The organism is Angustibacter peucedani, assembly GCF_054779595.1.
This window is the reverse complement of sequence record NZ_BAAGXY010000021.1, coordinates 53860-108929: the sequence shown is the minus strand read 5'-3', so window position 1 is coordinate 108929 and position 55070 is coordinate 53860. Positions and strand designations below refer to the sequence as shown.

The following is a 55070-nucleotide window of genomic DNA, read 5'->3' as shown; positions in this document are numbered from 1 at the left end:
ACCAGTGCGAGCTGCTCGAGATGTTCGCCGACCAGGCCGCGATCGCCGTCCAGCACGCCCGCATGCACGCCGCGCTCACCGAGCAGGAGGCGCAGGCCCGGCACGCGGCGCTGCACGACCCGCTCACCGACCTCGCCAACCGCACGCTGCTGCGCGACGTCGGCGGTGCGGTCTGCGCGCGCCCCGGCGACGTGGCCGTGCTGCTGGTCGACCTCGACGGCTTCAAGGCGGTCAACGACTCAGCCGGGCACGACGCCGGCGACGAGGTGCTGCGCGAGGTGGCCCGCCGGCTGCTGGCCGTGCTGCCCGAGGCCGACGTCGTGGCGCGGGTGGGCGGCGACGAGTTCGTGGTCGTGCTCTCGGGGACGCCGGTGCGCGACGTGGGCCAGCTGGCCGTCCGCGTCGAGGCGCGGCTGCGCGAGCCGGTGGCGACGCACGCGGGCGAGCACCGCGTGGGCGCGAGCGTCGGCGTCGCGGTGGAGGCCGGGCCGGTCGAGCTGCCCGCGCTGCTGCGGGCTGCCGACGCGGCGATGTACGAGCGCAAGCGCGCCTCCGGCCGCCGCTGAGCGGTCGGGTGGGCCTGCGGACAGGCACCGAAGGGGGTTCGCACCCTCGTGCGCCGATGCACCCCCCGGTCTGCCTGTCCGTACGTCAGGATGAGCGGCATGGGTGAGGTGCCGGCGGACGTCGAGGCGTACCTCGCGAGCCAGCCCGCCGACGTCCGGGACCGGCTGGAGCAGGCGCGGGCGGTGCTGCACGCCGCCGTCCCCGGCCTCACCGAGACCATCAGCTACGGCATGCCCACGTTCGAGCTCGACGGCCAGCGGCTGGTGCACCTCGCCGGGTGGAAGCGCCACATCAGCCTCTACCCCGCACCGGACGGCGACCCGGACCTCGAGGCGGTCGTCGGTCCGTACCGCTCGGGGCGAGGCACGCTCAAGCTGCCGCTCGCGCAGCCGTTGCCGGAGGACGTCGTCCGGCTGGTCGTGCGCCGCCTGGTCGAGCTGCGCGGAGCAGAGCCCCGAGAGGGTTAGTTAGCCCGCGTCCCAGCGGACGGTGTCGAGGTCGGCGTGCACCTCGCGGTGCTCGGGCGCGGCGCCCTCCTCGTCGCCGACCGACCAGGCGAGCCCGAGCGCGAGGCCGAGCGTCTCGTCGTCGCCCAGCCCGAGGCGCAGGGCGACGGCGCGCGCGTTCGGCGGGCGCTCGCCGGGCTCCTTGGCCAGGCAGTCCTCCACGACGAAGCGCAGGGCTTCCGGGACGTCGTCCGGCAGCGGCGGCGGCGGCTCCTGCACGTGGCTGAGCGCGGTCGCGATCGGCGTCTCGCGCTGGAAAGGTCGCTGGCCGCAGAGCATCTCGTGGGCGACGACGCCGAGCGCGTACAGGTCGCTGGCGCCGGTGGCCGCGCCGCCCATCGCCTGCTCGGGGCTGATGTAGTTCGGCGTGCCGAGCATCTCGCCCTGGCGCGTGTGGCCGGAGGCGTCGATGGCCCGCGCGATGCCGAAGTCGGTGAGCTTCACCAGCCCGTCGCCGCGCACCAGGATGTTGGCGGGCTTGACGTCGCGGTGCACCACGCGCGCCTCGTGCGCGACGCCGAGCGCGAGCGCCGCCTGGCCCATGACCGAGCGCACCTCGGCGTGGCCCAGCGGTCCGCGCTCGCGCAGCAGCTGCGACAGCGTCTGGCCCTCGACGAGCTCCATCACGAGGAAGGCCAGGCCGTCCTCCTCGCCGTAGTCGAAGACGGTGGCGATGTTGGTGTGCAGCAGCCGCGCCGAGTGCACCGCCTCGTCGCGGAAGCGCAGGGCGAAGACGTCCTCGTGGCCCGTGTCGGGCCGCATGACCTTGACCGCGACGGATCGTTCGAGCACCCGGTCGCGCCCGGCCCACACGTCCGCCATGCCCCCGGAGGCGATGCGGGACTCGAGCTCGTACCGGCCGCCCACCACGGAGCCTTCGTGCATCCGGTTCATGGGGGGTGTGACCGCGACCTTCCGACGACCGTGGCGCACGTCTGCTGACGCGCTGGGGGCCCTGGCCGACGCCCGACTCTAGGTGGTGCGGCGCAAGATCGCTCGTCGGCGCTGCGCCGTCCGGGTGGTGGAGGCCGCAGACGCCAGAACCCCCCGAGCCGGTGGGCTCAGGGGGTTCGACGGCGGTGGCGGTGGGATTTGAACCCACGGTGGAGTTACCCCCACACACGCTTTCGAGGCGTGCTCCTTAGGCCGCTCGGACACGCCACCGCCGACGAGGTTACTAGAGCCGGTGCTCGGTGAAGAAATCGACCAGCAGGCGGCGGCACTCCTCCTCGCGGACGCCGCCGACGACCTCGACGCGGTGGTTGACCCGGCGGTCGCGCACCAGGTCCCAGACCGAGCCGGCCGCACCGGCCTTGGGGTCCCACGCCCCGAGCACCAGCCGGGGCAGCCGCGACAGCACGACCGCCCCCGCGCACATGGCGCACGGCTCGAGGGTGACGACGAGCGTGCAGCCCTCGAGCCGCCACGAGCCGAGCCGCTGCGCCGCCGTCCGCAGCGCCAGCACCTCGGCGTGGGCCGTGGGGTCGCCGTCCGCCTCGCGCCGGTTCGCGCCGGCGCCGACCACCTCGCCCGCGGCGTCCAGGACGACGGCCCCGACCGGGACGTCGCCCGTGCCCGTCGCGCGGGCGGCCTCGGCCAGGGCCAGGCCCATCCAGCCGGCCAGCTCGGGGTCGTCCGGCCAGCCGCTCACGGCCGGTTCACCGTGCGGTCACCGCAGGGCTTCGACGAGCTCGTCGAACCCGCAGCGCTCGCCGAGGTCGGCCAGCACCGCCCCCGGGTCGCTCGGCGCCGCGAGCACCAGCTCGACCAGCTCGCCCGCGTCGACGCCGACGTCCGAGAGCACGCCGGGGTCGCCCGCCCACGCCGGGGGCAGCTCGACGTCGACCGCGGCCGCCGCGAGGTCCTGCTCGGCCTCGGCCATCAGCGGGTCTTCCTCGTCGTCGACCTCGGTGCCGTCCTCGGGGTCGTCGTCCGCGTCGTCGACGTCGGGGTCGTCGTCGTCCGACGTCGTTGCGGCAGAAGGGTTCCGCAGGTCGGCGTACTCGTCGAGCTCGACGTCGCCGACCGGGGCGAGCAGCTCGGCGTAGTGGCCGCGCTGGCTGGCCTCGAGGTCGCTGACGAACGCGCGGGCGTCCTCGTCGTCGTCCACACGGATCAGCGCGAACCACTCGTCCTCGTGCTCCAGGACGGCGAGCACCGGGCCGCCGTTCGCCACGGCGCGAAGGTTCTCGGCGACCTCGTCGAGGGACTCGGCGTCCTCGAGGTCGACGTCGAGCGCGCGCCAGCCGGACCCGTGGCGGCCGATCACCGCGGAGAAGTACGACACGGCGACATCGTGGCACGAGCGAGCGCTCTCGTCAGCGAACGCCCGGACCCCGACGACCGGTGCCAGCCGGCGCCCGCACCCGGTAGGTTCGCGGCATGCGCGTCCACGTCGCCGACCACCCGCTCGTCGCCCACAAGCTCACCACGCTGCGCGACGAGAACACCGACTCCCCGACGTTCCGGCGGCTGGCCGACGAGCTGGTGACGCTGCTGGCCTACGAGGCGACGCGCGACGTGCGGGTGCAGCCCACCGAGGTCACCACGCCGGTCGGGCCGGCCACCGGGGTGCGGCTGAGCCAGCCCAAGCCGCTCGTCGTGCCGATCCTGCGCGCGGGGCTCGGCATGCTCGACGGCATGGTGCGGCTGCTGCCGACTGCCGAGGTCGGCTTCCTCGGCATGGTGCGCGACGAGGAGACGCTCAAGGCGACGACGTACGCCAACCGCCTCCCGGACGACCTCTCCGGCCGCCAGTGCTACCTGCTCGACCCGATGCTGGCCACAGGCGGCACGCTCGCGGCGGCGATCCGGTTCCTCGTCGACCTCGGCGCCGACGACATCACGGCGATCTGCCTGCTGAGCGCCCCCGAGGGCGTCGCCCGGCTCGAGCAGGAGCTCGAGGGCCTGGACGTCCCCGTCTCGGTCGTCACGGCGGCGATGGACGAGAAGCTCAACGAGCTGGGGTACATCGTCCCGGGGCTCGGCGACGCGGGCGACCGGCTGTACGGCGTCGTCTGAGCAGTTCCGCGGTCTGCCTGCGCCGGTGCGGCGCGCGGGTCTAGCGTGCGCGCCGCTGGAGGTGCGTCATGGAGACCCTCATCGAGCACGGCCTACTCGCGCTGGGCATCGGCGCTGCCGCCGCCGTCGTCCTCGGCTTCGTCGGGGGCCACGCGCTCTCGACGCTGTTCGAGTCCGACGAGACCAGCACGCAGGTGGCCTGCGTCGTCGTCCTGCTGCTCGTGGTGGCCTGCACCGGTGGCCTGCTGAAGGCCAAGGCGGCGGGCTGCCCCGACCCCCCGGCCTACGGCCAGATCGACCTGCGCGACACCGTCTGCCACTGGAGCAAGCCGCAGTCGAAGGTGCCGACCTTCCCGACCGTGCCGTCGGGCGGCTTCACCCTGCCCGGCACGTGAGGAGGGGCCGGTCGGCCGTCGTCCGAACTGCCCCATGCGCCCCATCCGCCACGCCGAGCGCGGCGCGCCTCACCCGATCGGGTGACCGGGTGCGCCACGATGGGCCGGGCCGTGCCGTCCGGTGCTGCCCGTCTGCTCGACCGCTCGACCGGAGGTGATGGCATGGGCCGGCTCAAGAAGCCGCTGTTGTGGCTGGTCGTCGCCTTCTTCGTCTACGCCATCTTCAAGTCGCCCGACCAGGCCGCCGGCATCGTCAAGAGCGGCTGGGACGGCCTGCTCGAGGGCCTGCGCGCCGTCGGTCACTTCTTCGACGCGCTGCTGGCCCAGTAGCCGCCGTGGCCGTGCGACGGCTGGGTCCGGTCGGGCCGCACGACGCCGGGCCTCCGCCGCCGGTCTCCGAGATCGGACGTCGGCAGGTGCAGCGCTACCTGCTGCCCACCGAGAGCCCGGTGATCACGACCCGCCGGCACCTCGCGGTCGTGGCCGAGCCGGTGGCGAGCGCCGTGGGCGGCGTGGTGCTGGCCGGGCTCGTCGTCGCCAAGGTCGGTGACTCGTTCAGCCTGCTGACCAACGTGGTGGCCCTCGGCGCCGTGGTGCTCGTGCTGCGCATGCTGTGGAACCTGTACGAGTGGCGCCGCGACTGGTTCGTCGTCACGGACGAGCGGCTGCTGCTGACCTACGGGATCCTCACCCGGCGCGTTGCCGTCATGCCGCTGTCGAAGGTCACGGACATGTCGTACAACGTCTCGGTCGTGGGCCGCTTGCTCGGCTACGGCGAGTTCGTCTTCGAGTCCGCCGGGCAGGAGCAGGCCCTGCACACGGTCAACTTCCTGGGCCGCTCGCAGTTCCTGTTCTCGGTGCTGTCGGCCGAGCTCTTCGGTCCCCAGGGCATCGCGTCCAGCCGGCGCTTCCGCCCCCGCCACGACGACTGACCGTCCGACCGCACGTTGGTCGAGAAGTGCGCTCAGGGGCGCCGTTAGACCGCACTTCGCAACCAAGGTGCGGTGAGGCGGCGGGTCAGGACGACGGGTCGGGACGTCGGCGGGCGGCCTTGGTCTCGCGGTCGGCCGCGTCGAGGGCGGCGGCCTCCTCGGGCGTGGGCGCCGTGCCACCGAGGTGCGCCGGGTGCCACCAGGCGTCCTCGCCAGGTCGCGGCTGCTCGGGCGTGCGGCGCTGCAGACCCTCGAGCAGCTCCTGCAGCCGCACCCGCAGCGCGGCGGTCAGCTCGTCGCCGTCCGCGGTCTTGGGGGCGGGGATCGGCTCGCCGACCTCGATCAGCACGTGCCGCCCTCGCGAGGTCAGGTCCTTCGGCCGGCCCTTGGTGAACATCCGCTGACCGCCCCACACCGCCACCGGCACCAGCGGCGTGCGCGACGCCTGGGCCAGCCGCACCGCTCCGGACTTGAGCTCCTTCACCGTGAACGACCGGCTGATCGTCGCCTCCGGGAAGATCCCCACGACCTCGCCCGCCTTCAGCGCGGCGAGCGCCTCGCGGAACGACGCCATGCCGGCGTCGCGGTCGACCGGGATGTGGTGCATGCCGCGCATCAGCGGGCCGCCGATGCGGTCCTTGAACACCGCGTCCTTGGCCATGAAGCGCGTGAGCCGCCGGTGCTTGCGCCCGGCCAGGCCGGCGAAGATGAAGTCGAGGTAGCTGACGTGGTTGCTCGCCAGCACCGCACCACCCGTGCGCGGCACGTGCTCGGCGCCGGTGACGCTCACCTTCATGCCCAGCGCGAGGAACGCGGTGCGCGCCAGCCCGATCACCGGCGGGTACACGAGGTCGGCCATCTGCCGACCCTACTGCCCGTGTCACTACGCTCGGACGCCGTGACCCGCTACCCCCTGACGCCGGAGTCGACGGCCGACCTCCACCTCGGCGACCTGTTCGCGGTGCGCCTCAAGGGCGGCGACCAGGCGGTGCTGCAGGTGCGCGGCCTGAAGGACTCGGGCGCGGGCGCGTTCACGCACTTCGTGGCCGGCGTGCTCGCCTGGCGCTCGCCGCGGTTGCCGGTGGGCTTCGACCTGCGCGGACGACGGGTGCTGGTCGAGGGGGTGCTGCGGTTCGAGGTCTTCACCTCCGGCGGCGCGCAGGTCTTCGGCACCAGCGACCAGGCCGTGCCGCCGGTGGGGTGGTCGGACCTGGCCAAGGCCTTCGCCGCCGGGACGACGACCGAGGTCTGGGCGTGGAAGTCGTTGCGCCGCAGGGCAGAGCCTGCGCTGAAGGACCAGCCGGTCGAGCCCGAGAGCCGGCCGACCTAGAGCCCCTTGACCGCCGAGACGACCTTGGTGAGCGAGTCCTTGGCGTCGCCGAACAGCAGCGTGGTGCGGGGGTCGTAGAGCAGCTCGTTCTCGATGCCCGCGAACCCGGGCCGCATCGAGCGCTTGAGGAACACCACCTGCTGCGCCTGGTCGACCTCCAGGATCGGCATGCCGTAGATCGGCGCGCCCGGCGTCGACTTGGCCGCCGGGTTGACGACGTCGTTGGCGCCCACGACGAGGGCGACGTCGGCGGTGCGCAGCTCGGGGTTGACCTGCTCCATCTCCTTGAGCACCTCGTACGGCACGTTCGCCTCGGCCAGCAGGACGTTCATGTGCCCGGGCATGCGGCCCGCCACCGGGTGGATGCCGTAGAGCACCTCGATGCCGCGCGCCTCGAGCAGCTCGGCCAGCTCGCGGATGGTGTGCTGCGCCTGGGCGACGGCCAGCCCATAACCCGGCACGATGACGACCTTGCGCGCGTAGCCGAGCAGGATCGCGACGTCGTCCGGGCTGCCCGAGCGCACCGGCCGGTCCTCGCCCGACCCGGCCACCGCGACGGTCGACGGGCGGAACGCCCCGAACAGGATCGAGGCGATCGAGCGACCCATGGCCGCGGCCATCAGGCGGGTCAGGATGGTGCCGCTCGCCCCCACGAGCGTGCCCGCCACCAGCAGCAGCGTGTTCTCGAGCACGTAGCCGGACGCCGCCACCGTCAGTCCCGTGAAGGCGTTGAGCAGCGAGATGACGATCGGGACGTCGGCGCCGCCCACCGGCAGCACGAACAGCACGCCGACGACCAGCGCCACGACCGCGAGCAGCGCGAGCGTCCAGGCCTGCGGCTCACCGCCGTCCGCGCCCTGCGCGACGACCACCACCGCGAGCGCCACGGCCACGAGCAACGAGCCGCCGAACAGGTACTGCCCGCCGCGGATCGTCACTGGCCGGGTCGTCATGAGCTCTTGCAGCTTGGCGAAGGTGACGCACGAGCCGCTGAACGAGACGCAGCCCACGAGCACCGTGAAGGCGCCGGCAGCCGCGGCCACCGCACCGCCGTCCGCGTGCAGCGTGAGCTCGAGCCCGGCGACCAGCGCGGCCGCGGCACCGCCGACGCCGTTGAACAGCGCCACCAGCTGCGGCATCTGGGTCATGGCCACCCGCCGCGCGGCGGGCACGCCGACGGCCGACCCGACGACGATCGCGACGAGGATCGCGGCCTCGTGGTGCAGGTCCTCCGACAAGAACGCCACCAGGACCGCGAGCACCGCGCCCGCCGCGCCGACCAGGTTGCCGCGCCGCGCGGAGGCGGGCGAAGACAGGCCCTTGAGCGCCAGCACGAAGCACGCGGCCGCGACGAGGTAGCCGAGCGCCGTCCAGGTCGGCGAGAGCAGGTTCACCGCTCACCGCCCGGCGTCGGGCGGGGCGCCCGGCCCTTGAACATCTCCAGCATCCGGTCGGTGACGACGAAACCGCCCACCATGTTGACCGTCGCCAGGACGACGGCAGCCAGGCCGAGCACCAGGCCGATCGTGGACGACGTCCGGCCGGTGACGAGGATCGCGCCCACGAGGATGACGCCGTGGATCGCGTTGGCACCGCTCATCAACGGGGTGTGCAACGTCGTCGACACCTTCGAGACGACCTCGAAGCCGACGAAGACCGACAGGACGAAGAACGTCAGCAGCGTCATCGCGTCCATCAGACCCCTCCCTCCAGCAGCGCGTTCGTGGGTTCGTGCAGCACCTGGCCGTCGTGCACGACGCAGGCGCCGGCCAGCACCTCGTCGTCCAGGTCGAGGGCCAGGTCGCCCTCGCCGGACACCATGAGGGCCAGCAAGTTCGTGAGGTTCTTGGCGTAGAGGCGGCTCGCGTCGACCGGCATCGTGGACGCCGCGTCGCGCATGCCGACCAGCGTGGCACCACCCACCGGGATCTCTTCTCCCGCAACGGATCCTTCGACGTTGCCGCCGCTCTCGGCGGCCAGGTCGACCACCACCGAACCCGGCTTCATCCCCTCGACCATCGCGCGCGTCACGAGCAGTGGCGCCGGTCGCCCCGGCACCGCGGCGGTCGTGATGAGCGCGTCGCTCTTCGCGACGAACGGGGCGAGCAGCTCGCGCTGGCGGGCCGCGCGGTCCTCGCCCATCTCGCGCGCGTAGCCGCCGGCGCCCTCGATCGCCTCGAGCTCGAGCTGCACGAACGTCGCACCCATCGACCGCACCTCGTCGGCCGAGGCCGGGCGGACGTCGTACGCCTCGACCTGCGCCCCCAGCCGGCGGGCCGTGGCGATCGCCTGGAGCCCGGCCACACCGGCGCCCAGCACCAGCACCCTGGCGGGCGGCACGGTGCCGGCCGCGGTCATGAACAGCGGGAAGAAGCGCGGCAGGCGGGTCGCGGCCTCGAGGGCGCAGCGGTACCCGGCCACGAGGGCCTGCGAGGTCAGCGCGTCCATCGACTGCGCGCGCGAGATGCGCGGCACCAGCTCGACCGAGAACGCCGTGGCGCCCGCGTCGCGCAGCGCGACGACGCCGTCCGGCTCGGCGGACGGCGACAGGAAGCCGATCGTGACCGCCCCTCGCCTGAGCCGGCCGGCGTCAGCGGGCAGCAGGGGGCGCACGTGCAGGACGACGTCCGCGCCGCCGAGCACGTCGCCGTCGACCACGCTCGCGCCGGCCTCGCGGAAGGCGTCGTCCGTGACGAGCGCGTGCGTCCCGGCCCCGGACTGCACGACCACCTCGTGGCCGTCCCGCACCAGCGCGGCCACGGTGTCGGGGACGGTCGCGACCCGTCGTTCGCCCTCGCGCGTCTCTGCCGGCACGGCGATCCTCATACCGACGCAACCTAGGGGACGCAGACGCCCCAGGACGACATGTGCTGCATCACAGGTGCAGCGCGTCCTGGGGCGCCGTCGCGCTCGGCGCGGCTCAGCCGCGCAGGTACACGTAGCCGATCATGAGCAGGGCCAGCACCACCGCGCCGAGCAGCAGGGCTGCTCCGGCGTCGCGCTGGTGCTCGTGCTCGTTCTCGGGCTGGTGGTCGGACGTCATCGGGATCTCCTGCGGGTCGGGCCCTCGTGGGGCCGCAGCGTGTGGGAGTCCACCCCCGGTGACCTACGGAACCGTAACCTACTCAGAGTAAGTTCGTCAAGGTGGCACGATGCCGCCATGACGGACGTGCGCACGGACGATCCCGCAGCTCCCGGTGCGGCGCCTCTCGACCTGCTGGTCTGGGACGCGCCGAACATCGACATGACGCTGTCGAACGTCATCGGCGCCAAGCCCTCCCCCGCCTCGCGCCCGCGGTTCGACGTCATCGCGCGCTGGTTCGTGCAGGCCGCGGGCGACCGCAACGTGGAGGCGAGCGTCTTCGCGAACGTGCCGCCCGCCGCCGCCACCGGCATGCGCGGCTGGATCGAGGCGCTGCGGTCGTTCGGCTACGCCGTCTTCGCCAAGCCCAAGCAGCACCCGGACGACGACGTCGACCTCGACATGCTGGCGCACATCTCCGACCGCGCGGCCTCGCACCAGCTGGTGCGGCTGGTGGTGGCGAGCGGCGACGGGCGCAACTTCCTCGAGCCGCTCGAGCACCTGGCGCGCGACGGCGTCGAGGTCGTCGTCCTGTCGTTCAGCGAGGTCGCGGGCTACGCGCTCGAGTCCGACCTGCTGACCTTCGTCGACCTCGAGGACGTGCCCGGCGCCTTCGTCACGCCGCTCGAGCGGGTGCGGCTCGACGCCCTGCCCGTCGAGGGCGCGTGGCTGCGGCCCACCCGGTCGCTGCGAGAGGTCGCGGGCGGCTAGCCGCCACGCCGCCGGCCTGGGTCGCGCGCGAGCGGTGCGGGCTTAGGCTGGACCGCACCCGTCAGCACGCCTCACGAGAGGCAGAGCCATCGCGCAGCCGCCCCCGCGCACCCACCGCGTCCCCGCGCACCGTCGTCCGCCGGCCCACCGCCGTCCGGGCGTCTCGGCGCGCGTGCGCCGCCGGCGCACGTTCGCGGTGGCCCTGCTGCTCGCGCTCGTCGCGACCACGGTGGCGCTCATGACGCGCGACGGGGACGGTCCCGGCGCGGCGGCCGCGGGCGGGCCGGGGAGCGGCGCGGGCGCGACGCAGCAGCCGTCGTCCGACGCCGCGCGCACGGCGAGCAGCGGCTCCACCGGGGGACAGCCGAGCGCCGACCAGTCCCAGACGCCGCGCCTGCTCGGGGACGTCGCGCAGCTGGGCCCGCGGACGCTGAAGACCGTGCCGGCCGCCACGCGCAAGGCGGTCGTCGTGCGCGGCGACGGCCCGACCTCGACCAAGGCCACGATCGAGCTCTACGAGCTGAGCGGCGGCGCCTGGCGCAAGACCGCCTCGTGGCGCGGCCACCTCGGCGCGCGGGGCTGGACCGACGACCACCGCGAGGGCGACCTGCGCACGCCCACCGGCACGTACACGCTCACCGACGCGGGCGGTCGCCTCACCGACCCCGGCACCAAGCTGCCGTACCACCGCTCGAACAGCTTCGTGCCCAGCGGTTCCGGCGTCTTCGGCGACTCGCTCGCCGGCAGCTTCGACTACGTCATCGCCATCGACTTCAACCGCCGCAAGGGCGTCTCGCCGCTCGACAGCACGCACCCGCTGGGCGACGCGAAGGGCGGCGGCATCTGGCTGCACGTCGACCACGACGGACCGACCCACGGCTGCGTGTCGGTGCCGCGGGCCGGCATGCGCACGCTGCTGCGCGAGCTGTCACCGTCCGACCACCCGGTGGTCGTCATGGGCGACGGCAGCCGGCTGTCCGCGTGAGCCGGTCGATCACGCCGGACGACGTCGCGGGGGCCGCGCGCCGCGTGCACGACCACGTGCGGCGCACCCCGGTCGCCCGCTTCGAGGCGGGCGCGCTCGGCATCGCCGGTCCGTGGTGGGCCAAGCTCGAGCTGGTGCAGCACTCGGGGTCGTTCAAGGCCCGCGGCGCGTTCAACCGGCTGCTCGCGGCGCGCGACGACGGCTCGCTGCCCGCGGCCGGGGTGGTCGCGGCGTCCGGAGGGAACGCCGGGCTAGCCGTGGCGTACGCGGCACGCGCGATCGGCGTCCCGGCCGAGGTCTGCGTGCCGACCACCGCGCCCGCGGTCAAGGTGGCCAAGCTCGCGGCGCTCGGCGCGGTCGTCGTGCAGCACGGCACCGAGTACGCACAGGCCATGGCGGCCGCGGTGGAGCGGGCCCGCACCACCGGCGCCCTGTTCGTCCACGCGTACGACCAGCCCGAGGTGTGCGCGGGCCAGGGCACGCTGGGGCTCGAGCTGCTCGACCAGCTGCCGGACGTCGACACCGTCGTCGTCGCGGTCGGCGGCGGTGGGCTGATGGCCGGCGTCGCGACGGCGCTGCACGGTCGCGCGCGGGTCGTGGGCGTCGAGCCCGAGACGATCCCGACGCTGCACACCGCGCTGCGCGAGGGTGGTCCGACGGACGTCGACGTCTCGGGCGTCGCCGCCGACTCGCTGGGCGCGCGACGGCTGGGCGACATCGCGTTCGCGGCCGCCGTCGCCGAGGACGTGCAGAGCGTGCTCGTCAGCGAGAACGCCATCATCGCTGCGAGACAACAGATGTGGGACGACGCGCGGCTCGTGGTCGAGCACGGGTGCGCCGCCGCACTGGCGGCTCTGACGAGTGGGGCGTACCGGCCCGAACCGGACGAGTCGGTCGCGGTCGTGCTCTGCGGCAGCAACACCGACCCGTCAGACCTGTTGCGCTGAAAGGCTTCCCAGCGCTGGTCCGCCGGGTTCATCATGGCGAGGATCGCAGGGACCGACGCGGTCCGCTGCGCTGACTGCCACGGCGGTGCACATGTGGGCGATCCACGGCCGAGTCCTCCCGATGTCGGACCACCCCGACGTGCCGACGTCCCGATCGGGCGCGTTCGCCGGCACGGTCTGGATCGACGACGCGGGACTCGTCGCCGCCGTCACCACCTCGCGGCAGAAGCGCCCGGCGGCGTTCGCCGGCGCGACGGTGGTCGACGTCGGCACGTCGATCGTCATGCCCGGCCTGGTCGACCTGCACAACCACCTGGCCTACAACACGTTGCCGTTGTGGACCGAGCCCACGCAGGCGACGCCGTTCGCCCACCACGACTCGTGGCCGCGCGCGAAGACGTATGCGGCCTCGACGACCTGGCCCGCCTACGCGCTGATCACCGCCTGCCCGGCGGAGCTGCTGGCGTACGTCGAGACGAAGGCCCTGGTGGGCGGCACCACGACGATCCAGGGCTCGCCGCCGATGAACCGGCCGCGCGACGGGTGGCTGGTGCGCAACGTCGAGGACGAGACCTTCGGCACGGGTGACGCCGGCCTGGTGTACGCCTCGACCCTGACGGCCAAGGCACCGACCCTGGCCGACCGGGCCAACCGGATGCGCCAGGGCTCCAGCTTCATCTACCACTGCTCCGAGGGGCAGCGCGGCAGCCTGGTCGCGCGCGAGTTCACCGCCGCCGAGCAGGCCGGCTGCCTGCAGGAGCGGTTCGTCGCCGTGCACGCCAACGCCGTCGACCCCGCCCGCTTCGCCGCCTGGTCGCAGCGCCCGGGTGCCATCGCCTGGTCGCCGTTCTCGAACCTCTGGCTCTACGGGCAGACCACTGACGTGCCGGCGGCGCGCGCCGCCGGCATCACCGTGTGCCTCGGATCGGACTGGGCGCCGTCGGGCACCAAGCACGTGCTGGGCGAGGTCAAGGTCGCCCGCACCGTCAGCGACCAGCTGGGCTGGGGGCTCACCGACCGCGACCTGGTCGAGATGGTGACCTCGTCGCCGGGCGACGTGCTGGCCCGGTCGTGGAAGCGCCAGGTGGGCCGGCTCGAGCCCGGGGCCATCGCCGACGTCCTGGTGCTGCACGCCTCGCGCACCGCTGCGCCGTACCGCGCGGTCGTGCGCTCGACCGAGCCCGACGTCCAGCTCGTCGTCGTCGCCGGACGGGCCCGGTACGGCACGGCCACCCTGATGGGCAGGGCCGCCGCCGACCCGGTCACGAGCATCACCGTGGCCGGGCAGGACCGCCGGCTCGCGCTGTCGCCGCCCGACGACGCCACCGCGTCGTGGGCCTGGTCGGACGTCGTCGACCGCATGGAGCAGGTGCGCGCCCACCCGAAGGCCGAGATCGAGAAGGCGCAGGGCCACCTCGCGGCGTTCGCGGGCCGGCTCGACGCGCGCGACGCCCCGTTGCGCCTGGCGCTCGACATGCCCACCGGGGTCGGCCCGGTCGGCGGCCTGCCGAAGGACCTCGACGACGTCGTCGTCCCTCCGCTGCAGTCGCTGTCGCACGACGCGGCCTGGCTCGACTCGCTCGTCGGCCGCGGCTTCCACGGCGGCGTGCTCGACGAGCTGGCCACCTACTACCCCTGACCGCCTCGACCGACGGGACGCCGACCATGGCCGCACGCACCGCGCGCCGCACCACCGATGTCGCTGCGGCACAACGCGGCCAGGCCCTCGCCGACGTCCCGGCCGCGGACGACGGACGGCTGGACGGCGGCGAGCGGCAGCAGGTGCTCGACACCCTGATCGCCGTTCTCGGCGGTGCGTACGCGCACCTGCCCGCCAAGCGCGCGGCGTACGCGATCGACCCGGTGCACGAGCTCGAGCTGCTGCGCCGCCGGGCCGCCGACCTCACGGACGCCGAGTTCCACCTCGCGGTCAGCGGCGTGGTCACCCGGCTGCGCGACGCGCACACGCGGTACGTCGGGCCGGTCTCGCTGCGCGGCCAGGTCGCGGCGCTGCCCTTCCTCGTCGAGCAGTACGGACCGGCCGACGACCCGCAGTTCCTCGTCACCAAGACCGCACCGGACGTCGGCGGGGACGGCAGCTTCGAGGCCGGCGTGCGGCTGGAGATGTGGAACGGCGTGCCGTTCGCGCGTGCGGTCGAGGTGCACGCCGACCGCGAGACCGGCGGTCGGCCCGACGCGCGCCGGGCCCGCGCGTTGGAGTCGTTGACGTTCCGCTCCCTCGACCACGGCCCGCCGCCCGACGAGCACTGGGTCGTGGTGGGCTACCGGACGCGCCGCGGCGCCCGCCGCGAGCTGCGGCTGCCCTGGCGGCTGCTGGTGCCGGGGCGCGCCGGCACCGCGGCCCAGCCCGGCTCGCGGGCGCTCACGAAGCAGGCGACGAACCCGGCGGCCGAGGCCGTGCGCCGCGCCAAGAAGCTGCTCTTCGCGCCGCACCTCTGGGCGGCCGAGAACGCGGCCCCCGTCGTCCCGCGGCAGCGTGGCGCCGGCGACCCGATCCCGACGTCGTTCCAGGACACCCTGGCCGCGCGCGCTCTGTCGCCGACGCTGGGCTACCTGCGGATCTGGTCGTTCGACGTCGGGGACGACGACGCGTTCCTCGACGAGGTGACGCGGCTGCTGGGGCTGCTGCCCCAGGGCGGGCTGGTCGTCGACCTGCGGGCCAACCCGGGCGGCCTGGTGTGGGCGGCCGAGCGGATGCTGCAGCTCTTCACCGACAACCCGGTGCTGCCCACCCGCTTCCAGCTCGTCGCCTCACCGCTCACGCGGGAGATGGCGGCGAGCCCGTTCAACCGGCTCGAGCTGCAGGCCTGGGCGCCCTCGCTCGAGGACGCGATCTCGACCGGCGAGCAGTACGCCCAGCCCCTGCCGCTCACGGACCCGCAGTGGTGCAACGACCGCGGCCGCGCCTACCCGGGCCCGGCCGTCGCGGTCGTCGACGCCAACACCTACTCGTCGGGCGACCTGTTCTCGGCCGGCTGGGTCGACAACGGCGTCGGCCCCCTCGTCTGCGTCGGGCAGGCGACGGGAGCGGGCGGCGCCAACGTCTGGACCGGCGACCAGCTGCGCGACGCCCTCGCCGGCACCGACCACCAGTACGACCCGATGCCGGCCGGGTCCGGCTTCACCCTCGCGATCCGGCGGGCGATCCGGTCGGGCACCTCGGACGGCATCCCGATCGAGGACCTCGGCATCACCGGCATCCCCTACGACATGACCCGCGACGACCTGCTCAAGAGCAACAAGGACCTGTACGCCTTCTGCGCCGACGTCCTGGCGCAGACGCCCTAGGGAGGATGCACGTGGTCGAGTTCGACGCCGGGCCGCCGAAGGCCGTCGCCAACCACCTCGCGGCGATGCCGACGTACGCGCCGCACCGGGACCTGTTCTGGTACGACTGGGGCCCGGTCTTCTACCGCGGCCGCCTCGACCGCTCGGCCCGCCTGCTGTGCATCGCCTCCGACCCCGGGCCGACCGAGCGGATCGCCAACCGCACCCTGGTCGGCGACGCGGGCCAGCGCGTGCAGGGCTTCCTCACCAAGCTCGGGCTGACCCGCAGCTACGTCCTGGTCAACGCGTTCTCGTACGCGCTGCTGCCGTCGCGGGCGCAGGGCGCGACGCCGATCCTGTCGGAGCCGCAGCACCGGACGTGGCGGAACACGTTGCTGGACAAGGTGACCGGGCCCTCGTTGCAGGCGGTGGTCGCCTTCGGCGCGCAGGCCCGCGCGGCCGTCAAGCTCTGGGACGACGCCCCCGACGTCCCGGTGCTGCAGGTGCCCCACCCGTCCAGCCGGGACGCCAAGAAGCTCGTCACCGAGTGGCACGCCGCCGTGCAGCAGCTGCGCGGCGTCGTGACGCCGGACGACGACGGGGACGCGAGCGGGCCGAACTACGGCGCGAAGTTCGCCGAGTCCGACTACGCCCGGATCCCCCCGCGCGACCTCCCGTTCGGCGTGCCGGCGTGGCTCGGCGACGACCACGAGGGACGCACCAGCCGGCCGAAGCACAACAACAGCGTCGAGCGCCCGTCGACCGACCTGCGGCACACGCTGGTGTGGCGCGCGCCGGACGGCCAGCCCTAGAGCTCCGGGTCGGGCCGCGCCGGTCCGAGCAGCCGCTCGACCACCTCGGGTCGTCCGGGCCAGGCGTCGAGCAGCACCTCGCGCGGCACCCGTCGTCCGGCGTAGCGCAAGGCCAGCGCGACCACGACGACGTCGTCCAACGGCCCGATGACCGGCAAGAACTCCGGGATCAGGTCGACCGGCGACAGCACCCAGAGCCCGGCGACCGCCACGGCGACCTTCGCGCTGCGCGGGACGTCGGGGTGCCGGCGCAGGCGCCGCACGGTGGTCAGGCAGTCGGGCAGCAGCCGGGCCAGGTCGCGGGCCGTGCCCTCGGGCAGCCGGCTCGCGAGCAGCACCATGAGCGCCCACGTCGCCAGCACCACGGCGACGCCGATCCCCAGCGCCACCAGCCAGCTCCGCACGGCCGCGACCCTACGTCGTGACCCGGCCCTCGTGCAGCGTGACCACCCGGTCGGCGACGTCGAGCAGCCGCTCGTCGTGCGTCGCCACGAGCACCGCCGACCCGTGCGCCTGCGCCAGCCGCACGGCGGCCACGACCAGCTGCACGTGCTCGTCGTCCTGGTGCCCGGTCGGCTCGTCGAGCACCGCGAGCCGCGGCGCGAGCACCAGCGCCCGCCCCAGCGCCGTGCGCTGCTGCTCGCCCATCGAGGTCTGCGTGACACGTCGCGGGCCCAGCGCGGTCAGGTCGAGCGCAGCCAGCAGCTCGGCCGCGAGCGTCCCCTCGCCCGTGCGCCCGGCGAGGGTCGTGGGCGCCAGCACGTTCTCGGCGACCGACAGCTCCGCGACCAGCGCAAGACGTTGCGGCAGAAGGGAGACGACGGCCCAGTCGTCGACCTCGTGCGCCGGTCGCCCGTCGACCCGCACCGACCCGGACGACGGCCGGTCGAGCCCCGCGACGAGGTGGCACAGGGTCGACTTGCCCGAGCCGGACCGTCCCGCGAGCGCCACCACCTCGCCGGGCGCGACGTCCACGGCCACGTCGGTCAGCACCGTCGCCCGGCCCACCCGGTGCGTCACCTCGCGCACCTGCACCAACGGCTCAGCCATGCGGGCCCCCCAGGTCCGGCGGCAGCAGCCGCACGCCGTCGGCCTCGACCACGACGCGGGCCCGGCTGCCGGGGAAGAGCTCGAGCGCCTCGGGCGGCAGCTGCAGCCGACCGGTCGAGTCGATGCTCGCGGTGGCCGGACCGCCGGCGTCGGACTCGGTCGAGAGCACGCCGTGCCGCAGGTGCAGCACGCGGTCGGCCGCCGCGACGGCCCGGTGGTCGTGGGTCGACAGGACGACGGCGCTGCCGCCCGCCGCGCACCGCCGCAGCTCGGCCAGCACCAGCGCGGACGTCGCGTCGTCGAGCTCGGCCGTCGGCTCGTCGGCGACCACGAGCGCCGGGGCGCCCACCACGGCCGCCGCCACGGCCAGGCGCTGCTGCTCACCGCCGCTGAGCTCGCGGTTCAGCGCGCCCGCACGGTCCGCCAGGCCGAGCCGGTCGAGCAGTGCCAGCGGGTCGACGTCCGGCACCTCGCGCAGGGCGGCCGCCTGCGCGACCTGCTCGCGGGCGCGCAGGTGCTCGAACAGGCTGTGCGTCGGCCGTTGCGCGACCCAGGCGACCTCGCGGCGCCGCACGTCGCGCAGGGCCGAGCGCGAGAGCCGGGCGGTGTCGTGCCCGTCGACCCACAGCTCGCCGCCGCTCTGCCGCTCGCGCAGCGCCAGCACGGCGAGCAGGCTGGACTTGCCGCTGCCGGACGGCCCGGTGACGGCCGTGACGACGCCGCGCGGGAACGTCGCGTCGACCCCGCGCAGGGCGTGCGTCTCGCCCGTGGCGGAGGGGTAGATGCGCACCAGGCGGGCGCACCGAGCGCCCGCCGCTGCTCGCTCAGTCATCGCGCAGCACCTCCGTCGGCCGGGCCCGGCGCACCCGCGCGCGCGCCGCCAGCACCGCCACGCCGAGCGCGACCACGGCGGTCGCCACCCCGGCCAGCACGGATGTCGGCCCCACCCTCAGCACGAACGCCGGGGCCGCCGCACCGCCGGGGTCGAGCAGCCGCGGACCGAACGGCCGCACCAGCAGCAGCCCCACGAAGCCCAGCACCAGCGCGATCGCGGCCAGCAGCGACAGCTCGACCAGCCTCGCGCGCCGGGTGCCCCGTCGTCCGAGCCCGGCGCGCGCGAGCACGAGGTCGGCCGCGAGCGCCCGGCGCGCCCCGCGGTCGGCGGCCATGGCGAGCACGAGCACGGCGACGAGCGCGACGCACGCCCCGAGCGCCACCTGGTAGCCGCGCGACCGGCGCGCCGCCACCAGGTCGGGCTGCTGCTCGACCTCGGCCAGCGTGTGCTCGCCGCTGGTGCGCACCTCGTGCGCGGCGGCGATGTCGGCGAGCTCCTTGGAGCCGCGCGACGACCACAGCGCCGGGTAGTACTCGGCCGGGGCGCGGTTGAACCGGCCGGAGTCGCCGGGCGGGCGCAGCCGCGGGTCCTCGACGCCGAGCGAGGAGAAGAAGCTGTCGGCCGGGACGACGACCATGCCGATGCTGCCGCTGTGCCCCGGGAAGGTCGGGACGACGTCCAGCACCTGGATCGGGACGTCGTCACCGCGCGTGGTGAGCGCCGCCTTGTCGCCCGGGCCCTGCAGGACGTCGCCCACCTCGAGCGCCGGCACCGGCACCCCGGCCTCGCCGCCCACCATCCGGGCGAGCGCGGCGCGGTCCTCGACCCCGAGGCGTCGCACCAGGGCTCGTGCCCGTGCCAGCTCGGGACCGGTGCCCCACGACGCGACGTCGGCGAACCGCGCGGGGTCGACGACCAGCAGGTCGAGGTTGGCGAACTCGGGCGGCACGGTCGTGCGGGTGCGCCAGACCATCGTCGTGCCCTCGGGCAGCGGGGGCACGCGCGCGCCGGGCACCGGCGTGCGGTCGGGCGGCAGCAGCTCGTCGCCCGGCTCCGGCTCGGGGACCAGCGCGGCGCCGGGGTCGAGCAGCCACGAGGCCTCGACGTCGGCCGTCGCCACCGCACCCGCCCGGGCCGCCGCACGGTCGCCCGCCACCTGGCCCACGGACGCCGACGCCGCCACCGCGTAGGCGAGCAGCCCGAGGCCCACGGCGACCACGCAGACCACGAGCACGCCCTGCCGTCCCGCTCCGGACACGCGCCGCAGCGCCAGCGCCAGCGCCGGACGACGGGCCCACGACGGCGGGCGGACGCGCAGCACGCGGTCGAGACCGTCGAGGGCGAGGCGCCCGCCGAGCGCACCGGTCGCGGCGAGCACCAGCACGGGCAGCAGCAGGTCGGTGGGGCCGGGCGGAGAGCCGTCGACCGGACGGGTCGCGAGCGCCACGGCCAGCGCGACGGCCACGGCTGCGAGCACCAGCTCCCAGGGCAGCGGGCGCGACCGCCGCTCGCCGCCGGTCAATCGCGAGGCCCGCCGCGCGGCGAGCCCGGTCACGAGCCCGGTGAGCAGCACCCCACCGGCGACCGCGGCCAGCGCCTGCACCGCACCGGCACCGAGGCCGGCCGTCGTGACCCGGCCCTGCGGACCCACCAGCCGGACGACGACCCAGGCCAGCGGGACGCCCACCGTCACGCCGACCACGGCCGGGACGACGACCCCGACGGCCTCGCGCGTCGCCGTCGCGAGCGGCCGGACGCCGAGACCGGCCGCGTGCCGCAGCTCGACCGAGCGCCGGGCGGTAGTCAGCACCGCGACGCCCAGCACCGCGAGCAGGCCCAGCGCGGTGCCGGCGGCCACCTGCGTGCGGGTCCAGGCGACGGTGCGGCGCGCGACGTCGTCCGCCGCCTGCACGATGTCGGGCAGACCGCTGACCACCTGCTCGCGCAACCGGTCGGGCGTCTGGCCGAGCAGCGAGGGGTCGCGCACCTCGACCCGCAGCTCGCGGATGCCCGCGACGGTCTCGCGCGCGTGCGCCAGCGTCGGCACCACGGGGTCGAGCTGGGCCTCGACCGAGTACAGCAACGTGTCGCCGGTCTCGCGCGTGATGGCGGTGGCGGTCGCGACGTCGGTGACGAGCAGCTGCGAGGGCAGCGTGCCGAACTCGGTGTCGGTCGGCAGCGCCGCGCGGCGGTAGCTCCAGCGGCGCGTCCCCGGCGGGTCGGCGGGCGTGCGGCCGTCGGCGGCCACCCGGTAGGTGCCGGCCACGGTCGCCGTGGCCCGGGTCGGGTCGCGGTGGGCGCGCTCCACGCCGACGACGACCTGGTCGCCGGGCTCGACCCGCATCCGAGCGGCCAGCGGCGCCGGGAACCACAGGGCCGGACCGCTCACCGGCCCCGTCGCGCGCTCGACGACCACGAGCGCGTCGGGCCCGGCGTCGTCCGCCATCAGCCGCGCCCGCTCCTGCCGGCCGCCGGCGAGGACGTACGGCGTGAACGGCACGCCGGGCAGCAGCTCGCGCCCGACCGACGCCGCCGTGACCACCGGCTCGCCCAGGCCGGGGACGTCGTCGAGCGCACCGCGCAGGTTGCCTCGGCCGACCAGGTTCACCCCGCCGACGACGCGCACGACCGGCCCGTCGCCGGCCGGGGCGCCGTCGGGGACGACGCGCAGCTGGTCGGCCACCGCAGCCCCGGACGACGCCTCGGCGAACACCGGGCCGGACGCCGCGGCGGCCGCGAGCAGGACGAAGGCCGAGAGCACGAGCCCGCCCCAGGCGCCCGCCACCTCGCGACCCGGCGCGCGGCGCCACAGCGGCTGCACGGGCGTCAGGCGCGCAGGGCCGTCGCGGCGTCGGTGCTCACGGCCCCAGTCTGCCGCGAGAGCGCTCTCACCGGGAGGGGTTTCCGTCCGGACGTCGTCCGGCCGGGGCTCCCGCGGCCGGTCAGTCGGAGAAGTGGCCGTACAGGTCGTCGTCGAGGACGACGGCCGGCCCCTCCTCGTCGCCGAGCAGATCGGGGTCGTCCGGGATCACCGAGGAGCCGAAGTCCTCGGCGCCGGACGGGTCGTCGTACCACGATGCCTGGACGCTCATCCTGTCAGCCTGCGCGGCGACGGCGCCTTCCGACACCGCACCGCGGCGAACGCCCGGTGAACTCCTGGCCGGTCTCGCCCTGTCAAGCAGGCTTGACAGGCGTGGGGCGGCGCGCCATGCTCGCGGCATGACAAGCTCGCTTGACAGGGCGTCCTCCCGATGAGGAACGACGTGCGTGCTGTGCGCGCCGCCCGCGGGTTGTCGCAGGGCGAGCTCGCGCTGGCCGTCGGGGTGTCGCGGCAGACGATCAACTCGATCGAGGTCGGTCGCTACACCCCGTCGCTGCCGCTCGCCCTGGCCATCGCCAAGTTCTTCGGTTCCACCGTCGAGGAGGTCTTCCATGCAGACGACTAGCCGCCGCACCGTGGCGTGGGTGACGCCCGCCGTCAGCGCCCTCATCGGCGTCGTGTACTTCGTCGCGTTCTGGCTCGGCGGGCACCGGGGCTCGGCGTTCTTCGGGCTGGGCCTGATGCTGGCCGTCGCGGTCGGGCTGCTGCTGGTCCGACGGCGCAGCGAGACGGTGCAGGGCCTGCTCGACCGGCAGGACGAGCGCATCACCGACATCGACCTGCGGGCGACGGCGTTCACCGCCAGCGCCATGATCGCGGCGGTGCTGGTCGGCTTCGTCGTCCAGGTGGCGCGCGACGCCGACCCGTTCCCGTACGTCGTCGTCGGAGCCGTCGGCGGTCTCGCCTACCTGCTCGCCCTCGTCGTGCTGCGGGTGCGCGGCTAGGCGGCTCGCCCGGCGGCGAGGGCGCCGAGGCGTCGCAAGGTCTCGCGGTTGCGCGCGCCGAGCAGCGGGTCGACCGCGGCCTCGGGCGGCACCGACATCAAGCCCTTGACCATCTTCTCGTGCATGGTGACGCGGCAGGTCGACGACGTCAGGGGCTCGATCTCGAACCGCACCCGACCCCGGCCCAGGAACCAGACCGCGACGTCCAGCTCGAGGGTGTGCGGCTCGTCGGCCTCGAGCACCTTGGTGCGGTCGTGCACCAGCACGGGCCACGCCCCGATCGAGTGGTGGATGCACGAGCCGGGCTGCGGCCAGGCGGCGTCGACGTCGCGCACCCGGGAGGCGCCGACGACCCACGCGGCGTAGGTCCAGCCGTCGGCCAGGACGTCGAAGACCTCCGCTGCAGAGGCCTCGACGTCGGTCGTCACGGTCGAGGTCATGCGCCCTTCCTACCTCGGCGGGCGGTCCGTCGCGACCTGTCGCACGATGGCGGCAGACCCGAGGAGGACGTCATGGCGACGAAGAAGCGCGACCCCGGACCGAGCATCAAGGACAAGAAGCTCTACGAGGACCTGCGCGACGAGGGCAACAGCAAGGAGAAGTCCGCACGCATCGCGAACGCGGCGGCCAACACCTCGCGCCAGGCCGTGGGGCGCAAGGGTGGCGAGTCCGGCTCGTACGACGACTGGACCGTGAAGGACCTGCGCCGGCGGGCGACCGAGATCGGGGTCGCCGGGCGCTCGTCGATGTCGAAGGCCGAGCTGGTCAAGGCCCTGCGCACCCACTGATCCCCGCGTCTCCGCGTCGACGCCACGATGCGGATCGGCGCGATCACGCGACCCTGGACGCATGACTGCGTACCTGGTGGAAGTGCACGCGACGTTCCACGACCCCAGCGCGGACCAGCTCGAGACCGTGCAGGGGCGTCTCGCCGAGATGGACGACGTCCTCGCCGATCCCCCGCCCGCCGTGCTGACACCCGAGGGCGAGGACCACGCGGTCCTGCAGTTCGCCATCGAGGCCAAGAACGAGGTGAAGGCCGACTCGACCGGACGCGACCTGGCCGAGACCGCGCTGTCGGGCGTCGAGGACGGCGACAGCCTGGCCGACGTCGCGCTGGTGTCGGCGCGCACGCTCGGCGAGCCCGAGACGGTCTAGCCGGCTAGGACCGGGCGGCGGCCAGCTCGCGCACCACCGGTGCGGACGGGCGCGGCGTGGATCGGAGCTGCCCCAGCAGGATCCCAGCCAGCACGAGCGCGCCGCCGACGAGCTGCGGGGCGCCGAACGGCTCGCCCGCGAGCGTCGCGCCGAGCGCCACGCCGACCACGGGGTTGAGCAGCCCGATCAGCGCGACCGTGCCGGCCGGCAGCCGCTGCAACCCGCGGAACCACACGACGTACGCGAGCGCCGTCGCCACGAGGCAGGTGTAGAGGTAGCCGCCGACCTCGGTGGGCCCGACGGAGGGAGGACCGCCCTCGACCAGCAGCGCCACGGGCAGGACGACGAGGCCGCCCGCGACGAGCTGCCACGCGGTGAAGGTCAGCATCGGCACCGGCGGACGCCAGCGCTTGCCGAGGACGAAGCCCAGGCTGGACGCCGTCATCGCGGTCAGCGACGCCACCACGCCCCAGAGGTCGACCGACCCGTCGCCGCCGCGCAGCAGCAGCAGGACGCCGACGAAACCGGCTGCAGCACCCACGAGCGACAGCACCCGCAGCCGTTCCCCCAGCAGCGGCAGTGCGAGCAGCATCATCACGGCGGGGGACGTCGCCATCAGCGTCGAGGCCAGTCCGCCCGGCAGCCGGTCGGCCGCCACGTAGATCAGGACGAAGAACCCGCCGACGTTCAGCGTGCCGAGCACGGCAGCCCGCCACCACCAGTCGGCGCGCGGCAGCTGCCGGGTGACGGCCAGGAGCACCAGCCCCACGGGCAGCGCGCGCACGACGGCCGAGAACAGCGGCCGATCGGGCGGCAGAAAGTGCTGCGCCACGTAGTAGTTCGAGCCCCAGGCGGCCGGGGCGATGGCCGTCAGCGCCGTGATGCGCCACTTATCTTCCACGGAAGAGATAATACCTTCCCTGGAAGATACATTCCTCCTCCATGACGGCAGCACCTGACCACGTGGGCCGGATCATGGCGGCCTGGCACCGCGAGCGCCCCGACCTGGACGTCGAGCCGCAGGGCATCATCGGCCGGCTGCACCGGCTGGCCGCTGCCCTGGACGTCGAGCTCACCACCGTCTACCGCCAGCACGGTCTGGGCGACGGCGAGTTCGACGTCCTGGCGACCTTGCGCCGGTCCGGGCCGCCGTTCACGCTCACCGCGGGCGAGCTGACCGACCAGATGATGATCACGTCCGGGGCCACCACCAAGCGCGTCGACCGGCTCGAGGCGGCCGGTCTCGTCGTCCGGCGCACCAGCCGCAGCGACGCCCGCCGCCGCGTCGTCGCCCTCACGGCCGCCGGGCGGCGCGCCATCGACGCCGCCTTCACCGACCACATCGCCAACGAGCACCGCCTGGTCGACGTCCTGGACGCCGACCAGCGCCGCCAGCTCGCCGGCCTGCTCGAGGTCTGGAGCCGCGCGGTCGAGGGCGTCGAGCCCTAGGCGGTCACCCGCACCGTGGCCAGCGACGGGTCGGCCGCGTAGGCGATCCGCACTCCGGCCGCCCGGGCGTGCTCGAGCGCCGCGAGGGTCGCGGCCGTGATCTGCTCGCCCGGGGCGAGCACCGGGATGCCGGGCGGGTACGGCGCCACCAGCTCGGCGCTGGTGCGACCCACCGCGTCGGGCAGCGGCACCACCTCGACGGGCGCGAAGAACGCCTCGCGCGGCGGCACGACCACCACCGGCTCGACCCGGTAGGACGCCGGCCCGACCACCGCCCGCGGCGCGCTGCGGCGTCGCTCGAGCGACCGGGCGAGCGCGTCGACCAGCGCGTCGAGGGACTCCTCGGTGTCGGCCAGCGTGACCACCGCGACGATCACGTCCCGGTCGGCCGACTCGACCGGCAGGCCCTCGGCCAGCAGGTCCTGCTCGACCGCGTTGCCGTCGGCGCCGGTGCCCGCGAGCACGAGCGCCAGCTTGAGCGGGTCGACGTCCGCGCCGTCCGGCACCACCAGCCCCTCGACCCGCGCCAGCCGCGCGCGGGCCCGGCGAGCCGCCGCCAGCGCCGCCCCGAGCAGCTGCTCTCCGTCCCGCTCGAGCAGCGCGCGGGCCGCGTCGGTGCTCGCCAGCGCCGCCCCCGACGGGCTGGTGGTCGCCGTCGCCTCGACCCCGGCGTCCAGACGCGCGGCGTCGACCCGCTCGGTGCGCGCGAGCACCAGCGCGGCCTGGCTCCACGCGGGCAGCGTCTTGTGCGCGGACGTCACCACCACGTCGGCGCCGAGCTGCAGCGGGTGCCGCGGCAGGTCGGGGTGGAAGCCCAGGTGCGCACCCCACGCCGCGTCGACCACGAGCGGCACGTCGTGCTCGTGCGCTGCCTCGGCCAGCCCGGCGACGTCCCCGACCGTCCCGACGTACGACGGGTCGCCGACGAAGACCGCTCGGGCGCTCGGGTGCTCGGCGAGCGCGCGGCGCACCGACTCCGGCGCGACGCCGAGCGGCAGCCCGGTGGCGGCGTCCACCTCGGGCCGCACCCACACCGGCGTCAGGCCGGCCAGCACCAGGCCCAGCAGCACCGAGCGGTGCAGCGTGCGGCTGACCACGACGGTGTCCCCGTCGGCGGCCACGGCGAGCGCCACCGCCTGGTTGGCGTGGGTCGAGCCGCCGGTCGAGAAGCGGCAGACGTCGGCGCCCCAGAGCCGCGCGGCCCGCCGCTCGGCGTCGGCGAGCACACCGGCCTTGAGCCTCATGGTGTCGAGCCCGGCGTAGAGCGGCACGTCGCCGGCGACCACGTCACCGACCAGGTCGGTGCGCTGCTTGTGGCCGGGGATCGTGAACGACCGGGTGGGCCGCTCGTGGAACCGCAGCCAGGCGTCCAGCAGGGGCGCGTCGTCGCGCAGTCCGCGCGGGTCGGTGGGCACGGGCCGAGCCTAGGCAGGGCGGACGTCGGCGCGGGCTGGTTCACTGCCCCGCATGGACGACGACGCCCCGCAGTACGGGCCCCACCGCTGGTCGGCCGGCCACCACGACGACGGGCAGAACGCGGCGCTGCGCGGCGCCACCTTCGTGGTCCGCGACCTGCGCGGGGCCCGGTTCGTCGACTGCGACCTCACCGGTGCGCGGTTCGTCGACGGCGCGCTGGTCGACGTCGACCTCAGCGGCTACGTCGAGGGCCTGCGCGTCAACGGGATCGACGTCACCGCGTACGTCGCCGCCGAGCTCGACCACCGCCACCCCGAGCGCGTGCAGCTGCGCGAGGTCCGCGGCACCGACGACTTCCGCGCCCTGTGGCACACCCTGCTGCAGCGCTGGGACGAGCTCGTGGCGCGCGTGCGCCTCCTGCCGCCGCGGGCCGCGCACGAGCAGGTCGACGGCGAGTGGTCGTTCGTGCAGACGCTGCGGCACCTCGTCTTCATCACCGACTCGTGGGTCAGCCGCACGGTGCTCGACGACCCGGCGCCGTTCCACCGGCTCGCGCTGCCGCAGACCGCGTACTCCCCGGACGACGCCGCCGCCCTCGGCATCGACCTCGCGGCCACGCCGGCCCTCGACGAGGTGCTCGAGGCGCTCGCCACGAGGCGGGACGTCGTCCGGCAGGTGCTCGACGGGCTGTCCGACGACCAGCTCGGGCGGCCGTGCCGGCGCAGCCCGGCGCCCGGCTACCCCGAGGGCGAGCGGCCGGTGCACGAGTGCCTGGCGGTGCTGATGGAGGAGGAGGTCGAGCACCTGCGGTACGCCGCGCGCGACCTGGCCGTGCTCGAGCAGCGCACCGGCTGAACGGCCCCGGGACGACGAGAGCCCCTCACCGCTGGATGGGCGGGAGGGGCTCGTCAGTCGCTGTCTCAACGACGCGCGCCCGAAGGGATTCGAACCCCTAACCTTCTGATCCGTAGTCAGATGCTCTATCCGTTGAGCTACGGGCGCCCGGCCTCGCGGCCGCAGTCGATAGTAGCGGAGCGCCTCGCCCGGCCGGAAATCGGCGCTCGCCGGTGGACTCTCCAAGGGTTTCGGGCGCTCTCCACGGCCTGCAGCCCTTGGACAGCAGGGCCAGCCATGCACCACGTGATCAACTGGATCGCGGCGCGAGGATTTGGCGGGTGGCACAACAAATTAGCTCGCGACCACCGGGCGGGGAAAGCGCTGCCACACAACCGGATCTGCCGCGCCTCGCAAGAAGACGTCAGGCCGCAGCAAGAAGCCCGCAACGAATCCCCCCTTTGTGAGAGATTTCACGAGCGGGCTGCCCGGTTGGGCGTACCAACCCCTGAGACGAGCGGCTACCGTGACCAGGGAACCCCTCGCCGACCGCGCGGTCCACGGGACGACCCGTACCGCCTGGCGAGGCGGACGCCGGACCTCCCGGCGACCGAGCTGAGACCAGGTCAACGGTGACCGCGCGAAGGGATACCAGCCCCATGAGTGCCGACACGACGTCCGCCGCGAGCGATCTGCGGGTCGAGCCCGCGAGCTCGACCCAGGCCCAGCCCGCCACGCCGCCCGCCGGCTCGCCCACCTCGCACGCGCGCCTCGCCGCCTGGGTCGACGAGGTCGCCGCGCTGACCACCCCCGACCGCGTGCAGTGGTGCACCGGCTCGGACGAGGAGTGGACCGAGGTCACCGACGCGCTCGTTGCCTCCGGCACCTTCACCCGGCTGGACCCCGACAAGAAGCCGAACTCGTTCTACGCGGCCTCCGACCCCACGGACGTGGCGCGCGTCGAGGACCGCACCTACATCTGCAGCGTCGACGAGAAGGACTGCGGCCCCACCAACAACTGGATGGCGCCGGACGAGATGAAGGCGATCATGACCGACCTCTACCGGGGGTCGATGCGCGGTCGCACGATGTACGTCATCCCGTTCGTCATGGGGCACCTGGACGCCGAGAGCCCGATGTTCGGCGTCGAGATCACCGACTCCGCCTACGTCGTCGCCTCGATGCGCGTCATGGCCCGCATGGGCACGAACGTCCTGCGCCGGATCGAGGAGCTCGACGCCGACTTCGTGCCGGCGCTGCACTCGGTGGGCGCGCCGCTCGAGCCGGGCCAGGCCGACGTCGCGTGGCCGTGCAGCGACACCAAGTACATCGTGCAGTTCCCCGAGGAGCGCACGATCTGGAGCTACGGCTCGGGCTACGGCGGCAACGCGCTGCTGGGCAAGAAGTGCTACAGCCTTCGCATCGCCAGCGTCATGGCGCGCGACGAGGGCTGGATGGCCGAGCACATGCTCATCCTCAAGCTCACCAGCCCCGAGCAGCAGGTCTACTACATCGCCGCGGCGTTCCCGAGCGCCTGCGGCAAGACCAACCTGGCCATGCTCCAGCCCACCATCCCGGGCTGGAAGGTCGAGACCCTGGGCGACGACATCGCCTGGATGCGCTTCGGCGAGGACGGCCGCCTCTACGCGGTCAACCCCGAGTTCGGCTTCTTCGGCGTCGCCCCCGGCACCAACGAGCTGACCAACCCCAACGCGATCCGCACCCTCGAGCGCGGCAACTCCATCTTCACCAACGTCGCCCTCACCGATGACGGTGACGTGTGGTGGGAGGGCATGGAGGGCATGCCCGACCACGCGACGTCCTGGAAGGGCGAGGACTGGACGCCGGACTCCGACGAGCTCTCCAGCCACCCGAACAGCCGCTACTGCACCCCGATCAGCCAGTGCCCGATCCTGGCGCCGGAGTACGACGACCCGAAGGGCGTGCCGATCTCGGCCATCTTCTTCGGCGGTCGTCGCAAGACGACGGTCCCGCTGGTCACCGAGGCCCGCGACTGGGTGCACGGCACGTTCATGGGCGCCACGCTGTCGTCCGAGACCACCGCGGCGGCTACCGGCCAGGTCGGCGTCGTGCGCCGCGACCCGATGGCCATGCTGCCGTTCATCGGCTACAACGCCGGCGACTACTTCCAGCACTGGGTCGAGATGGGCAAGGACGCCGACGCGGCCAAGCTGCCCAAGATCTTCTACGTCAACTGGTTCCGCCGCGACGCCGACGGCGGCTTCGTGTGGCCGGGCTTCGGCGAGAACTCGCGCGTGCTCAAGTGGGCCATCGAGCGCCTCGAGGGCCGGGCCGCCGCCGTCGAGACGCCGATCGGCCACGTGCCGACGCCGGAGTCGCTCGACACCGACGGCCTCGACATGACCGCCGAGGAGCTCGCCAGCTGCCTCGAGGTCGACGTCGAGGAGTGGAAGGCCGAGCTGCCGCAGATCCAGGAGTGGTTCGACAAGTTCGGCGACGACCTGCCGACCGCCCTGTGGACCGAGCTCGACGGCCTCAAGGCGCGCCTCGGCGCCTGACCGTCGCACGCCCCGGCACGAAGGGCCCCCGACCGCCTGGAGGTCGGGGGCCCTTCGCCGTCCCGGGGATCAGCCACGCGGCGCGAGGCGCAACCTGGCGATGCCGGGCATCGGCAACCGGAGCTCGAGCTCCAGCCGGCCGTCCGGGGTGACCGTCGCGTCGACGTCCTCGGTGTGCAGGACGTCGAGCCCGCGCAGCCGCTCCCACTCGGCGGCGTCGGGCCAGACGGTGTCCGACGCGACGTGCGCGTCGATGCTCGAGTGCTCGTTGTCGACCCGGGCCACGGTCGCGTCGTAGGCCGCGGCGGCGAGCCCGTCGACCTGCAGCGCGATCGTGCGCGCGAGGTCGTCGCGGCCCGCGTGCTGCGTGGCGTCCGGGCAGACGTTCCACAGCAGGACGTCGACCGTGCCGTCGTCGTGGCGGGTGGCCCAGGTCTCGACCAGGGTCGTGGCGCCGTCCCCGCTGACCCGCGAGGCGACGACCTCGTCGCCCAGCTGCTCGGCCAGCGCGACGGCCCAGTAGCGCGGCTTGCGCAGGTTGCCGACCGTCAGCAGGCCGAAGCCGCCGTGCAGCAGGCGCGGCGGGCGGCCGAGCTCCTCGAAGTGGTCGCTCACCACCCAGTAGGCCAGCGCGTCGACGCGGTCCTGCGCCGACTTGTAGCCGTGCAGCACGAACGGCGCGGCGAACGCGGTGTCGTGCACCGGGTGGAAGTGCGTGTGGCCGACGCCCCACTCGGTCCACCAGACCTGCGCCTTGTCGAAGCCGTGCCGGCGCAGCGAGGGGTGGACGTCGACGGGCGCGTTGCCGTAGGTGTGCGTCGAGACGAAGTCCAGCGGCACGTCGCGCTCGGCGCAGTAGGCGCAGATGTCCTCGACCCACTCCGAGGCCGCGGTGGCGGGGCCGCCGACGAGCAGCCGGTCGTCGACCGCCTTGATCGCGCGGGCCGCCTCCTCGTACAGGCGCAGGTACTCGAGCTTGGTGCCGGTCCAGAACACCTCGAGGTTCGGCTCGTTCCAGACCTCGAAGCCCCAGCCGGCGACCTCGTCGATGCCGTACCGCTCGACCAGGTGGCGGGCCAGCGCGCCGTTGAGGTCGGCCCAGACCTGCCAGTCGGTGGGCGGCGACACGATGCCCTCGTACTGGAAGCAGGTCTTGCTCGGGTCGCTCGCGAGGTCCTTCGGCATGAAGCCGAGCTCGAGCACGGGACGGATGCCGGTGGCCAGCACCTGGTCGACGATCCGGTCGACGCCGTCGAAGTGGAACTGCGGCTGCCCGCCCTCGGGCCAGGTGAGCACGTCGACGTCGTCGTGGAAGATCGCGTGGGCGCGCACCCGCTTCACGCCGAGCTCGGCGTGGGCCTGGCGCAGCGCGGCGTCGAACTCCGCACCGACCGGGTTGCCGTTGTCGTCGCGCTCGAGCCAGAGCTGCGACAGGCGCTCGGAGCCGACCATCTCCCAGACCCGCTGCAGCCGGCCGGTGACGTCGCCCGCGTCGACCTGCACGGCCAGCGGGGCGGCGGACTCGGCGGTGGGCGTGGCGGTGACGGGCTCGGTGGGCTCGCCCGGCTCGAGGTCGGCGGCCGGGGTCGCCTGCACGCGGTACGAGTACGCGGTGCCGGTCTCGACGCCCGCGTCGGAGTACCAGGGGTCGGGCACGGGCGGTACGTCGCTGTTGCCGTGGTCGAGCACGGTGAACTCGCCGTCCGGCGAGGTCGCGCGCGACACCACGTAGCCGGCGGCGCCGTCGACCGGCGACCAGCTCAGCGCCACGTGGCCCTGGCCCGCGGTGGCCACGAGGTCGGCGGGTGCCGGCAGGACGACGTCCGTGCCGCTGCCGGCCTCGGTGCGGCGGTAGATGCGCTCGTCCCAGTCGGCCTTGGCGTCGGCGGCGGACGTGCGGGGTGCGTCGGTGCTCATGCGGTCCTCTCTCCGGAGAAGGTCAGGGTCACGGGGGTCGCGGCGCCGGTGACGACGACCTGCTGCCCCTCGGTGGTCAGCTGGTGCGCGTCGCCCTCGACGGCGACGTGCCGGGTGGTGGTCAGGACGACGCGCACGTCGTCGCCGGCGGACAGCCCGGGCCCGAAGGCGATCCGGTCGTCGCCGATCTCGACCAGCTCGGCGTCGGACCGCTCGAGGCGGCCGTGCGGCAGGTCGAGCCCGAGCGGCAGCAGGTGGCCCGAGCGCGCAGGCACGGCGAGGTCGTAGCCGGCGACCTGCACGCGCGCCGGGTAGGTCGAGACGTTGAGCAGGTGCAGCATCCGCTGCCCGTCGTCCGTCGCGGTGGTGGTGGCCACGACGCCGGGGACGTCGGCCTCGACCGGCACTCCGGGCGTGACGCCCAGCTCGCGCAGCGCCGTCGCGAAGACCCGCGGGTCGCTGGGCATCTCGGCCGCCAGGACGACGGCCCGCCCCTCTCCCAGCCGGACGTCGACCGCGCACGGCCGCTGGTGGTGCTGGTCGGTCAGGAGCACCTCGCCCCCGGACACCTCCAGCGGCTGCACCCACCCGACGGCGGTCTCGGGCCACGGGGCGAGCCAGCCGTGCGCCACGAGGGAGGGGAAGTAGTCGGGCCGGCGCCAGACCATCTCGCCGGGAACCAGACCCAGCGCGTCGGCGAGCACGGTGCACGGGTCGCCCTCGAGGTCGCGCTGCGGCACGGGGCCGAGCAGCAGCAGGCTGCCGCCGCCGCGCGCGTGGTCGACGAGGCGCTGCTGGACGTCGGCGTCGAGGTGCCGGGTCGTGGCCAGCGCCACGACGTGCGGCAGGTCGTCGTGGTCGCGCTGCAGGTCGACGGCGCCGAAGCGGAAGCCGCCGAGCAGCAACGAGCGACCGAGCGCCTTGCGCGCACCCGCGCCGCGGTGGGCCGTGAGGTCCTCGACGACGTCCTTCATCACCTGGCTGGAGGGGTGGGCGTACTCGGTCATGTAGTCGTCGAGCACCAGGCCGACGGCGAGGTCGTCGTGCTCCTCGTCCATGCGCGCCAGCCAGCGCTCGTGCAGCGCCGCCGCGGTCGAGACGCGCGCCGTCGCCGGGTAGGTCAGCCCGAGCTGGCCCTCGGGGCCGACCGGCGCCGCGGTGCCGTGGCGCTCGCCGGTGAAGCTGATCCGGTCGTTGCCGTCGCCGACGGGCTCGTCGAGCGGCCCGTTGATGCCCCCCGCGAAGAGGTAGTAGTTGACCAGCCGGTTGCCCTGCGCGAGGCAGAGGCGGGTCTTGAGGTCGACGCTCGACGGGTCGTACTGCATGTCGAGGCCACCGCCGTAGTCGCCGGAGCCGGCCTCGAACTCGACCGACGTCAGCGGCTGGTGCTCGTCGTGCACCGCGGCCATGAAGGCGTTCATCAGGTGCAGGTCGGTGGTCGTGCCCAGGGTCATGTCGCCGACGTAGTGGTCGGAGCCCGACACCATGCCGGGCACGCCCGCGTAGGTCTCCACGAGCTGGCTGATGCCGATCGGGAACGGTGCGCCGTCGCCGTCGCTCGTGCCGTGGATGTTGATCACGAAGGGCACGTCGCGCACGCCGAGGTCCTCGGCGTCCGACCGCAGCGCCTGCACGTAGCGGGCGAAGCGGCCGCGCATGAAGCGGCCCAGGTCGACCCGCAGCGCGCCGGCCCAGCGCTCGTCGGGGCTGCGCACCGCGCTGGCCCAGGCCGCCGGGTCGTCGAGGTCGACCGGGTAGCGCGCGGCGACGTCGGCGCCGTGCGTCTGCCGCACCCAGCCGCGCAGGTCGTCGAGCAGGTGGTCGGTCAGGTCCGGCGAGTTCGTGACCCAGGCCAGCATGCCGATCTCGTTGTCGAGCTGGACGCCGATCACGTTGCCGCCGTTGGGGTGCAGCCGCGGCACCAGCACCGGCATGATCGCCTCGTACCAGCGCCGGTTCTCGGCCAGGAACGCCGGCGCGAGGTAGTCGACGGTGCGCGTCGGCGCCGGGACGCCGTCCCAGCCGACCGGCTCGACCTCGGGGTGGTCGCGGTACACCGAGTACGGCAGGCCCTCGTTCTTGAGCTCGGCCATGATGAACGGCCCGGGGCGGGCGAAGAAGTACAAGCCCTCGTCGCGGCACAGGTCGATGAAGGCGCCGACGTCGCGCTCCGGGCGCGTGCGGCCGGTGACGTCGATGCTGCCGTCCGGCAGCTCGTGCAGCAGCCACGGGATGTACGACGCGAGCATCGTGCAGCCGGCCTGCTTGAGCGCCCGGACGCGGTCCGGCCACTGCTCGCGCGGGACGCGGAAGTAGTGCACCTCACCCCCCACGAGCAGCCGCGGCTCGCCGTCCACCAGCAGCTGCCGGCGATGGATCTCGACCATGTGCTCGAACGCCTCCCGCCGGGTCGCCGTGACCCGGTATGCGGTGTTGGGGGTTGTCATCCCGTTCTGTCCGTTCTATGGTCATGTAAACGTTATCTGTAACCGTTGTCAACGGGAGCAGGTAACGGAGAGCCCGCCAGGACGACGACGTCCGGGCTCTCGACCAGAGCACGACCTCACGACGAAGAGAGGCGGTGGATCCGTTGTCCCCCAGGCGTTCTCGCCGCTCGGCCGACGACCCCGCCACTCTCCGCCAGGTCGCCGAGCGCGCCGGCGTGTCCATCGCCACGGTCAGCCGCGTCGTCCGCGGCGTCGACTCCGTGAGCGACGAGACCCGGCAGCGCGTCGAGGAGGCCGTGGCCGCCCTCGAGTTCCGGCCCAACCAGCGCGCCCGGGCTCTGGCCTCGCGCCGGCACCACGCCCTCGGCGTCGTGTTCCCCGGCCTGTCCGGCCCCTACTACTCCGAGGTCATCGCCGGCTTCGAGGCCGAGGCCGTCGCCTCGCAGCTGTCGGTGCTGATCCTCGGCACCCACCTGCTCGAGCACTCGCGCCGGCTCGTGCTCGACATGGCCGACCGCGTCGACGGCATCGCCGTCATGGGCGGCAGCGTGCCGGACGACGTCGTGCAGGCGCTCGTCGAGGCCCGCTGCCCCGTGGTGCAGCTGGCCGGCGGCACGGTCGCCGCGGTGCCGCAGGTTCGCACCGAGGGCGCCGACCCCGTGCGCGAGCTGACCCGGCACCTGATCCAGGACCACGACTACGAGCGGCTGGCCTTCGTCGGCAACCCGGTCGGCTCGCCCGACGCGGCCGACCGCTGGCGCGGGTTCCAGCAGGCCCACCGCGACCTCGGCGTCGCCGTCCCGCGCCACCCCCTGCGCGCGGCGCACGACCAGGCCGGCGGCCTCGTCGCCGCCGACAAGCTGCTCGCGATGCGCACCCGCCCCCGCGCCGCCGTCTGCGTCAACGACGAGACCGCGATCGGGATGCTCATCACCCTGCTGGGCCGGGGGATCCGCGTGCCGCAGGACGTCGCCCTCACCGGGTTCGACGACCTGCCGGCCGCCTCTTTGACCGCTCCCGCGCTCACCACGGTGCGGCAGCAGGTGCGCGAGCTCGGCTCGCGCACGGTGCGCATGCTGCGCACCGCCATCGACGGGGGGCTCGACCCTCGGGCGGAGGTCGTCCTCCCGACCGAGGTCGTCCGCCGGGCCAGCTGCGGCTGCGCCCCGGAGCACCCAGCGGCAGCCACCCGGCGTCGCGCGACCAGCCGCGTCCCTGCGCGGCCCCGTAGGGCGGGCGGCCGGACCTAGACCCCTAGGACCTGACCGACCCGACCCGTGTCTACAAGGAGGTGGACCGTTGTCCAGGCAGACGTCTCGACTCCAGTCCCGACGCTTCGTCCAGATCACCGCCGCCGTGGCGGCCCTCTCGGTCGTCCCGGCCGTGGCGGCCTGCAACCCTGACCAGAAGGCGGCGACGAAGACGTCCGACGGGTTGATCGCCAACCTGAACGGCGGTGGCTTCGGCGGTGGGGCCAACCCCCAGATCAACTTCAACCCGTACTCGCCCACGCGGCTGACGACGGACTACATGTTCGAGACGCTGTTCATCGTCAACAAGTACAACTGCGACCCGACACCGTGGCTCGCCACCGACTACAGCTACAGCGACGACACCCACCTCGTCATGACGCTGCGCGACGGCGTGAAGTGGAGCGACGGCCAGGCGTTCGGCGCCGAGGACGTCAAGTACACCTTCGACATGCTCAAGGACCACCCCGAGCTCGACAGCGAGGGCGTGTGGTCGTCGACGCCGCTGAAGGCCGTCACCGCGGCCGGCAACAAGGTGACGTTCGAGTTCTCCGAGCCCTCGTCCCCGGCGTTCGTCAAGATCTCGAACACCAAGATCGTCCCGGAGCACGTGTGGGGCAAGGAGAAGGACCCGTCCAAGTTCGTCAACAAGGCGGCGGTGGGCACCGGTCCCTTCACCTTCAAGAGCTTCAACGGCCAGCAGCTGCTGCTGCAGCGCAACCCGAACTACTGGCAGGCCGACAAGGTCAAGGTCAACCAGCTGACGTTCAGCGACAACGGCGGCGGCGGCGACACCGACAAGCTGCGCCTGGCCCGCGGTGACTACGACTTCAACTCCATGTTCATCGCCGACATCGAGAAGACCTACGTGGCGAAGGACAAGGAGCACAACAAGTACTGGTTCCCGCCGGGCGCCGACATCAGCCTGTACATGAACCTCAAGAAGGCGCCGTTCTCGGACGTCGGCTTCCGCAAGGCGCTCGTGTACGCGGTCGACCGCGAGGAGATCTCGAAGAAGGCCGAGTACGGCTACGTCACCCCGGCGTCCCAGACCGGGCTCGTGCTGCCCGGCCAGAAGGACTGGCTGTCCAGCAAGTACCAGGGCGGCGAGACCTACGGCTTCGACCCGGCCAAGACCAAGCAGATGATGCAGGAGGCCGGCTACACCTACGACTCCAGCGGCAACCTGCTCGACAAGAGCGGCAAGCCGATGAAGTTCACCTTCAAGGTGCAGGCCGGCTACCTCGACTGGATCGCCGCCGCCGGCATCATGAAGAACGACTTCAAGCAGGTCGGCATCCAGCTCGACGTCCGCACCGGCGCCCCGACCGACGTCGAGAACGACCGCGCCATCGGCGACTACGAGATGACGTTCGGCGTCCACGGCGGCCAGTGCACGATGTACCAGAACTACGACGACCCGCTGGGCACCGACCGCACCGCGCCGATCGGCAAGAAGGCGCTGGCCAACTTCGTCCGCTGGCAGGACCCCACCACCGACGACCTGCTGAAGAAGCTGCGCACCGAGACCGACGAGGCCAAGCAGAAGGAGTACGTGGCCGGTCTGCAGGACATCATGGTGCAGCAGGTGCCGACGATCCCCCTCTGGTACGGCGCGAAGTTCTTCCAGTACCGCACCGAGAAGGCCGCGGGCTGGCCGTCCGCCGACGACCCGTACGCCGCCCCCGACGACGCGCTGCTGGTGCTCACGCACCTGACGCCGCCGAAGAGCTGAGCGAGGGGGTGACCCATGGCCTACTTCGGACGACGACTGGCGTTCTTCCTGCTCACGCTGTGGGCGGCCGTCACGCTCAACTTCCTCATCCCCCGGCTGCAGCCCGGCGACCCCGCCGAGGCGATCGTGGCCCGGATGAACGGGCAGAACAAGGCACCTGACCCCGAGCAGATCCACGCGATCCAGCTCTACCTCGGGCTGCCTCACGGCTCGCTGCTGTCGCAGTACAAGGACTACCTCGTGCGCCTGGCGCACGGCGACTTGGGGATCTCGTACGGGAGCTTCCCCTACTCGGTCACGCACCTCATCGGCCAGAAGATCCTCTGGACGCTGGTGCTGGTGGGGGTGACGCAGATCATCGCGTTCACCCTCGGCACGGTGGTCGGCGCGTGGGCGGCCTGGCGGCGCAACGGCCGGTTCGACTCGGTCGTCTCGCTCGGCTCGACGTTCATCGGCACGCTGCCCTTCTTCTGGGTCGCGCTCCTGCTGCTGTACGTCTTCGCCTTCGTGCTGGGCTGGCTGCCCGACAGCGGCGGCTACGGCGAGGGCTTCACGCCCGAGCTGTCGTGGTCGTTCCTGTACTCCGCCAGCTACCACAGCATCCTGCCGGCGCTCGCGATCCTCGTGACCGCGCCCATCGGCTGGATCATGGGGATGCGCAACACGATGGTCCAGACCCTGGGCGAGGACTACATCCGCCTCGCCCGGGCGAAGGGCCTGCCCTCGCGCCGCATCGCGCTGCGGTACGGCGCGCGCAACGCGATCCTGCCGAGCGTCACCGGCTTCGCGATCGCGCTGGGCAGCATCCTCGGCGGCCAGGTGCTGATCGAGCAGATCTTCGGCTACCCCGGTCTGGGCAAGCTGATGTTCGACGCCCTGAGCAACCGCGACTACCCGCTGATCCAGGCGCTGTTCCTGCTGACGACCGTCGGCGTCCTGCTGGCCAACCTGCTGGCGGACCTGCTGTACGGCGTCCTGGACCCCCGAGTACGACGAGGAGCCTCCGCATGAGCACCGCCACCCCCGCGGCGTCCGCCCAGCCGGGTGCGGTCGCGGGCGCCGTCCGGCCGGTCGACGCCGGCGGCGCCCCGACCGGTCGCACCCGTTCGCGCCGCGTCCCCAACTGGCTCGCCATCCTGTGGGCCAACAAGAAGTCCCGGGCCGGCCTGCTGCTGCTGGCCGTGTTCCTGCTGCTGGCGGTCGCCTCGCCGGTGATCGCGCCCTACGACCCCAAGAGCCAGGAGTTCGACACCTCGCTCGGGATCAGCGGCGCGCACTGGCTGGGCACCACCGGTCAGGGCCAGGACATCTTCTCCCAGCTGGTCTACGGCGCCCGGACGTCGATCGTCGTGGGCATCCTCGGCGGCCTGCTGGCGACCATCATCGCGCTGCTGATCGGCATGGTCGCCGGGTACCTGCAGGGCTGGGTCGACGACGTCCTGTCGTTCTTCATCAACCTGGCGCTGGTGATCCCGGTGCTGCCGCTGATGGTGACGCTGGCGGCGTACTCCCCCGTGCGCGGCATCGGCCTGATCGTCTTCATCATCGCGATCACCGGCTGGGCGTGGGGCGCGCGCGTCAAGCGCTCGCAGATCATCACGCTGCGGACCCGCGACTACGTCACGGCGGCGAAGTTCGCCGGCGACGGCACGCTGCGCATCATCTTCAAGGAGATCATGCCCAACATGACCTCCCTGGTCGTCGCCGGCTTCATGGGCGCGGCCACGGCAGCGGTCGGGGCCGAGGCCGGCCTGGCCTTCCTCGGCCTGGGCGACCCGAGCTCGGTGAGCTGGGGCACGATGCTCTACTTCGCCGAGAACGGCTCGGCCATGCTGACCGGCCAGTGGATCTGGCTGTTCACCCCGGGTCTGGCCCTCGCCCTGCTCATCACGTCGCTCACGCTGATCAACTTCGGCGTCGACGCGCTCAGCAACCCGCACCTGCGAGAGGGGTGACGCATGTCCTTGCTCGAGGTCCAGCAGCTCAGCGTCGACTACGCCCCGCGGGACGGCGCCGTCGTCCACGCGGTGCGCGACGTGTCGTTCAGCATCGACGAGGGAGAGTTCGTCGGCCTGCTCGGCGAGTCCGGCAGCGGCAAGTCCACGCTCGGCACGGCGATCCTGCGCCTGACCGAGCGACCGGGCCGGATCAGCGGCGGGCGGGTCGTCTTCGACGGCCAGGACATCACGGACGCCGACGAGAAGACGCTGCGCCCGATCCGGTGGCAGCAGATGTCGACCGTCTTCCAGAGCAGCATGAACTCGCTCAACCCGGTCATGACCGTCGAGGCGCAGTTCCGCGACACCATCGAGACGCACACCGACCTGCGCGGTGACGCCGTCACCGAGCGGGCGGCCGAGCTGCTCGACATGGTGTTCATCGACCGGCGGTTCCTGCGGTTCTACCCGCACGAGCTGTCGGGCGGCATGAAGCAGCGCGTGGCGATCGCGCTCGCCCTGTGCCTCGACCCGCGGCTGGTGGTGCTCGACGAGCCGACGACCGGCCTGGACGTCATCGTCCAGCGCTCGATCCTCGACAACCTGCGCCGGCTGCAGGCCGAGCGGGGCTTCGCCGTCCTGTTCATCAGCCACGACATCGGCACGGTGCTCGAGGCCGCCGACCGCGTGATGGTCATGTACGCCGGCGAGCTGGTCGAGCAGCAGCCCGCGCGGGCGATGCTCGCCGACCCGATGCACCCGTACGCCAAGGGGATGCTGGGCTCGTACGCCGACCCACGGGCCGACGAGATCCGGATCACCTACATCCCGGGCCGGCCACCCAGCCTGGTCGACGTGCCGCAGGGCTGCCCGTTCGCCCCGCGCTGCCCCGAGGCCGTCGACGTCTGCCGCACCGACGACCCCGAGCTGCTCCCGCTGGGCGACGGCGAGGTGGCCTGCCACGTCGCCCGCGCCCAGCGCACCGGTGACGGCGTCGGAGGCGAGCGCGTGCGCGGCTTCGCCGGGCCCGAGTTCGTCAAGAGCGCGGCCGACCTGGTGCCCGAGGGCAGCGACGAGGACGTCGTGCTGACGGTCGACGGCGTGAGCAAGACCTACACGCGGCGGCGCGGGTTCCAGAGCTCGACGGTCAAGGCCGTCGACGACGTGTCGTTCCGGCTGCGCCGCGGCCGGGTCACGGCCCTGGTGGGCCAGAGCGGCTCGGGCAAGACCACCATCGCCCGGATGATCTCGGCGGTGGAGCGCCCGGACACCGGCACGGTGACCTTCGGCGAGCAGCGCGTCGACCAGCTCGGACGACGGGCGGCCACCGCCTACCGCCGGCACGTGCAGATGGTGTTCCAGGACCCGTTCGCGGCCCTGAACCCCAACCGCACGCTGGGGTACGCGCTGAGCCGTCCGCTGCGGAACTACCTGGGGCTCAAGGGTCCTGAGCTCGAGCAGCGGGTCGACGAGCTGCTCGAGACGGTCGGGCTCTCGCCGGCCGCGGACTACCGCGACAAGCTGCCGCACCAGCTCTCGGGCGGGCAGCGGCAGCGCGTCGTCGTGGCGCGCGCCCTGGCCCCCGAGCCGCAGGTGATCGTGGCCGACGAGCCGATCTCGATGCTCGACGTGTCGATCCGCGCCGAGGTGCTCGAGCTGCTCGACGAGCTCGTGCGCGAGCGCGACCTCGCCGTCCTGTACATCACGCACGACCTGCTCAGCGCGCGCATGCTCGCCGACGACGTGCTGGTGCTGCACCAGGGCCAGCTGGTCGAGCAGGGCCCTGCGCTGCAGGTGATCCGCGAGGCGAAGGACGACTACACGCAGCAGCTGCTCGACGCGATCCCCAACCCGTTCGCGCTCGCGCAGCAGCCGGCAGCCGGGTCAGGTCGTCCCGCGGACGACGAACCACGCAGCGCTCCGGGACGGCAGGACCCGGTCGTCGAGGGGGCGTGAGGTCAGGACGACGTCCCCGACGTCGTCCGGCACCGCCCACGCCTCGTCGCCGGTGACGAGCGCGCACCGCGCGTCACCCCGGGCGAGCAGCAGCACGTCGTCCCGACCCGGCGTCGCGAGCCAGCGCAGGGACCCGCTCCCGCGCCAGAGCTCGCGGCGCCGGTGCAGCGCCGTGCGCACGAGCGTCAGCCGGGACGTCGGGTCCGCCGCCTGCCGCTCGACCGCGAGGTCCGCGAAGGCGGGCGGCTGCGGCAGCCACGGCTCGGACGTCGCCGACGCCGGCGAGCAGCCGATCGGCGGCGAGACGCCCGACCACGGCAGCGGCACGCGCGCGCCGTCGCGCCCCAGGTCGGCGCCCCCGCTGCGGCGCAGGGTGGGGTCCTGGCGGCGCTCGACCGGCACGTCGACCTCCGGCAGCCCGAGCTCGTCGCCGGCGTAGAGGCAGAAGGCGCCGGGCAGGGCGAGCACCAGGAGCAGCAGGGCGGCGTCGGCGCCTCCCGGCCAGCGGGTCGCGGCCCGCGTGCTGTCGTGGCTGCCCACGACCCAGCAGGGCAGGTGGTCGTCGTCCACGGCGGCGCCCAGGAACGCGTCGACGAGGGTGCGCAGCGCGGTGGCCTCGAACGGCGTGAAGAGCAGGTCGAAGGTGAAGACCTGGTCCATCAGACCCGGTGCGGCGTAACGGCTCACGACGTCGGGCCGACCCCATGCCTCTGCCACCAGCAGGCGCGGCGGCTCGTAGGGGTCGACCTCCTCGCGCCAGCGCCGGTAGAGCTCGAGCGTCTCGGGCCGGTCGGAGAAAGGGCTCGGCCCCCCGTCGACGAGCTCGGGGTACCCGGGGGCCTTGGCCAGCGCCCCGGCCGCGTCGACCCGCAGGCCGTCGACCCCGCGGTCGAGCCAGAACCTCAGCACCCGCAGCCACTCGACCATGACGTCGGGATGACCCCAGTTGACGTCGGGCTGCGAGATGTCGAACAGGTGCAGGTACCACTCGCCGTCCGGCAGACGGGTCCACGCCGGGCCGCCGAAGATGCTCTGCCAGCCGTTGGGCGGGTCGGCGCCGTCGGGCCCGCGGCCCGGGACGACGTGGAACCGTTGCCGCGCAGTTGAACCCGGCGGTGACGACGCCGCCTCGACGAACCAGCGGTGCTCGCGCGAGACGTGGTTGGGGACGACGTCCACGACCACCCGCAGCCCGCGCCGGTGCGCCTCCGCGACGAGCCGGTCGAAGGTCGCGAGGTCGCCCAGGCGGGGCTCGACCGCCGTGTGGTCGCTGACGTCGTACCCGTGGTCCTCCTGCGGCGAGCGGTAGAACGGCGTCAGCCACAGCGCGTCGACCCCCAGGTCGACGAGGTGGTCGAGGTGCTCGACCACCCCGCCGAGGTCGCCCACGCCGTCGCCGTCGGAGTCGGCGAACGAGCGCACGTACACCTCGTGCACGACGCCCTCGCGCCACCAGGTGTCGTCACCGTTGCTCCGCACCACGTCCACCACCCTGGCACGGACGGGTGGGGCGGTTGGGGTTGAATGACGCGCATGTCGCAGACGTCCCTCGAGACCGGCCCGGTGCACGGGCGACGCCGCTGGCCGTGGCTCGCGGGGGTCGTCGCCGTCGTCCTGGTCGCCGGCGGGCTCGGTGGCTACGCCTACGTGGCGCACCAGCGCCAGGCGGCCGACGACGCAGCGCGCGCGCTGGCCGACCAGGTGGCGCGAGCCGTCGTCGCGGGCGACGTCTCGACGCTGCCCTTCGCCGGCAGCGACGCCGCGGCGGCGCAGCAGTCCTACGCCGCGGCCACGAAGGGGCTCGGGACGTCCAGCACCACCATGGCGACCGTGCAGCAGGAGCGCCGTGACGGGCAGAGCGCCACCGCGACGCTCGCGGTCACCCGCACGGTCGCGGGCGGGGCCCGGTGGGCCTACCAGCTGCCGGTGCGGCTGCAGGAGACCGGCGGCCGCTGGGCGCTGCCCGCCGACCAGCGGCTCGTGCACCCCGACCTCGCGCCCGACGAGACGCTGCGCGTGCGGCGCACCCAGCCGCCGCGCGCCGAGGTCCTGGGCGGTGACGGCAAGGCGATCGTCGGCCTGGGCGACGTCGTGGACGTCGGCATCCAGCCCAGCCGGATCACCTCCGGCACCGCGGCCACGTTGGCGAAGGAGGTGGCGGAGATCGTGGACGTCGACGCCGCGCCCCTCGCGAAGCGCGTGCAGGCCGCGGCGAAGGACGCCTTCGTGGACGTCATCACGTTGCGCCGCAGCGACTACGACGCCGTGCGGTCGCGGCTGCGCCCGCTGCCGGGCGTGGTCTTCCGCGAGCGCCAGCAGCCCCTCGCGCCGACCCGCGAGTTCGCCCGGGCCCTGCTCGGCACGGTGGGACCGGTGACGGCCGAGATCGTGCAGCAGGGCAAGGGCCGCTACGCCGCGGGTGACGTCGCCGGGGTGTCGGGCCTGCAGCGGCAGTACGACGAGCAGCTGGGCGGCACGGCCGGTGTGACCGTCGAGGCCGTGCCGGCGGACGACGGCGACCCGCGGCCGCTGCTCGAGCAGGACGCGAAGGCGGGCACCCCGCTGCGGCTCACCCTCGACAAGAAGGTGCAGCTCGCGGCCGACGCCGCCCTCGAAGGCCTCGACCAGCCGAGCGCGCTGGTCGCGGTCGACGTCCGCACCGGACGGGTGCTGGCGGTGGCCAACAGCCCGGCCACCGGCCTCGACCGTGCGCTGGTCGGCAAGTACCCGCCGGGCTCGACGTTCAAGGTCGTGACGACGTTCTCGTTGCTGCAGAACGGGTTGAAGCCCACCGACGCCGTGGCCTGCCCGCCCACGGCGACGGTCGACGGCCGGTCGTTCAAGAACTACGAGAGCGAGACCTTCGGCAGCGTGCCGTTCCGCACCGACTTCGCGAAGTCCTGCAACACGGCCTTCGTCGGGCTGTCGAGCCGGCTCGGCGACGACGACCTGGCGAAGGCGGCGCAGCAGCTCGGCATCGGCCAGAAGTGGGACCTCGGCACCGACGCCTTCACCGGCAGCGTGCCCACCAACGACTCGGACGTCGACAAGGCGGCCGCGTCGTTCGGCCAGGGCCGCACCGAGGTCTCCCCGCTGGCCGTCACGGTGGCGACGGCCGCCGTCGCTCGCGGCCGCTACCTGCCGCCCACGCTGGTGGTGGAGGACGGCGCCGAGGCCCCGAAGGGCGAGGCACTGCCGTCGGGTGCGGTCGCCACGCTGCAGGGGCTGATGCGCGACGTCGTCACCAGCGGCACCGGCACGGCGCTGCGCGACGTGCCCGGTGGACCGGTGCACGCCAAGACCGGCACGGCCGAGTTCGGCTCGCAGTCACCGCCGCAGACCCGCGCGTGGATCACCGGCTGGCAGGGCGACGTCGCGTTCACGGCCTTCGTCGAGGAGGGCAAGAGCGGCGGCACGGTGGCCGGGCCGGTCGCCGCGAGGTTCCTGCGCCTGCTCGCCGCCGGCTGACCTGCTCGGACCGGCTGACCTACTCGTACAGCACGTACTCCGGCCGCGGCCGCAGCGCGAGCACCTGCGCCGGCGTCATGAGCGGGCCGTGCCGGGTGTCCTCGTCGAAGAACAGCTTGAAGCCGGTGTGCACCGACCGCGGCATGCCCTTGACCAGCACCCGCCAGGTGGCGGTCTTGCTCTCGCGCGACCCGATGCCGTCGACGCTCTTGACCACCGCGACCTCGGGGCGCACCCGGATGCTGCGCTCGCCGTCGACGACGTCCGCCGCGACCTGGTGGAAGATCATCGCCTTCTGCGGCAGGTGGTGCTGGCGCACCAGGGCGGCCAGGTACGACGACACCGCGTCGAGCTCGTGGCCCGTCGTGCGGCCGAACGCCTCGCCCGGCACGTCGCCCGGCTCGACCGCCCACTCCGGGTCGAGAGCGAGGCCGACGTCGGGCTGGGCCAGCCAGTGCCGCAGCCGTTTCACGACGGGCAGGAAGTCCTCGCGTCCGGGCTGCACGTCCAGCAGCAGCAGGGCGTGGTGCCGACGGGCCGCCGCCAGGTAGCGGTCGACGACGTCGTCCGGGACCTGGCTGGCGTACGTGCCACGGGGACCCGGGACGTCGTGCGCGACGACGGTGATGAGCTCGAGCACGGGCATCGGCTCGCGGCCGCCGGCGAGCGCCTTCGCCCGCTGCTCGATCTCGCGCGCCCGGGCGTCGAGGCTGCCGACCCCGAGCCGGCCGAAGGCGGCCGTGCCCGGGCCGCCCGAGTAGCCGACGAGCCGGTACCTCGGCAGCAGCTGCTTCCCGCCGCGGGGCAGCTCGGCGCCACTCGCCGGCGTGGTGGCCGGCGTGGTCGCGGGCGTGGTCGCGGGCGTGGTCGCGCTCGTCGCCGTGGGGCTCGCCGTCGCGGAGGGGCGGCCGGACGACGGCGCCGGGCGGGCGTCGTCCGGCGCGGGCTGGGTGCAGGCGGCCAGCACGGCGAGGGCAGCCCCCGTCGCCGCGACCACCAGGAGTCTCGGTCTGCGCATCGGGACCCACCCTGTCGCAGCCGGGTCCTTGACGCACACCGGCCGGGAGACGACGCGGCCCCGGCGTCCGGGTGGACGTCGGGGCCGTTCGTCGGCGGAGGCGGCGGGATTTGAACCCGCGAGAGGTTTTATCCTCAACCCGCTTAGCAGGCGGGCGCACTAGGCCACTATGCGACGCCTCCAGCGCCGTGCCGCGAGGGTCCGCACCGGGCGGTCCCGCGACGAGCCGGCTCAGCCTACCGGCCGCTGCGGGCCCCCGCCAAAAGCCCCCGCAACGCCCGTCTTCACACGTCCTTCACGAGACCGGACCAGCCTCATGACCCGAGGTGGTGGCGCCCGGCGGACGAGGTGGTGAAATAGAGATCATGCCCTCGACCCGCTCGACTCCCAAGCACCGTGCGGGCGGACCAGCCCGTTCCGGGAGTCCGCGCCAGCGTGGTCGCCACGTCTCCAGCTACGGCGACGGCTTCGGCCGCTTCGCCGGCATCACCGCGCTCGCGCTGCTGCCGGGGGCCGGGCTGGTGGCGGTCGGACGCCGCAAGACCGGCACGCTGCTGCTGCTCGGCGCCGGCCTGGCGCTGGCCGTGCTCGGCGCCTTCGCGCTGTCGGGCGACGTCGTCAGCCGGGTGCTCGACGTCGCGGTGAGCCCCGACCAGCTGCTGCTGCTCGCCGTGCTCGCCGTGGTCGTGGGCGCCGTCTGGTGCCTGACGATCCTGGCCACCGCCTGGCGGGCGCGGCCCGAGCGGCCCTCGCCGTTCCAGGGCTTCGTCGGCTTCGTGCTGGTCGTGGCCCTGTGCCTGGCGGTCGCCGCCCCGAGCGCCAAGGGCGCCCAGCTCGCCATGGTGCAGCGCGACCTGGTGACCAGCGTCTTCAACGGCGGCACGGCCCCCCAGCAGGCGGGCGCCGCCAAGCCCGACAAGCAGAAGGCCGACCCCTGGGCCAGCACGCCGCGGGTCAACCTGCTGCTCCTCGGCTCGGACGCCGGCGCCGACCGCACGGGCGTGCGCACCGACTCGATGATGGTCGTCTCGATCAACACCAAGACCGGCGACGCCGTGCTGATCGGCCTGCCGCGCAGCCTGCAGCACGCGCCGTTCCCGACGTCGAACCCGCTGCACACGGTCTGGCCGAACGGCTTCAACTGCGGTGACGAGTGCCTGCTGAACGCCGTGTGGGACCAGGCCGCCGTGCAGCACCCCGACCTGTTCCCCGGCAACAAGAACCCCGGCCTGTCGACCACGCGCGACGTGATCAGCGAGATCCTCGGGCTGCGCATCGACGCCTACTCGATCATCGACCTGGCCGGGTTCCAGAGCCTGGTCGACGCGATGGGCGGCGTCGACGTCAACGTGCCGCGCGACATCCCCATCGGCGGCGGGCACAACCAGCACACCGGCGCCGAGCTGCCGATCAACGGCTACATCCGCGCCGGCCACCGGCACCTGAACGGCTACGAGGCGCTGTGGTTCTCGCGCTCGCGGTCGGGCTCGGACGACTACGACCGCATGCGCCGCCAGCGGTGCATGGTCGGCAACCTCGTCGACCAGGTCAACCCGGTGCAGCTGCTCGGCAAGTACGCCAAGCTCGCCTCGGTGCTGAAGAAGAACATCAGCACCGACATCCCGCAGGACCAGCTCAAGGCCTGGGTCGTGCTGGTGCAGCGGATGCAGAAGGGCAAGATCACCTCGCTGCCGCTGACCAACAAGGTCATCGACACGGTGAACCCCGACTTCGACGCGATCCGCGAGTACGTCAAGACCTCGCTCGAGCCGAAGAAGCGCCCCACCTCGACGTCGACCGCCACCGGCACCAGCACGCCGAAGAGCACGTCGACGCCGACCGGCGGTGCCGACGACTCGAGCACCGCGCAGGACGTCTCCAGCGTCTGCTGACGTCGGGGTCCCGGGCTGCGGCTAGGGCGTCGGCTCGACGCCCGCCGTGAGCGCCTGCGCGAGGCGTCCGGCCTGCTGCGCGTTCGTCGCGTCCGGCACCCACGTGACGGTCAGCAGCGGCCCGCGGTCGGTGTCGCGGCCTTCGACGTCGCTGTACCCGCCCGGGACGGCGTCGAGCGCGATGGTGGCGTCCCGGCTCTGCACCAGCGGGCCGTCGCCGTCGGTGATGTGCAGCGCTCCTGCCGTGCCGTCGTCCACCGTGGCGCCCGCCGACCCGGCCGCCGCCACGACCGCCTGCAGCGCCTCGGCGGTGGTGGCCTGGGCCGGCACCACGAAGGCGACCACGACGAGCGCGGCGTCCTGCTGCGGCACGGCCTGCCCGACGTCGAAGGCGTCCGGGCCGCGGTGCGTGCTGCTCCACCCGCCGGCCGGGACCGTGACCGTGAGCGGCGGGCTGAAACCTGCGGGCGAGGTGTACGTCGTCCCGGCCGTCAGGGCCAGCGGTGACTTGCCGAGCGGCAGGGCCTGCGGGCCGGACGACGGGGGCGCGGCGGTCGTGGTGGGCGACCTCGCGCCGTCCGTCGCGCCGGCGCTGCAGGCCGCGACGGCCGCCGTCGCGAGCACCGCGACGGCGGCCGCGCGGGTCCTGGTCGACATGCTCGGACCGTAGGACCGACCCGTCCCCGCCGGACAGCCCCGATGCGCGATCGAGACCGCTCCGTTCTGCGCGCGAGACCCGCAGGGCCATCAACCCGATGACGGCACAACGAGACGAATACCCACCTCGTCGAGCGATCGATCCATGACGACCGCGATGGCGACCGGGAGATGGTCGTGATCGCGACCATTCGGCGGTTGCCACGTCGGTAGACACAGATGCGAGCCACACCGGGCCTGCACGCCGCGGACGACTGATCGATCGACGCGCGGCTAGACGGTCTGGACGTCGAGAGCGCCGTCCGCGTAGGACTTGCGCAGCACCTTCTTGTCGAACTTCCCGACGCTGGTCTTGGGCACCTCGTCGATGAACGCCCACCGCTCGGGCAGCTGCCACTTGGCGACGTGCTGCGCCAGGTGGTCACGCAGCTCGGCGGCGTCGACGGTCTCGCCCTCGGCCACCACGACGGTCGCGAGCGGCCGCTCGCCCCAGCGCTCGTCTGGGACGCCGACGACGCTGGCCTCCTTGACCTTCGGGTGCGCCATCAGCGCGTTCTCGAGCTCGACCGACGAGATCCACTCGCCGCCGGACTTGATGACGTCCTTGGCCCGGTCGGTGAGCCGCAGGTAGCCGTCGGCGGTGAGCGAGCCGACGTCGCCGGTGCGCAGCCACCCGTCGTCGAACTTCGCCGGGTCGTCGTCCAGGTAGTACGAGCCGGTCACCCACGGACCCCGCACCTCGAGCTCGCCGACCTGCTCGCCGTCCCACGCGACGTCCGAGCCGTCCGGTCCGACCAACCGGCCCTGCACGAGCGGCGAGAGCCGGCCCTGCGACTGCCGGTACGACCAGCGCTCGTCGCCCTCGGAGGCCGCGGGCGGCACCGCCACCGACCCGAGCGGCGAGGTCTCGGTCATGCCCCACGCGTGGACGACGGTCACGCCGTAGCGCTCCTCGAAGGCCTTCATCAGGGCGGGCGGGCAGGCCGAGCCGCCCACGATGCACTGGGTGAGCGTCGAGACGTCGGCGTCCGGGTGGGCGTCGAGGTAGTTCAGCAGGTCGCTCCAGATCGTCGGCACGGCCGCGCTGTGCGTCACGCCGAGCTGGGCGATCATCGTGGCGAGCGGCTCGGCCTGCAAGAACCGGTCGGGCATCACCAGCGTCGCACCCGACATCAGCGCGCCGTACGGGATGCCCCAGGCGTTGGCGTGGAAGAGCGGCACGATCGACAGCAGGCGCTGGCCCTCGGCCATCTGCATCGCGCTGCCCATGCAGACCTGCATCGAGTGCAGGTAGTTCGAGCGGTGGCTGTAGACGACGCCCTTGGGGTTGCCGGTGGTGCCGGAGGTGTAGCACATGGCCGCGCCGCTGTTCTCGTCCAGCTCGGGCCAGTCGAAGGTGTCGTCCTGCGCGTCGAGCAGCTCGCGGTAGTCGTGCACCGAGCGCCCGTCGGCCCCCAGCGCCTCGCGGACGTCGTCCGGCACGGGACCGTTGACGACCACGTGCTGCACGGTCTTCAGGTGCGGCAGCAGCTTGCTGAACGGCGCCGCGAGCGAGTTGTCGACGACGACCACGAGGTCCTCGGCGTGGTTCGCGACGTAGACGAGCTGCTCGGGGAAGAGCCGGATGTTCAGCGCGTGCAGCACCGCGCCCATGCTCGGCACCGTCAGGTAGAGCTCGAGGTGCTCCTCGTTGTTCCACATGAACGTGCCGACCCGCTGGTCGCCGTCGACGCCGAGGCCGCGCAGCGCGTTGGCCAGCCGGCGGCAGTCGCGGCCGACGTCGCCGTACGTCGAGCGTCGCGCGCCGTCGCCGGTCCAGGTCACGACCTCGGACGCGGAGTGCACCGTCGTCCCGTAGCGCAGGATCTGCGAGATGAGCAGGGGCACCGGCTGCATCGTGCTCTTCATGGCCCGACTCTGCCACGGCCGCGCGCGCTGCACGAGGGTTCGGCGCGAACCCCCTACAGGCCACCCGCGGGGCTGCCGATCAGGAGTGGGTGAGCCCTTCGTCGTCCGCGCGCGCCCGGCAGCAGGCCGGTGTGCCGCGCCCGCGCGCCTCGGCGCCGGGCGCGACGGCGTCCGGCCCGGCGTCGGCCGGCACCTGGGACGCGGACGTCGCCGACCTGCTGAGCGAGGGCGTCATCGTGCACGGCGCGGACGGCCGGGTCGAGCGGGTCAACCGCGCGGCCGCCGAGCTGCTCGCCGACCACGACCTCCTGGGCCGCCAGGGGTTCGACGTCTGGGCCGGCACGCTCGGGCCGCAGGGCCGGCCGGTCACCGAGCTCGAGAACCCGCTGCGCGTGGCGCTGGCGACGGGCCAGCCGTCCGAGCGGGTCGTGGGCGTCAAGGTCGGCGGCGAGATCCGCTGGCTGACGGTGCGCGCGGTGCCGCTCGCGCAGGACGGCGCCACCACCGGCGAGCCCACGGACGACGACCCCGGTGCCCCGCGCGGCGTCGCCATGGTGCTCGTGCGCCCGCACGACGACGCCGCCGCCCAGGCCGCGGTGCGCGACCGCGACCACCTGCTCAGCGTGGCCCAGCGCATGGCCCGCCTGTCGGTGTGGCGCTACACGATCGGCGCCGAGGGCGTCGAGTGGCTGGACGGCGACGGCCGCGGCATGGGCATCGCCGGCGAGTCCAAGACCATGCAGGACTACTTCGACGGCATCCACCCCGACGACCGGCCGGCGCACGACGCCATGCTCACCTCGCTGCTCAGCGGCCAGGGGCAGGCCGAGGTCGACATCCGGTACCGGTGGGAGGAGGGCTGGCGGCACTGGCACATGTGGGCCGAGTCCGTCGTCGGCGCCGACGGCTCGATCACCGGGCTGTGGGGCACGACGCAGGAGGTCACCGACCGGCGCGAGGCCGAGGCCGCCGTCCGCCGGCTGTCGATGACCGACTCGTTGACCCTCCTGGCCAACCGCGCGCAGGCCGAGGAGCGCGTGCACGAGGCGCTCGGCCACCGGCACGGGCAGGACGGCGCCGGGCTGCTGCTCGTCGACGTCGACCGGTTCCACGCCGTCAACGACCGCCACGGCCACCCCGTCGGCGACGCGCTGCTCGTCGAGATCGGACGTCGGCTGGCCGGCGTCGACCGGCCGGGCGCCACCGCGGTGCGCATGGGCGGTGACGAGTTCGGTCTGGTGATCGAGCGGACGTCGACCCACGACGCCGCGACGATCGCGCACCAGCTGCACCACGAGCTCTCGGCGCCGTACGTCCTGCCGGGCGCGGCCGAGCCCGTCACCCCGTCGTTCAGCATCGGCGTGACGGTGGTCGATACCGGTGCCGCGGTGACGGCGTCCGACGTGTTCCGTCAGGCCGACCTGTCGGCGGCTGCGGCCAAGGCGGCCGGCGGCGACCGCGTCGTGCTCTTCGACAACGAGCTGCGCGCGCGCACGGTGACACGGCACGAGATGGAGCAGCGGCTGCGGCTCGCGCTCGGCGACAACACGGTGCTGCCGCTGTTCCAGCCGATCATCTCGCTCGGCGTCAGCTCGCTGTCCGACCGCGTGGTCGGCTGCGAGGCGCTGGCGCGCATCAACGTCGGCGGCCGGACCATCCCGCCGGTCGAGTTCGTCGGCATCGCCGAGGAGAGCGGTCTCATCGTCGACCTCGACCTCGCGGTCTTCGGCCAGGCGGTGCGCCAGGTGCTGCCCGCCGTCCCGACGCCCGGGTTCGAGATCGCGGTGAACCTCTCGCCGCTGTCGCTGCAGGTGCCGGGGCTGGTCGACCGCATCTCGGCGACGCTGGCCGCCACGCCGGTCGTCAGCGGCGACCTGCGGTTCGAGATCACCGAGGGCTCGCTGGCCGAGCCGACGCCGACGCTGGTCGAGAACCTGCGCGGGCTGCGCGACCTCGGCGGCAAGATCGGCCTCGACGACTTCGGCACCGGCTACTCGGCGCTGTCGTACCTGCGCCGCTTCGACCTGGACTTCATGAAGATCGACCGGGCGTTCGTCGCCGACGTGTGCAGCGACCGGCGCTCGGCGGCCGTGGTCAAGGCCGTCATCGAGCTGGCCCACGCGCACGACCTCACCGTCGTGGCCGAGGGCATCGAGACCGCCGACCAGCTCGAGGCGTTGCGGCACATGCAGTGCGACATGGTGCAGGGCTTCCACCTGGGCCGTCCGATGCCCGTGGACGACCTCGCCCGCCGCGCCCTCGTCTGACCCAGCGCCCCTCGCGTCACGACGCACCTGCTTGAGCAACTGGGCCAGTACGCGGCGGATGGGCCCGTGTGCTCAAGCAGGTGCGGTCGAACAGCGGGGGGTCAGGCGTCGGCGGTGGCCAGCACCTCGGCCTCGTCGAGGCTGCCGGCCTCGGGCTCGTGGTGGTCGACGTGGGCCAGGGCCCGACGTCCGCTCAGCAGGACGACGACCCCGAGCGCCGTGGCACCCGCACCGACCCAGAACGGCAGGTGGGGGCTGACGGTCTCGCCGAGCTTGCCGGCCAGCCACGGGGCGATCGCGCCGCCGCCGAAGCGCACGAAGCTGTAGGCCGCGCTCGCCGTGCCGCGCTCGACCGGTGCGGCCAGCATCACGGCCTCGGTCACCAGGGTGTTGTTGATGCCGAGGAAGACGCCCGCCACGACGACGCAGACCACCAGCACCGCGCGGCTGTCGGTGAAGACCGCCATCACCGCGAGGTCGACCGCGAAGGCGGCCAGGGCCGCGGCCACGACGGGCAGCGTGCCGAACCGGCGCTGCAGCCGCGGCGCGACGAACACCGACGCGACCGCGAGGCAGACGCCCCAGCCGAAGAAGATCAGGCCGATCGCGTGCGCGCCGAGCCCGAGCGGGAACGGCGTGTAGGCGAGCAGGGTGAAGAAGCCGAAGTTGTACAGCAGCGCGGTGATCGCCATGGTCAGCAGGCTGCGGTGGCGCAGCGCGCGGAACGGGTCGGCGAGGGACGTCGGGCGCGACGTCCGCTGCACCGGTGGCAGGAACACCGCGATGGCGACGAACGCGACCGTCATCAGCACCGCGACGCCGAAGAACGGCCCGCGCCACGAGATGTCGCCGAGCACCCCGCCGACGAGCGGCCCCGCCGCGATCCCGATGCCGAGCGCGGCCTCGTACAGGATGATCGCGCTCGCGACGCCGCCGCTGGCCGCGCCCACGATGGTGGCCAGCGCCGTGGCGATGAACAGCGCGTTGCCCAGGCCCCAGCCGCCGCGGAACCCGACGATCTCGCCGATCGTGCTCGACGAGCCGGCGAGCGCGCTGAAGACCACGATGATCGCCAGCCCGGCGAGCAGGGTGCGCTTGGCGCCGAACCGGCTCGACACCACGCCCGTCACCAGCATCGCCAGGCCGATCACGGCCATGTAGCTGGTGAACAGCAACGACACCTGGGACGGCGACGCGTGCAGGTCCTCGGCGATCGGCTTGAGGATCGGGTCGACGAGCCCGATGCCCATGAACGCGATGACGCAGGCGAAGGCGACGGCCCACACCGCGCGCGGCTGGCGCAGGATGCCGGGATCGGTGCTGGTGGCGGGGGCGGTCATGCAGGCTCCTCCTGGGGGGCTGGCTGGTGGTCGAGCAAGGACGTGAGGACCCGGACGCCGTCGTGCAGGCTGGCCAGGTCGTCGGCCGACAGCTCGCCCAGCCGCGGCGCGAGGGCGTCGGCCGCGGCCTGGCGGAACTCGGTCTGGGCGACGCGGCCGGCCGGGGTGATGCGCACGCGGACGGCGCGGGCGTCGTCGGGGTCGGCGGCGCGCTCGACCCAGCCGCGCTCCTCGAGCTTCTGCACGAGGGTCGTCGCGGTGGGCTGCGAGATCCGGTCGGCGGCGGCGATGTCGCTGATGCGCGGCTCGCCCAGGTCGCGGATCACCGCGAGGGCACGGGCGAGCGCGCGGGGGACGGACGACGGGCTCTCGCGGGCGGCGAGCCGGATCAGCCGGCTGCTGCTGACGACGAGCTCGACGGCCAGCTCACGGGGGTCGGGCGCCTGGGTCATGTCCCGAGTTTACATAGATAATCTATGCAATGCCAGTGCGGGCGCTGTCTCCCCCGTCACACGCTAGAGCCCCAGGTACTCCGACCACAGGTGCAGCAGCGCGGTCGACCGGTACGGGCGCCAGCGCTCGGACGTCGCCCGCGCCGCGGCCGGCGAGCCGTCGAGCCCGAGCCGCTCGAGCGCGCGCCGCACCGCCAGGTCGGTCGGCAGGAAGACGTCGGGGTCGCGCCGGGCGCGCAGGTCGAGGTAGTCGGCGGTCCACGGGCCGATGCCGGGCAGCGCGAGCAGCTCCTCGCGCGACGGCAGACCGCCCGCGTCGTCGACCGCGGCGGCGCAGGCCACCACCGCGCGGGCCCGGGCCGCCGGCATGGCCAGCGCGTCGTCGTCCGGCGTGAGGCGTCGGACGGCGGCCGGTGTCGGGAACAGGTGCGTCACCTCGGGGGCGTGGCGGCGCAGCCCCGTGGGCAGCCGACGTCCGGCCGCCGCGACGAGCCGACCGGTGACGGTGCGCGCACCCGCCAACGACACCTGCTGGCCGACGACCGTGCGCACCAGGGTCTCGAACGGGTCCGCGGTCCCGGGCACGCGCAGGCCCGGACGACGAGCGACCAGCGGCGCCATCAGCGGGTCGGCCGCGAGGACCCGCTCGGCCGGCCGGACGTCGGAGCCGAGGTCGAGCAGGTGCTGCAGCCGTTGCAGCGCAACGGGTTCGTCGTGGTCGTCGACGAGGTGCAGCTGGACGTCGAAGCCGCCGCGCGCTGCTCGCACCCGTGCGAGCCCGGCGCCGTGCGGCAGGTGGAGGGACGACGTCCAGGTGGCACCGTCCCAGTGCTCGACGCCCGGCACGACGTGGGCCGCGACGAAGGCCAGCAGCCGGACGCCGTCGTGCGGTCCGGTGGCCGTGAGGTGGTGGGCGCTCACCAGCGCTCCCCCGGCAGCAGGCGCAGGCGCACCGCGTCACCCGGGCGGCACTGGGCCAGCCGGTCGACGTCGGCGGCGAGCAGGACGGCGACCACCGGGTAGCCGCCGGTGACCGGGTGGTCGGCGAGCAGCACGGTGGGACGGCCGCTGGGTGGCACCTGCACCGCGCCGCGCACGACGCCCTCGGTGGGCAGCTCGTCGGTGCGGGTGCGGCGGAGCGTC

At 73.7% G+C, this 55070-nt stretch carries 54 protein-coding genes and 3 tRNA genes (2 of these 57 only partly in view); 28 read left to right on the top strand and 29 right to left on the bottom strand.

All coding sequences use genetic code 11. From position 1 onward, the window contains the following. A protein-coding gene (locus tag ACYVJ4_RS05985) for a diguanylate cyclase (RefSeq protein ID WP_460459197.1) crosses the window boundary here: on the top strand, positions 1–566 show its 3' portion. The gene continues 514 nt to the left of window position 1, outside the view; only the last 566 of its 1080 coding nucleotides appear in the window; its start codon lies beyond the left edge, outside the window; it ends in the stop codon at positions 564–566. A gap of 99 nt (positions 567–665) precedes the next feature. Further along, positions 666–1034, top strand: coding sequence for an iron chaperone (locus ACYVJ4_RS05980; protein WP_460459196.1), 369 nt, complete (start codon positions 666–668; stop codon positions 1032–1034). Here the strand turns inward: ACYVJ4_RS05980 and ACYVJ4_RS05975 are convergent, their stop codons facing one another. From ACYVJ4_RS05975 to ACYVJ4_RS05960, 4 genes are all read right to left on the bottom strand, one after another. Next, entirely contained in the window at positions 1035–1958 is a 924-nt protein-coding gene (locus tag ACYVJ4_RS05975) for a serine/threonine-protein kinase (protein WP_460459195.1), read from the bottom strand. Between the two features lie 192 nt (positions 1959–2150). Further along, positions 2151–2237: transfer RNA gene (locus tag ACYVJ4_RS05970), tRNA-Ser, on the bottom strand. A gap of 13 nt (positions 2238–2250) precedes the next feature. After that, entirely contained in the window at positions 2251–2685 is a 435-nt protein-coding gene (gene tadA, locus ACYVJ4_RS05965; protein WP_460459214.1) for a tRNA adenosine(34) deaminase TadA, read from the bottom strand. A gap of 57 nt (positions 2686–2742) precedes the next feature. Further along, complete coding sequence (locus tag ACYVJ4_RS05960) at positions 2743–3360, bottom strand: tRNA adenosine deaminase-associated protein (protein WP_460459194.1); 618 nt, start codon at positions 3358–3360, stop codon at positions 2743–2745. Between the two features lie 95 nt (positions 3361–3455). On the opposite strand from ACYVJ4_RS05960, the gene upp reads away from it, so the two are divergent. The 4 genes from upp to ACYVJ4_RS05940 all read left to right on the top strand — a co-directional run bounded on the left by upp (position 3456) and on the right by ACYVJ4_RS05940 (position 5421). Continuing rightward, complete coding sequence (gene upp / locus ACYVJ4_RS05955; protein WP_460459193.1) at positions 3456–4094, top strand: uracil phosphoribosyltransferase; 639 nt, start codon at positions 3456–3458, stop codon at positions 4092–4094. A gap of 68 nt (positions 4095–4162) precedes the next feature. Next, positions 4163–4489, top strand: a complete 327-nt coding sequence (locus tag ACYVJ4_RS05950) for a hypothetical protein (protein ID WP_460459192.1) — start codon at positions 4163–4165, stop codon at positions 4487–4489. 162 nt (positions 4490–4651) lie between these two features. Beyond that, on the top strand, positions 4652–4819 hold the full coding sequence (locus ACYVJ4_RS05945; protein WP_460459191.1) for a hypothetical protein: 168 nt from the start codon (positions 4652–4654) through the stop codon (positions 4817–4819). Between the two features lie 5 nt (positions 4820–4824). Beyond that, a complete protein-coding gene (locus ACYVJ4_RS05940) occupies positions 4825–5421 on the top strand; it encodes a PH domain-containing protein (protein WP_460459190.1) in 597 nt (198 codons plus the stop codon). 85 nt (positions 5422–5506) lie between these two features. Here the strand turns inward: ACYVJ4_RS05940 and ACYVJ4_RS05935 are convergent, their stop codons facing one another. Further along, positions 5507–6280, bottom strand: a complete 774-nt coding sequence (locus tag ACYVJ4_RS05935; protein ID WP_460459189.1) for a lysophospholipid acyltransferase family protein — start codon at positions 6278–6280, stop codon at positions 5507–5509. Positions 6281–6319: 39 nt separating this feature from the next. Here ACYVJ4_RS05935 and ACYVJ4_RS05930 point away from each other — a divergent pair, with 39 nt between their 5' ends. After that, a complete protein-coding gene (locus ACYVJ4_RS05930; RefSeq protein ID WP_460459188.1) occupies positions 6320–6751 on the top strand; it encodes a hypothetical protein in 432 nt (143 codons plus the stop codon). On the opposite strand, the gene ACYVJ4_RS05925 is transcribed toward ACYVJ4_RS05930, so the two are convergent. From ACYVJ4_RS05925 to ACYVJ4_RS05910, 4 genes are all read right to left on the bottom strand, one after another. Next, positions 6748–8145, bottom strand: a complete 1398-nt coding sequence (locus tag ACYVJ4_RS05925; RefSeq protein WP_460459187.1) for an NAD(P)(+) transhydrogenase (Re/Si-specific) subunit beta — start codon at positions 8143–8145, stop codon at positions 6748–6750. The genes ACYVJ4_RS05930 and ACYVJ4_RS05925 overlap by 4 nt on opposite strands. After that, on the bottom strand, positions 8142–8447 hold the full coding sequence (locus ACYVJ4_RS05920) for an NAD(P) transhydrogenase subunit alpha part 2 (RefSeq protein WP_460459186.1): 306 nt from the start codon (positions 8445–8447) through the stop codon (positions 8142–8144). The genes ACYVJ4_RS05925 and ACYVJ4_RS05920 overlap by 4 nt, the downstream gene beginning before the upstream one ends. Continuing rightward, positions 8447–9577 carry a Re/Si-specific NAD(P)(+) transhydrogenase subunit alpha gene (locus ACYVJ4_RS05915; RefSeq protein ID WP_460459185.1) on the bottom strand — a complete coding sequence of 377 codons (1131 nt, stop codon included), beginning with the start codon at positions 9575–9577 and terminating at the stop codon, positions 8447–8449. The genes ACYVJ4_RS05920 and ACYVJ4_RS05915 overlap by 1 nt, the downstream gene beginning before the upstream one ends. 94 nt (positions 9578–9671) lie before the next feature. After that, complete coding sequence (locus ACYVJ4_RS05910; RefSeq protein WP_460459184.1) at positions 9672–9794, bottom strand: hypothetical protein; 123 nt, start codon at positions 9792–9794, stop codon at positions 9672–9674. Positions 9795–9911: 117 nt separating this feature from the next. On the opposite strand from ACYVJ4_RS05910, the gene ACYVJ4_RS05905 reads away from it, so the two are divergent. From ACYVJ4_RS05905 to ACYVJ4_RS05880, 6 genes are all read left to right on the top strand, one after another. Then, positions 9912–10544, top strand: coding sequence for an NYN domain-containing protein (locus tag ACYVJ4_RS05905; protein WP_460459183.1), 633 nt, complete (start codon positions 9912–9914; stop codon positions 10542–10544). 172 nt (positions 10545–10716) lie between these two features. Then, positions 10717–11529: a L,D-transpeptidase family protein gene (locus tag ACYVJ4_RS05900; protein ID WP_460459182.1), complete on the top strand. Its 813-nt coding sequence runs from the start codon at positions 10717–10719 to the stop codon at positions 11527–11529. Next, positions 11526–12476 (top strand): threonine/serine dehydratase, encoded by a 951-nt coding sequence (locus ACYVJ4_RS05895; RefSeq protein WP_460459181.1) that lies wholly within the window; start codon positions 11526–11528, stop codon positions 12474–12476. The genes ACYVJ4_RS05900 and ACYVJ4_RS05895 overlap by 4 nt, the downstream gene beginning before the upstream one ends. 121 nt (positions 12477–12597) lie before the next feature. Further along, positions 12598–14115: an amidohydrolase family protein gene (locus ACYVJ4_RS05890; RefSeq protein ID WP_460459180.1), complete on the top strand. Its 1518-nt coding sequence runs from the start codon at positions 12598–12600 to the stop codon at positions 14113–14115. Positions 14116–14141: 26 nt separating this feature from the next. Beyond that, positions 14142–15785 (top strand): S41 family peptidase, encoded by a 1644-nt coding sequence (locus ACYVJ4_RS05885; RefSeq protein ID WP_460459179.1) that lies wholly within the window; start codon positions 14142–14144, stop codon positions 15783–15785. A gap of 11 nt (positions 15786–15796) precedes the next feature. Next, positions 15797–16576, top strand: coding sequence for a uracil-DNA glycosylase family protein (locus tag ACYVJ4_RS05880; RefSeq protein ID WP_460459178.1), 780 nt, complete (start codon positions 15797–15799; stop codon positions 16574–16576). Here the strand turns inward: ACYVJ4_RS05880 and ACYVJ4_RS05875 are convergent. From ACYVJ4_RS05875 to ACYVJ4_RS05855, 5 genes are all read right to left on the bottom strand, one after another. Then, positions 16573–16980, bottom strand: a complete 408-nt coding sequence (locus ACYVJ4_RS05875) for a YkvA family protein (protein WP_460459177.1) — start codon at positions 16978–16980, stop codon at positions 16573–16575. The two genes, ACYVJ4_RS05880 and ACYVJ4_RS05875, sit on opposite strands and share 4 nt — an antisense overlap. A gap of 10 nt (positions 16981–16990) precedes the next feature. Beyond that, positions 16991–17626, bottom strand: a complete 636-nt coding sequence (locus ACYVJ4_RS05870; protein ID WP_460459176.1) for an ATP-binding cassette domain-containing protein — start codon at positions 17624–17626, stop codon at positions 16991–16993. Continuing rightward, positions 17619–18458, bottom strand: coding sequence for an ABC transporter ATP-binding protein (locus tag ACYVJ4_RS05865; protein ID WP_460459175.1), 840 nt, complete (start codon positions 18456–18458; stop codon positions 17619–17621). The genes ACYVJ4_RS05870 and ACYVJ4_RS05865 overlap by 8 nt, the downstream gene beginning before the upstream one ends. Continuing rightward, complete coding sequence (locus ACYVJ4_RS05860) at positions 18451–21282, bottom strand: hypothetical protein (RefSeq protein ID WP_460459174.1); 2832 nt, start codon at positions 21280–21282, stop codon at positions 18451–18453. Before ACYVJ4_RS05860 ends, ACYVJ4_RS05865 begins: the two co-directional genes overlap by 8 nt. A 121-nt stretch (positions 21283–21403) precedes the next feature. After that, a complete protein-coding gene (locus ACYVJ4_RS05855) occupies positions 21404–21553 on the bottom strand; it encodes a hypothetical protein (protein WP_460459173.1) in 150 nt (49 codons plus the stop codon). A gap of 159 nt (positions 21554–21712) precedes the next feature. On the opposite strand from ACYVJ4_RS05855, the gene ACYVJ4_RS05850 reads away from it, so the two are divergent. Further along, a complete protein-coding gene (locus tag ACYVJ4_RS05850) occupies positions 21713–21907 on the top strand; it encodes a helix-turn-helix transcriptional regulator (protein ID WP_460459172.1) in 195 nt (64 codons plus the stop codon). Continuing rightward, complete coding sequence (locus tag ACYVJ4_RS05845) at positions 21894–22286, top strand: hypothetical protein (RefSeq protein WP_460459171.1); 393 nt, start codon at positions 21894–21896, stop codon at positions 22284–22286. The genes ACYVJ4_RS05850 and ACYVJ4_RS05845 overlap by 14 nt, the downstream gene beginning before the upstream one ends. Here the strand turns inward: ACYVJ4_RS05845 and ACYVJ4_RS05840 are convergent. Further along, positions 22283–22726 (bottom strand): SRPBCC family protein, encoded by a 444-nt coding sequence (locus ACYVJ4_RS05840; protein WP_460459170.1) that lies wholly within the window; start codon positions 22724–22726, stop codon positions 22283–22285. The genes ACYVJ4_RS05845 and ACYVJ4_RS05840 overlap by 4 nt on opposite strands. 72 nt (positions 22727–22798) lie before the next feature. Here ACYVJ4_RS05840 and ACYVJ4_RS05835 point away from each other — a divergent pair, with 72 nt between their 5' ends. Together ACYVJ4_RS05835 and ACYVJ4_RS05830 are read left to right on the top strand one after the other, a co-directional pair. After that, positions 22799–23074 (top strand): DUF7218 family protein, encoded by a 276-nt coding sequence (locus ACYVJ4_RS05835; RefSeq protein WP_460459169.1) that lies wholly within the window; start codon positions 22799–22801, stop codon positions 23072–23074. A gap of 61 nt (positions 23075–23135) precedes the next feature. After that, positions 23136–23444 carry a hypothetical protein gene (locus ACYVJ4_RS05830; RefSeq protein ID WP_460459168.1) on the top strand — a complete coding sequence of 103 codons (309 nt, stop codon included), beginning with the start codon at positions 23136–23138 and terminating at the stop codon, positions 23442–23444. 4 nt (positions 23445–23448) lie between these two features. Here the strand turns inward: ACYVJ4_RS05830 and ACYVJ4_RS05825 are convergent, their stop codons facing one another. Beyond that, entirely contained in the window at positions 23449–24345 is an 897-nt protein-coding gene (locus ACYVJ4_RS05825) for a DMT family transporter (protein WP_460459167.1), read from the bottom strand. 41 nt (positions 24346–24386) lie between these two features. Here ACYVJ4_RS05825 and ACYVJ4_RS05820 point away from each other — a divergent pair, with 41 nt between their 5' ends. Further along, positions 24387–24893 (top strand): MarR family winged helix-turn-helix transcriptional regulator, encoded by a 507-nt coding sequence (locus ACYVJ4_RS05820; RefSeq protein ID WP_460459166.1) that lies wholly within the window; start codon positions 24387–24389, stop codon positions 24891–24893. On the opposite strand, the gene ACYVJ4_RS05815 is transcribed toward ACYVJ4_RS05820, so the two are convergent. Then, positions 24890–26308, bottom strand: a complete 1419-nt coding sequence (locus tag ACYVJ4_RS05815; RefSeq protein WP_460459165.1) for an aminotransferase class I/II-fold pyridoxal phosphate-dependent enzyme — start codon at positions 26306–26308, stop codon at positions 24890–24892. The genes ACYVJ4_RS05820 and ACYVJ4_RS05815 overlap by 4 nt on opposite strands. 52 nt (positions 26309–26360) lie before the next feature. Between ACYVJ4_RS05815 and ACYVJ4_RS05810 the strand changes: the two genes are divergently transcribed. Further along, positions 26361–27164 (top strand): DinB family protein, encoded by an 804-nt coding sequence (locus ACYVJ4_RS05810; protein WP_460459164.1) that lies wholly within the window; start codon positions 26361–26363, stop codon positions 27162–27164. A gap of 74 nt (positions 27165–27238) precedes the next feature. Here ACYVJ4_RS05810 and ACYVJ4_RS05805 read toward each other — a convergent pair. Next, positions 27239–27311 (bottom strand) — tRNA-Arg (locus ACYVJ4_RS05805). Positions 27312–27802: 491 nt separating this feature from the next. Between ACYVJ4_RS05805 and ACYVJ4_RS05800 the strand changes: the two genes are divergently transcribed. Beyond that, the gene (locus ACYVJ4_RS05800; RefSeq protein ID WP_460459163.1) at positions 27803–29683 is read left to right on the top strand and encodes a phosphoenolpyruvate carboxykinase (GTP); all 1881 of its coding nucleotides are present in this window, start codon (positions 27803–27805) and stop codon (positions 29681–29683) included. Positions 29684–29752: 69 nt separating this feature from the next. Here ACYVJ4_RS05800 and ACYVJ4_RS05795 read toward each other — a convergent pair whose 3' ends face one another. Beyond that, positions 29753–31600: a GH39 family glycosyl hydrolase gene (locus ACYVJ4_RS05795; RefSeq protein ID WP_460459162.1), complete on the bottom strand. Its 1848-nt coding sequence runs from the start codon at positions 31598–31600 to the stop codon at positions 29753–29755. Beyond that, positions 31597–33987, bottom strand: a complete 2391-nt coding sequence (locus tag ACYVJ4_RS05790; RefSeq protein ID WP_460459161.1) for a beta-galactosidase — start codon at positions 33985–33987, stop codon at positions 31597–31599. The genes ACYVJ4_RS05795 and ACYVJ4_RS05790 overlap by 4 nt, the downstream gene beginning before the upstream one ends. Positions 33988–34181: 194 nt before the next feature. On the opposite strand from ACYVJ4_RS05790, the gene ACYVJ4_RS05785 reads away from it, so the two are divergent. The 5 genes from ACYVJ4_RS05785 to ACYVJ4_RS05765 all read left to right on the top strand — a co-directional run bounded on the left by ACYVJ4_RS05785 (position 34182) and on the right by ACYVJ4_RS05765 (position 40925). Continuing rightward, positions 34182–35297, top strand: a complete 1116-nt coding sequence (locus tag ACYVJ4_RS05785; protein ID WP_460459160.1) for a LacI family DNA-binding transcriptional regulator — start codon at positions 34182–34184, stop codon at positions 35295–35297. A gap of 106 nt (positions 35298–35403) precedes the next feature. Next, positions 35404–37032 (top strand): ABC transporter substrate-binding protein, encoded by a 1629-nt coding sequence (locus tag ACYVJ4_RS05780; RefSeq protein ID WP_460459159.1) that lies wholly within the window; start codon positions 35404–35406, stop codon positions 37030–37032. Between the two features lie 15 nt (positions 37033–37047). Further along, positions 37048–38043, top strand: coding sequence for an ABC transporter permease (locus ACYVJ4_RS05775; RefSeq protein WP_460459158.1), 996 nt, complete (start codon positions 37048–37050; stop codon positions 38041–38043). Continuing rightward, positions 38040–38987, top strand: coding sequence for an ABC transporter permease (locus ACYVJ4_RS05770; protein WP_460459157.1), 948 nt, complete (start codon positions 38040–38042; stop codon positions 38985–38987). The genes ACYVJ4_RS05775 and ACYVJ4_RS05770 overlap by 4 nt, the downstream gene beginning before the upstream one ends. 3 nt (positions 38988–38990) lie before the next feature. Beyond that, positions 38991–40925 (top strand): ABC transporter ATP-binding protein, encoded by a 1935-nt coding sequence (locus ACYVJ4_RS05765; protein WP_460459156.1) that lies wholly within the window; start codon positions 38991–38993, stop codon positions 40923–40925. On the opposite strand, the gene ACYVJ4_RS05760 is transcribed toward ACYVJ4_RS05765, so the two are convergent. Further along, a complete protein-coding gene (locus ACYVJ4_RS05760; RefSeq protein WP_460459155.1) occupies positions 40854–42407 on the bottom strand; it encodes an alpha-amylase family glycosyl hydrolase in 1554 nt (517 codons plus the stop codon). The genes ACYVJ4_RS05765 and ACYVJ4_RS05760 overlap by 72 nt on opposite strands. A gap of 51 nt (positions 42408–42458) precedes the next feature. Between ACYVJ4_RS05760 and ACYVJ4_RS05755 the strand changes: the two genes are divergently transcribed. Beyond that, positions 42459–44393, top strand: coding sequence for a penicillin-binding transpeptidase domain-containing protein (locus ACYVJ4_RS05755; RefSeq protein ID WP_460459154.1), 1935 nt, complete (start codon positions 42459–42461; stop codon positions 44391–44393). Between the two features lie 19 nt (positions 44394–44412). Here the strand turns inward: ACYVJ4_RS05755 and ACYVJ4_RS05750 are convergent, their stop codons facing one another. Both ACYVJ4_RS05750 and ACYVJ4_RS05745 read right to left on the bottom strand, forming a co-directional pair. Then, positions 44413–45411, bottom strand: a complete 999-nt coding sequence (locus ACYVJ4_RS05750; RefSeq protein WP_460459153.1) for a hypothetical protein — start codon at positions 45409–45411, stop codon at positions 44413–44415. A gap of 95 nt (positions 45412–45506) precedes the next feature. Beyond that, positions 45507–45593: transfer RNA gene (locus ACYVJ4_RS05745), tRNA-Ser, on the bottom strand. A 183-nt stretch (positions 45594–45776) separates the two neighbouring features. Here ACYVJ4_RS05745 and ACYVJ4_RS05740 point away from each other — a divergent pair. Then, on the top strand, positions 45777–47303 hold the full coding sequence (locus ACYVJ4_RS05740; RefSeq protein ID WP_460459152.1) for an LCP family protein: 1527 nt from the start codon (positions 45777–45779) through the stop codon (positions 47301–47303). 21 nt (positions 47304–47324) lie between these two features. Here ACYVJ4_RS05740 and ACYVJ4_RS05735 read toward each other — a convergent pair whose 3' ends face one another. Next, positions 47325–47960 (bottom strand): hypothetical protein, encoded by a 636-nt coding sequence (locus tag ACYVJ4_RS05735; RefSeq protein WP_460459151.1) that lies wholly within the window; start codon positions 47958–47960, stop codon positions 47325–47327. A 273-nt stretch (positions 47961–48233) separates the two neighbouring features. Next, positions 48234–49868: a long-chain fatty acid--CoA ligase gene (locus ACYVJ4_RS05730; protein WP_460459150.1), complete on the bottom strand. Its 1635-nt coding sequence runs from the start codon at positions 49866–49868 to the stop codon at positions 48234–48236. An 89-nt stretch (positions 49869–49957) separates the two neighbouring features. Here ACYVJ4_RS05730 and ACYVJ4_RS05725 point away from each other — a divergent pair, with 89 nt between their 5' ends. Further along, a complete protein-coding gene (locus ACYVJ4_RS05725; RefSeq protein ID WP_460459149.1) occupies positions 49958–52135 on the top strand; it encodes a putative bifunctional diguanylate cyclase/phosphodiesterase in 2178 nt (725 codons plus the stop codon). 101 nt (positions 52136–52236) lie between these two features. Here the strand turns inward: ACYVJ4_RS05725 and ACYVJ4_RS05720 are convergent, their stop codons facing one another. The 4 genes from ACYVJ4_RS05720 to ACYVJ4_RS05705 form a co-directional block, all read right to left on the bottom strand. Continuing rightward, positions 52237–53475, bottom strand: a complete 1239-nt coding sequence (locus tag ACYVJ4_RS05720) for an MFS transporter (RefSeq protein WP_460459148.1) — start codon at positions 53473–53475, stop codon at positions 52237–52239. Continuing rightward, a complete protein-coding gene (locus ACYVJ4_RS05715) occupies positions 53472–53927 on the bottom strand; it encodes a MarR family winged helix-turn-helix transcriptional regulator (RefSeq protein ID WP_460459147.1) in 456 nt (151 codons plus the stop codon). Before ACYVJ4_RS05715 ends, ACYVJ4_RS05720 begins: the two co-directional genes overlap by 4 nt. A 63-nt stretch (positions 53928–53990) precedes the next feature. Then, a complete protein-coding gene (locus tag ACYVJ4_RS05710) occupies positions 53991–54848 on the bottom strand; it encodes a DNA-3-methyladenine glycosylase family protein (RefSeq protein ID WP_460459146.1) in 858 nt (285 codons plus the stop codon). Continuing rightward, positions 54845–55070, bottom strand: partial view of a 5-oxoprolinase subunit C family protein gene (locus tag ACYVJ4_RS05705; RefSeq protein ID WP_460459145.1) — the final stretch only. The gene runs 662 nt beyond the window's last position; the window shows 226 of its 888 coding nt (coding positions 663–888); its start codon lies beyond the right edge, outside the window; its stop codon occupies positions 54845–54847. The genes ACYVJ4_RS05710 and ACYVJ4_RS05705 overlap by 4 nt, the downstream gene beginning before the upstream one ends.

Bases quoted from the DNA above. Each gene is read 5' to 3' on its own strand.
- ACYVJ4_RS05755 (WP_460459154.1), top strand. From the start codon at position 42,459: ATGTCGCAGACGTCCCTCGAGACCGGCCCGGTGCACGGGCGACGCCGC.
- ACYVJ4_RS05890 (WP_460459180.1), top strand. From the start codon at position 12,598: ATGTCGGACCACCCCGACGTGCCGACGTCCCGATCGGGCGCGTTCGCC.
- ACYVJ4_RS05770 (WP_460459157.1), top strand. From the start codon at position 38,040: ATGAGCACCGCCACCCCCGCGGCGTCCGCCCAGCCGGGTGCGGTCGCG.
- ACYVJ4_RS05810 (WP_460459164.1), top strand. From the start codon at position 26,361: ATGGACGACGACGCCCCGCAGTACGGGCCCCACCGCTGGTCGGCCGGC.
- ACYVJ4_RS05980 (WP_460459196.1), top strand. From the start codon at position 666: ATGGGTGAGGTGCCGGCGGACGTCGAGGCGTACCTCGCGAGCCAGCCC.
- ACYVJ4_RS05740 (WP_460459152.1), top strand. From the start codon at position 45,777: ATGCCCTCGACCCGCTCGACTCCCAAGCACCGTGCGGGCGGACCAGCC.
- ACYVJ4_RS05750 (WP_460459153.1), bottom strand. From the start codon at position 45,411: ATGCGCAGACCGAGACTCCTGGTGGTCGCGGCGACGGGGGCTGCCCTC.
- ACYVJ4_RS05820 (WP_460459166.1), top strand. From the start codon at position 24,387: ATGACGGCAGCACCTGACCACGTGGGCCGGATCATGGCGGCCTGGCAC.
- ACYVJ4_RS05830 (WP_460459168.1), top strand. From the start codon at position 23,136: ATGACTGCGTACCTGGTGGAAGTGCACGCGACGTTCCACGACCCCAGC.
- ACYVJ4_RS05910 (WP_460459184.1), bottom strand. From the start codon at position 9,794: ATGACGTCCGACCACCAGCCCGAGAACGAGCACGAGCACCAGCGCGAC.
- ACYVJ4_RS05975 (WP_460459195.1), bottom strand. From the start codon at position 1,958: ATGCACGAAGGCTCCGTGGTGGGCGGCCGGTACGAGCTCGAGTCCCGC.
- ACYVJ4_RS05915 (WP_460459185.1), bottom strand. From the start codon at position 9,577: ATGAGGATCGCCGTGCCGGCAGAGACGCGCGAGGGCGAACGACGGGTC.
- ACYVJ4_RS05870 (WP_460459176.1), bottom strand. From the start codon at position 17,626: ATGGCTGAGCCGTTGGTGCAGGTGCGCGAGGTGACGCACCGGGTGGGC.
- ACYVJ4_RS05885 (WP_460459179.1), top strand. From the start codon at position 14,142: ATGGCCGCACGCACCGCGCGCCGCACCACCGATGTCGCTGCGGCACAA.
- ACYVJ4_RS05845 (WP_460459171.1), top strand. From the start codon at position 21,894: ATGCAGACGACTAGCCGCCGCACCGTGGCGTGGGTGACGCCCGCCGTC.
- ACYVJ4_RS05865 (WP_460459175.1), bottom strand. From the start codon at position 18,458: ATGACTGAGCGAGCAGCGGCGGGCGCTCGGTGCGCCCGCCTGGTGCGC.
- ACYVJ4_RS05950 (WP_460459192.1), top strand. From the start codon at position 4,163: ATGGAGACCCTCATCGAGCACGGCCTACTCGCGCTGGGCATCGGCGCT.
- ACYVJ4_RS05800 (WP_460459163.1), top strand. From the start codon at position 27,803: ATGAGTGCCGACACGACGTCCGCCGCGAGCGATCTGCGGGTCGAGCCC.
- ACYVJ4_RS05775 (WP_460459158.1), top strand. From the start codon at position 37,048: ATGGCCTACTTCGGACGACGACTGGCGTTCTTCCTGCTCACGCTGTGG.
- ACYVJ4_RS05840 (WP_460459170.1), bottom strand. From the start codon at position 22,726: ATGACCTCGACCGTGACGACCGACGTCGAGGCCTCTGCAGCGGAGGTC.
- ACYVJ4_RS05735 (WP_460459151.1), bottom strand. From the start codon at position 47,960: ATGTCGACCAGGACCCGCGCGGCCGCCGTCGCGGTGCTCGCGACGGCG.
- ACYVJ4_RS05945 (WP_460459191.1), top strand. From the start codon at position 4,652: ATGGGCCGGCTCAAGAAGCCGCTGTTGTGGCTGGTCGTCGCCTTCTTC.
- ACYVJ4_RS05730 (WP_460459150.1), bottom strand. From the start codon at position 49,868: ATGAAGAGCACGATGCAGCCGGTGCCCCTGCTCATCTCGCAGATCCTG.
- tadA (WP_460459214.1), bottom strand. From the start codon at position 2,685: ATGGGCCTGGCCCTGGCCGAGGCCGCCCGCGCGACGGGCACGGGCGAC.
- ACYVJ4_RS05720 (WP_460459148.1), bottom strand. From the start codon at position 53,475: ATGACCGCCCCCGCCACCAGCACCGATCCCGGCATCCTGCGCCAGCCG.
- ACYVJ4_RS05765 (WP_460459156.1), top strand. From the start codon at position 38,991: ATGTCCTTGCTCGAGGTCCAGCAGCTCAGCGTCGACTACGCCCCGCGG.
- ACYVJ4_RS05715 (WP_460459147.1), bottom strand. From the start codon at position 53,927: ATGACCCAGGCGCCCGACCCCCGTGAGCTGGCCGTCGAGCTCGTCGTC.
- upp (WP_460459193.1), top strand. From the start codon at position 3,456: ATGCGCGTCCACGTCGCCGACCACCCGCTCGTCGCCCACAAGCTCACC.
- ACYVJ4_RS05920 (WP_460459186.1), bottom strand. From the start codon at position 8,447: ATGGACGCGATGACGCTGCTGACGTTCTTCGTCCTGTCGGTCTTCGTC.
- ACYVJ4_RS05935 (WP_460459189.1), bottom strand. From the start codon at position 6,280: ATGGCCGACCTCGTGTACCCGCCGGTGATCGGGCTGGCGCGCACCGCG.
- ACYVJ4_RS05835 (WP_460459169.1), top strand. From the start codon at position 22,799: ATGGCGACGAAGAAGCGCGACCCCGGACCGAGCATCAAGGACAAGAAG.
- ACYVJ4_RS05905 (WP_460459183.1), top strand. From the start codon at position 9,912: ATGACGGACGTGCGCACGGACGATCCCGCAGCTCCCGGTGCGGCGCCT.
- ACYVJ4_RS05795 (WP_460459162.1), bottom strand. From the start codon at position 31,600: ATGAGCACCGACGCACCCCGCACGTCCGCCGCCGACGCCAAGGCCGAC.
- ACYVJ4_RS05855 (WP_460459173.1), bottom strand. From the start codon at position 21,553: ATGAGCGTCCAGGCATCGTGGTACGACGACCCGTCCGGCGCCGAGGAC.
- ACYVJ4_RS05790 (WP_460459161.1), bottom strand. From the start codon at position 33,987: ATGGTCGAGATCCATCGCCGGCAGCTGCTGGTGGACGGCGAGCCGCGG.
- ACYVJ4_RS05850 (WP_460459172.1), top strand. From the start codon at position 21,713: ATGAGGAACGACGTGCGTGCTGTGCGCGCCGCCCGCGGGTTGTCGCAG.